The 57,671-nt window shown below is 36.8% G+C and carries 51 protein-coding genes, 2 tRNA genes, 1 rRNA gene and 5 pseudogenes (1 of these 59 running past the window's edge); 37 read left to right on the plus strand and 22 right to left on the minus strand.

Going from position 1 to position 57,671, the window contains the following annotated elements:
• The 11 genes from rrf to spxA all read left to right on the plus strand — a co-directional run.
• A 5S ribosomal RNA gene (rrf, locus tag CWR48_RS04745) occupies nucleotides 1-90 on the plus strand; the annotation flags it as partial.
• A 48-nt stretch (nucleotides 91-138) separates the two neighbouring features.
• A tRNA-Met gene (locus CWR48_RS04750) sits at nucleotides 139-215 on the plus strand.
• Nucleotides 216-241: 26 nt separating this feature from the next.
• Nucleotides 242-318, plus strand: a tRNA-Asp gene (locus tag CWR48_RS04755).
• A gap of 341 nt (nucleotides 319-659) precedes the next feature.
• Nucleotides 660-1,628 carry a thiamine-phosphate kinase gene (gene thiL, locus CWR48_RS04760; protein WP_115771900.1) on the plus strand — a complete coding sequence of 323 codons (969 nt, stop codon included), beginning with the start codon at nucleotides 660-662 and terminating at the stop codon, nucleotides 1,626-1,628.
• A 4-nt stretch (nucleotides 1,629-1,632) separates the two neighbouring features.
• On the plus strand, nucleotides 1,633-2,088 hold the full coding sequence (gene tsaE / locus CWR48_RS04765) for a tRNA (adenosine(37)-N6)-threonylcarbamoyltransferase complex ATPase subunit type 1 TsaE (protein ID WP_115771901.1): 456 nt from the start codon (nucleotides 1,633-1,635) through the stop codon (nucleotides 2,086-2,088).
• An 11-nt stretch (nucleotides 2,089-2,099) separates the two neighbouring features.
• Complete coding sequence (tsaB, locus tag CWR48_RS04770) at nucleotides 2,100-2,807, plus strand: tRNA (adenosine(37)-N6)-threonylcarbamoyltransferase complex dimerization subunit type 1 TsaB (RefSeq protein WP_115771902.1); 708 nt, start codon at nucleotides 2,100-2,102, stop codon at nucleotides 2,805-2,807.
• Complete coding sequence (rimI, locus tag CWR48_RS04775; RefSeq protein ID WP_115771903.1) at nucleotides 2,800-3,246, plus strand: ribosomal protein S18-alanine N-acetyltransferase; 447 nt, start codon at nucleotides 2,800-2,802, stop codon at nucleotides 3,244-3,246. Before tsaB ends, rimI begins: the two co-directional genes overlap by 8 nt.
• On the plus strand, nucleotides 3,246-4,256 hold the full coding sequence (gene tsaD, locus CWR48_RS04780; protein WP_115771904.1) for a tRNA (adenosine(37)-N6)-threonylcarbamoyltransferase complex transferase subunit TsaD: 1,011 nt from the start codon (nucleotides 3,246-3,248) through the stop codon (nucleotides 4,254-4,256). The genes rimI and tsaD overlap by 1 nt, the downstream gene beginning before the upstream one ends.
• Nucleotides 4,257-4,347: 91 nt before the next feature.
• A complete protein-coding gene (locus tag CWR48_RS04785) occupies nucleotides 4,348-5,520 on the plus strand; it encodes an FtsW/RodA/SpoVE family cell cycle protein (protein ID WP_115771905.1) in 1,173 nt (390 codons plus the stop codon).
• Between the two features lie 489 nt (nucleotides 5,521-6,009).
• On the plus strand, nucleotides 6,010-6,570 hold the full coding sequence (locus CWR48_RS04790) for an NADPH-dependent FMN reductase (RefSeq protein WP_115771906.1): 561 nt from the start codon (nucleotides 6,010-6,012) through the stop codon (nucleotides 6,568-6,570).
• A 94-nt stretch (nucleotides 6,571-6,664) separates the two neighbouring features.
• Nucleotides 6,665-7,060: a transcriptional regulator SpxA gene (gene spxA / locus CWR48_RS04795; protein ID WP_115771907.1), complete on the plus strand. Its 396-nt coding sequence runs from the start codon at nucleotides 6,665-6,667 to the stop codon at nucleotides 7,058-7,060.
• A 110-nt stretch (nucleotides 7,061-7,170) separates the two neighbouring features.
• Here spxA and cdaS read toward each other — a convergent pair whose 3' ends face one another.
• The 3 genes and pseudogenes from cdaS to CWR48_RS04810 all read right to left on the minus strand — a co-directional run bounded on the left by cdaS (nucleotide 7,171) and on the right by CWR48_RS04810 (nucleotide 9,034).
• On the minus strand, nucleotides 7,171-7,791 hold the full coding sequence (gene cdaS, locus CWR48_RS04800; protein WP_211316713.1) for a sporulation-specific diadenylate cyclase CdaS: 621 nt from the start codon (nucleotides 7,789-7,791) through the stop codon (nucleotides 7,171-7,173).
• 129 nt (nucleotides 7,792-7,920) lie between these two features.
• Nucleotides 7,921-8,389: pseudogene (locus CWR48_RS04805) on the minus strand (glycosyl hydrolase family 18 protein); the annotation flags it as partial.
• 309 nt (nucleotides 8,390-8,698) lie between these two features.
• A complete protein-coding gene (locus tag CWR48_RS04810; protein WP_115771908.1) occupies nucleotides 8,699-9,034 on the minus strand; it encodes a 2Fe-2S iron-sulfur cluster-binding protein in 336 nt (111 codons plus the stop codon).
• Nucleotides 9,035-9,298: 264 nt separating this feature from the next.
• On the opposite strand from CWR48_RS04810, the gene CWR48_RS04815 reads away from it, so the two are divergent.
• The gene (locus CWR48_RS04815) at nucleotides 9,299-10,753 is read left to right on the plus strand and encodes a GMC oxidoreductase (protein ID WP_115771909.1); all 1,455 of its coding nucleotides are present in this window, start codon (nucleotides 9,299-9,301) and stop codon (nucleotides 10,751-10,753) included.
• Between the two features lie 216 nt (nucleotides 10,754-10,969).
• Here the strand turns inward: CWR48_RS04815 and CWR48_RS04820 are convergent.
• A pseudogene (locus tag CWR48_RS04820) lies at nucleotides 10,970-11,152 on the minus strand (putative quinol monooxygenase); the annotation flags it as partial.
• 690 nt (nucleotides 11,153-11,842) lie between these two features.
• On the opposite strand from CWR48_RS04820, the gene CWR48_RS04825 reads away from it, so the two are divergent.
• The 7 genes and pseudogenes from CWR48_RS04825 to CWR48_RS04855 all read left to right on the plus strand — a co-directional run.
• Nucleotides 11,843-12,463 (plus strand): nitroreductase family protein, encoded by a 621-nt coding sequence (locus CWR48_RS04825; protein WP_115771911.1) that lies wholly within the window; start codon nucleotides 11,843-11,845, stop codon nucleotides 12,461-12,463.
• Nucleotides 12,464-12,496: 33 nt separating this feature from the next.
• Nucleotides 12,497-13,435: a ring-cleaving dioxygenase gene (locus CWR48_RS04830; RefSeq protein WP_115771912.1), complete on the plus strand. Its 939-nt coding sequence runs from the start codon at nucleotides 12,497-12,499 to the stop codon at nucleotides 13,433-13,435.
• An 11-nt stretch (nucleotides 13,436-13,446) separates the two neighbouring features.
• Nucleotides 13,447-14,054, plus strand: a pseudogene (locus tag CWR48_RS04835) (flavin reductase family protein).
• Nucleotides 14,055-14,066: 12 nt separating this feature from the next.
• Complete coding sequence (locus CWR48_RS04840) at nucleotides 14,067-14,996, plus strand: ring-cleaving dioxygenase (RefSeq protein ID WP_115771913.1); 930 nt, start codon at nucleotides 14,067-14,069, stop codon at nucleotides 14,994-14,996.
• A 20-nt stretch (nucleotides 14,997-15,016) separates the two neighbouring features.
• A complete protein-coding gene (locus tag CWR48_RS04845; protein ID WP_245976726.1) occupies nucleotides 15,017-15,184 on the plus strand; it encodes a BA3454 family stress response protein in 168 nt (55 codons plus the stop codon).
• 17 nt (nucleotides 15,185-15,201) lie between these two features.
• Nucleotides 15,202-16,188 carry a ring-cleaving dioxygenase gene (locus tag CWR48_RS04850; protein WP_115771914.1) on the plus strand — a complete coding sequence of 329 codons (987 nt, stop codon included), beginning with the start codon at nucleotides 15,202-15,204 and terminating at the stop codon, nucleotides 16,186-16,188.
• Nucleotides 16,189-16,218: 30 nt separating this feature from the next.
• Nucleotides 16,219-16,305 (plus strand): annotated as a pseudogene (locus CWR48_RS04855) (carboxylesterase); the annotation flags it as partial.
• Nucleotides 16,306-16,621: 316 nt separating this feature from the next.
• On the opposite strand, the gene CWR48_RS04860 reads toward CWR48_RS04855, so the two are convergent.
• Together CWR48_RS04860 and CWR48_RS04865 are read right to left on the minus strand one after the other, a co-directional pair.
• Nucleotides 16,622-17,968, minus strand: a complete 1,347-nt coding sequence (locus CWR48_RS04860) for a hemolysin family protein (protein WP_115771915.1) — start codon at nucleotides 17,966-17,968, stop codon at nucleotides 16,622-16,624.
• Nucleotides 17,969-18,157: 189 nt separating this feature from the next.
• On the minus strand, nucleotides 18,158-20,080 hold the full coding sequence (locus CWR48_RS04865) for an ABC-F family ATP-binding cassette domain-containing protein (protein ID WP_115771916.1): 1,923 nt from the start codon (nucleotides 20,078-20,080) through the stop codon (nucleotides 18,158-18,160).
• A gap of 424 nt (nucleotides 20,081-20,504) precedes the next feature.
• On the opposite strand from CWR48_RS04865, the gene CWR48_RS04870 reads away from it, so the two are divergent.
• The gene (locus CWR48_RS04870) at nucleotides 20,505-21,137 is read left to right on the plus strand and encodes a redox-sensing transcriptional repressor Rex (RefSeq protein WP_211316714.1); all 633 of its coding nucleotides are present in this window, start codon (nucleotides 20,505-20,507) and stop codon (nucleotides 21,135-21,137) included.
• 42 nt (nucleotides 21,138-21,179) lie between these two features.
• Here CWR48_RS04870 and CWR48_RS04875 read toward each other — a convergent pair whose 3' ends face one another.
• Nucleotides 21,180-21,884: a CPBP family intramembrane glutamic endopeptidase gene (locus CWR48_RS04875; protein WP_115771919.1), complete on the minus strand. Its 705-nt coding sequence runs from the start codon at nucleotides 21,882-21,884 to the stop codon at nucleotides 21,180-21,182.
• A 256-nt stretch (nucleotides 21,885-22,140) separates the two neighbouring features.
• Here CWR48_RS04875 and groES point away from each other — a divergent pair, with 256 nt between their 5' ends.
• Both groES and groL read left to right on the plus strand, forming a co-directional pair.
• Entirely contained in the window at nucleotides 22,141-22,425 is a 285-nt protein-coding gene (gene groES / locus CWR48_RS04880) for a co-chaperone GroES (protein WP_115771922.1), read from the plus strand.
• A gap of 51 nt (nucleotides 22,426-22,476) precedes the next feature.
• Nucleotides 22,477-24,108 (plus strand): chaperonin GroEL, encoded by a 1,632-nt coding sequence (gene groL, locus CWR48_RS04885; RefSeq protein WP_115771924.1) that lies wholly within the window; start codon nucleotides 22,477-22,479, stop codon nucleotides 24,106-24,108.
• A 47-nt stretch (nucleotides 24,109-24,155) separates the two neighbouring features.
• Here the strand turns inward: groL and CWR48_RS04890 are convergent, their stop codons facing one another.
• Together CWR48_RS04890 and CWR48_RS04895 are read right to left on the minus strand one after the other, a co-directional pair.
• Entirely contained in the window at nucleotides 24,156-25,373 is a 1,218-nt protein-coding gene (locus CWR48_RS04890) for a site-specific integrase (RefSeq protein WP_115771926.1), read from the minus strand.
• Nucleotides 25,374-25,931, minus strand: coding sequence for a helix-turn-helix domain-containing protein (locus tag CWR48_RS04895; protein ID WP_115771928.1), 558 nt, complete (start codon nucleotides 25,929-25,931; stop codon nucleotides 25,374-25,376).
• A gap of 201 nt (nucleotides 25,932-26,132) precedes the next feature.
• On the opposite strand from CWR48_RS04895, the gene CWR48_RS04900 reads away from it, so the two are divergent.
• The 3 genes from CWR48_RS04900 to CWR48_RS21160 all read left to right on the plus strand — a co-directional run bounded on the left by CWR48_RS04900 (nucleotide 26,133) and on the right by CWR48_RS21160 (nucleotide 28,687).
• Nucleotides 26,133-26,441: a helix-turn-helix domain-containing protein gene (locus CWR48_RS04900; protein ID WP_115771930.1), complete on the plus strand. Its 309-nt coding sequence runs from the start codon at nucleotides 26,133-26,135 to the stop codon at nucleotides 26,439-26,441.
• 937 nt (nucleotides 26,442-27,378) lie between these two features.
• Nucleotides 27,379-27,540 carry a hypothetical protein gene (locus CWR48_RS20340; RefSeq protein WP_170140703.1) on the plus strand — a complete coding sequence of 54 codons (162 nt, stop codon included), beginning with the start codon at nucleotides 27,379-27,381 and terminating at the stop codon, nucleotides 27,538-27,540.
• Nucleotides 27,541-28,429: 889 nt separating this feature from the next.
• The gene (locus CWR48_RS21160; protein ID WP_115771932.1) at nucleotides 28,430-28,687 is read left to right on the plus strand and encodes a DUF4181 domain-containing protein; all 258 of its coding nucleotides are present in this window, start codon (nucleotides 28,430-28,432) and stop codon (nucleotides 28,685-28,687) included.
• A gap of 818 nt (nucleotides 28,688-29,505) precedes the next feature.
• On the opposite strand, the gene CWR48_RS04915 is transcribed toward CWR48_RS21160, so the two are convergent.
• From CWR48_RS04915 to CWR48_RS04955, 9 genes are all read right to left on the minus strand, one after another.
• Nucleotides 29,506-30,780: an ABC-2 family transporter permease gene (locus CWR48_RS04915; RefSeq protein WP_115771937.1), complete on the minus strand. Its 1,275-nt coding sequence runs from the start codon at nucleotides 30,778-30,780 to the stop codon at nucleotides 29,506-29,508.
• The gene (locus CWR48_RS04920; RefSeq protein ID WP_115771939.1) at nucleotides 30,777-31,895 is read right to left on the minus strand and encodes an ABC transporter permease; all 1,119 of its coding nucleotides are present in this window, start codon (nucleotides 31,893-31,895) and stop codon (nucleotides 30,777-30,779) included. The genes CWR48_RS04915 and CWR48_RS04920 overlap by 4 nt, the downstream gene beginning before the upstream one ends.
• A 3-nt stretch (nucleotides 31,896-31,898) precedes the next feature.
• Nucleotides 31,899-32,786 carry an ABC transporter ATP-binding protein gene (locus tag CWR48_RS04925; RefSeq protein WP_115771941.1) on the minus strand — a complete coding sequence of 296 codons (888 nt, stop codon included), beginning with the start codon at nucleotides 32,784-32,786 and terminating at the stop codon, nucleotides 31,899-31,901.
• Nucleotides 32,787-33,408: 622 nt separating this feature from the next.
• Nucleotides 33,409-33,714: a hypothetical protein gene (locus CWR48_RS04930; RefSeq protein WP_115771943.1), complete on the minus strand. Its 306-nt coding sequence runs from the start codon at nucleotides 33,712-33,714 to the stop codon at nucleotides 33,409-33,411.
• A 279-nt stretch (nucleotides 33,715-33,993) separates the two neighbouring features.
• The gene (locus tag CWR48_RS04935) at nucleotides 33,994-34,344 is read right to left on the minus strand and encodes a hypothetical protein (protein ID WP_115771945.1); all 351 of its coding nucleotides are present in this window, start codon (nucleotides 34,342-34,344) and stop codon (nucleotides 33,994-33,996) included.
• 111 nt (nucleotides 34,345-34,455) lie between these two features.
• Nucleotides 34,456-34,977, minus strand: coding sequence for a YcxB family protein (locus tag CWR48_RS04940; protein WP_115771947.1), 522 nt, complete (start codon nucleotides 34,975-34,977; stop codon nucleotides 34,456-34,458).
• Between the two features lie 116 nt (nucleotides 34,978-35,093).
• The gene (locus CWR48_RS04945) at nucleotides 35,094-36,506 is read right to left on the minus strand and encodes a hypothetical protein (protein WP_115771949.1); all 1,413 of its coding nucleotides are present in this window, start codon (nucleotides 36,504-36,506) and stop codon (nucleotides 35,094-35,096) included.
• Complete coding sequence (locus CWR48_RS04950; protein ID WP_115771951.1) at nucleotides 36,499-37,053, minus strand: RNA polymerase sigma factor; 555 nt, start codon at nucleotides 37,051-37,053, stop codon at nucleotides 36,499-36,501. Before CWR48_RS04950 ends, CWR48_RS04945 begins: the two co-directional genes overlap by 8 nt.
• Before the next feature lie 4,015 nt (nucleotides 37,054-41,068).
• Nucleotides 41,069-41,572 (minus strand): hypothetical protein, encoded by a 504-nt coding sequence (locus CWR48_RS04955; RefSeq protein ID WP_115771953.1) that lies wholly within the window; start codon nucleotides 41,570-41,572, stop codon nucleotides 41,069-41,071.
• Nucleotides 41,573-42,808: 1,236 nt separating this feature from the next.
• Between CWR48_RS04955 and CWR48_RS04960 the strand changes: the two genes are divergently transcribed.
• Nucleotides 42,809-43,636 (plus strand): hypothetical protein, encoded by an 828-nt coding sequence (locus CWR48_RS04960; RefSeq protein WP_115771955.1) that lies wholly within the window; start codon nucleotides 42,809-42,811, stop codon nucleotides 43,634-43,636.
• 97 nt (nucleotides 43,637-43,733) lie between these two features.
• On the opposite strand, the gene CWR48_RS04965 is transcribed toward CWR48_RS04960, so the two are convergent.
• Nucleotides 43,734-44,174 (minus strand): hypothetical protein, encoded by a 441-nt coding sequence (locus CWR48_RS04965; RefSeq protein WP_115771957.1) that lies wholly within the window; start codon nucleotides 44,172-44,174, stop codon nucleotides 43,734-43,736.
• 279 nt (nucleotides 44,175-44,453) lie between these two features.
• Nucleotides 44,454-44,624, minus strand: coding sequence for a hypothetical protein (locus tag CWR48_RS20345; protein WP_170140704.1), 171 nt, complete (start codon nucleotides 44,622-44,624; stop codon nucleotides 44,454-44,456).
• A 1,698-nt stretch (nucleotides 44,625-46,322) separates the two neighbouring features.
• Between CWR48_RS20345 and CWR48_RS20350 the strand changes: the two genes are divergently transcribed.
• From CWR48_RS20350 to CWR48_RS04985, 3 genes are all read left to right on the plus strand, one after another.
• Nucleotides 46,323-46,499, plus strand: coding sequence for a hypothetical protein (locus CWR48_RS20350; protein ID WP_170140705.1), 177 nt, complete (start codon nucleotides 46,323-46,325; stop codon nucleotides 46,497-46,499).
• 406 nt (nucleotides 46,500-46,905) lie between these two features.
• Nucleotides 46,906-48,732: a DNA primase family protein gene (locus tag CWR48_RS04980; protein ID WP_115771961.1), complete on the plus strand. Its 1,827-nt coding sequence runs from the start codon at nucleotides 46,906-46,908 to the stop codon at nucleotides 48,730-48,732.
• A 1,162-nt stretch (nucleotides 48,733-49,894) separates the two neighbouring features.
• Nucleotides 49,895-50,404, plus strand: coding sequence for a hypothetical protein (locus CWR48_RS04985; protein ID WP_115771963.1), 510 nt, complete (start codon nucleotides 49,895-49,897; stop codon nucleotides 50,402-50,404).
• 325 nt (nucleotides 50,405-50,729) lie between these two features.
• On the opposite strand, the gene CWR48_RS04990 is transcribed toward CWR48_RS04985, so the two are convergent.
• Both CWR48_RS04990 and CWR48_RS04995 read right to left on the minus strand, forming a co-directional pair.
• Nucleotides 50,730-51,296, minus strand: a complete 567-nt coding sequence (locus CWR48_RS04990; protein WP_245976727.1) for a GNAT family N-acetyltransferase — start codon at nucleotides 51,294-51,296, stop codon at nucleotides 50,730-50,732.
• A 119-nt stretch (nucleotides 51,297-51,415) separates the two neighbouring features.
• Nucleotides 51,416-52,066, minus strand: a complete 651-nt coding sequence (locus tag CWR48_RS04995; RefSeq protein WP_115771965.1) for a hypothetical protein — start codon at nucleotides 52,064-52,066, stop codon at nucleotides 51,416-51,418.
• A 441-nt stretch (nucleotides 52,067-52,507) separates the two neighbouring features.
• Between CWR48_RS04995 and CWR48_RS05000 the strand changes: the two genes are divergently transcribed.
• The 8 genes and pseudogenes from CWR48_RS05000 to CWR48_RS05035 form a co-directional block, all read left to right on the plus strand.
• The gene (locus CWR48_RS05000) at nucleotides 52,508-52,873 is read left to right on the plus strand and encodes a hypothetical protein (protein ID WP_115771967.1); all 366 of its coding nucleotides are present in this window, start codon (nucleotides 52,508-52,510) and stop codon (nucleotides 52,871-52,873) included.
• 8 nt (nucleotides 52,874-52,881) lie between these two features.
• The gene (locus tag CWR48_RS05005; RefSeq protein ID WP_115771969.1) at nucleotides 52,882-53,631 is read left to right on the plus strand and encodes an ImmA/IrrE family metallo-endopeptidase; all 750 of its coding nucleotides are present in this window, start codon (nucleotides 52,882-52,884) and stop codon (nucleotides 53,629-53,631) included.
• A complete protein-coding gene (locus CWR48_RS05010; protein WP_115771971.1) occupies nucleotides 53,632-54,258 on the plus strand; it encodes a hypothetical protein in 627 nt (208 codons plus the stop codon).
• Between the two features lie 279 nt (nucleotides 54,259-54,537).
• Nucleotides 54,538-54,813 (plus strand): YolD-like family protein, encoded by a 276-nt coding sequence (locus tag CWR48_RS05015; RefSeq protein WP_115771973.1) that lies wholly within the window; start codon nucleotides 54,538-54,540, stop codon nucleotides 54,811-54,813.
• A 149-nt stretch (nucleotides 54,814-54,962) separates the two neighbouring features.
• Complete coding sequence (locus tag CWR48_RS05020) at nucleotides 54,963-55,463, plus strand: hypothetical protein (protein WP_115771975.1); 501 nt, start codon at nucleotides 54,963-54,965, stop codon at nucleotides 55,461-55,463.
• A 262-nt stretch (nucleotides 55,464-55,725) separates the two neighbouring features.
• Nucleotides 55,726-56,041: pseudogene (locus tag CWR48_RS05025) on the plus strand (lipid II flippase family protein); the annotation flags it as partial.
• Nucleotides 56,042-56,280: 239 nt separating this feature from the next.
• Nucleotides 56,281-57,252, plus strand: coding sequence for a DNA/RNA non-specific endonuclease (locus CWR48_RS05030; protein WP_115771977.1), 972 nt, complete (start codon nucleotides 56,281-56,283; stop codon nucleotides 57,250-57,252).
• A gap of 373 nt (nucleotides 57,253-57,625) precedes the next feature.
• On the plus strand, nucleotides 57,626-57,671 hold the 5' end (the start) of the coding sequence (locus CWR48_RS05035; protein ID WP_115771980.1) for a recombinase family protein. Its footprint extends 569 nt past the window's final position; only the first 46 of its 615 coding nucleotides appear in the window; the start codon lies at nucleotides 57,626-57,628; its stop codon lies off the right edge, out of view.

The raw sequence follows: 57,671 nt of genomic DNA on the forward strand, positions 1-57,671 counted from the left end.
ACCTGTTCCCATCCCGAACACAGTAGTTAAGCTCTTCAGCGCCGATGGTAGTTGGGACTTTGTCCCTGCAAGAGTAGGACGCCGCCAGGCAATAAATTGTTCTATTTTGGATCAGAAACAATTTAATATTTTTATTATCGCGGGGTGGAGCAGTCTGGTAGCTCGTTGGGCTCATAACCCAAAGGTCGTAGGTTCAAATCCTGCCCCCGCAACCAATTACTTTATCTAAAACAAGGTTTATGGTCCGGTAGTTCAGTTGGTTAGAATGCCTGCCTGTCACGCAGGAGGTCGCGGGTTCGAGTCCCGTCCGGACCGCCATTTAAAATAAAATAGCAATGATATCTACACAGGATTTCTTATATGAGAATCGTGTGTTTTTTAATTTATATAAATAATGTTTTAAAAACTAAATAAGTGCAACTAAGGCCGTCAACGAAGGGCTTGGTTAAACCTTTGTTTTCTAATAACGAAAAGTAGTTAGTAGTTGAAATATGCTGTAACTCAATTTGAAATGAAGATTGACGGCCTGTCCTGTCAATCTGAAAATATCAGAGGTATTTTTGCGAAAGTGACGATATTTCACTTAAACTTTTTCCTTTTCTCGGTCTTTTTGCTATCATTAGTGGTAGTCGTTAGTAGAAAATGGGGATTAGAATATAATGGATGAATTTGGATTTATTGATTCAATTAAACAAGAAGCATATATGCAGCCGTCCTTGATACGAGGTATTGGTGATGATGGTGCTGTATTTAGTTCAGAAGCTGGCAAATCGTTTGTAACTTGCATCGATACATTTGTTGAAGGTGTTCATTTTTCCAAAGAAACGATGCAGCCTTTTCATGTTGGCTATCGCGCCCTTGCAGCGAATATTAGTGATTTGGCAGCAATGGGAGCGGAGCCTGCCTTTTATCTTGTTTCGATTGTGATTCCCCAATCTTGGGAGATGAAAGAACTATCGGCAATATACGCTGGTATGAAGGAGCTCGCCAAGAAGTATCAGATGGATCTCATTGGTGGTGATACGGTAAGTGGAGAAAGTTTAATCCTTTCGATTACCGTAATTGGCCGTGCAGACAAGGGGAAAGCACGTTACCGTAGTGATGCTAGTGTCGGCGATGTGGTATTTGTTACGGGAACATTAGGTGATTCACAGGCTGGTTTACATATATTGACCAATCAGGGTGAATATCGAAATTCAAATTATTTTATTGACCGCCATCGCATGCCAGAGCCAAGAATTCCGTTTGCATTAGGTTTGAAGGGGCTATCTCGGATTGCTTTAAATGACATTAGTGATGGGGTTGCGAGTGAGACAAATGAAATTGCTGAGGCTTCAAATGTGACGATTGCGTTAAATGATGAAGAGATTCCGATTAGTTCGGATTTTGTACAGTTTCCTAAACAACTTCAGCACCAATGGAAATATTTTGGTGGAGAGGATTTTGAGTTATTAGGAACAGTTCGAGAGCAAGACTGGGAAGAAGTAAAACGAATTGCAGAAAAGACCAATACTAGGGTAAGTAAAATAGGGCGTGTAACTGGAGGCTATAAGGGACATGTCCTATTAAAAATAGATAATAAAGAGGAACGATTAGAGAAAAAAGGATATAATCATTTAAGTAGGTGACTTTATGAATAAACACCAGATAAAAGCAGAAACAGTTGAAGAAACAACGGCATTAGGAGAAAAATTAGCGAAGTTACTTCAAGCTGGTGATGTGGTTACGCTAGAAGGCGAATTGGGTGCAGGTAAAACGACGTTTACTAAAGGATTAGCAAAAGGTTTAGGGGTAGAACGTACGGTAAGCAGCCCAACCTTCACGATAGTCAAGGAATATTTGGGCAGGCTACCATTTTATCATATCGATGCATACCGTCTGGAAAATTCCGAAGAGGATATTGGGCTGGAAGAATATTTTCATGGAAGTGGTGTAACGGTTATTGAATGGGCGAAATTTATTGAGGAGTTTCTACCAGAGGACCGTTTAAATATTAGAATTAACTATATTGGTGAAAATCAACGTGAATTGGAACTCACTTCAACAAGCGAGCATTTTGAAATGGTAATAAATGAATTATTGAGTTAGGAGTTACGTGAATGAATTTACTTGCAATCGATACATCAAATCAAGTATTGGGCGTAGCAATACTAAAGGACGAGCAAATCATAGGAGAAGTAGTTACAAATATTGCGAAAAACCATTCTGTCAGGCTGATGCCGGCAATAAATCAACTGATGAATGAGGTTGGCCTTACTCCAGATGAATTGAACAAAATCGTCGTTGCCAAAGGACCAGGTTCCTATACTGGGGTGCGAATTGGCATGTCTACTGCAAAATCATTAGCATGGGCGCTAGATATTCCGATTGTTGGTGTATCTAGTCTAGAAGTACTTGCATATCAAGGAAGGTTTTTTGATGGGGTTATTTGTCCATTCTTTGATGCACGTCGAGGTATGGTCTTTACGGGAGTTTATGAATCGCTGGTGGATAATCTTACACCTATTTATAAAGAAAAGAACATTTCGATGGAGGAAGTATTAGCAAAACTGGTTGATGAGAAACGAAGAGTACTATTCCTAAGTCCAGATATTGCTGTATACAAAGAGACCATTATCAATGCTTTAGGTGATCTAGCCGTAATCCCTGAAGGACCTTTTCATATTGCTAGACCGGGATTCCTTGGACTTGCAGGTCTTAATAGAGCAGCAGATCCTACGCACACGCTAACACCTAATTACTTACGCTTAGCGGAAGCTGAAGCAAATTGGTTGAAGGCACAAAAGGATAATGAACAAAATGGATAAAGTATTGATACGAAAAATGGAAATTAACGATGTTGAACATGTAGTGGAAGTGGAGAAGGCTTCCTTTGCAACACCATGGACAACTGATATTTTTTATCAAGAAATTGTCGATAATAACTTCGCCCATTACTTTGTAATTGAAGTGAATGCCCGCATTGTTGGCTATGCAGGCACGTGGATTGTTATTGATGATGCACAGATAACGAATATCGCAATTATGCCGGAATATCGCGGTTATAAATTTGGAGAGATGTTATTTCAATACGTGATTCAAACATCGATGCAAATGGGTGTCAGACATTTGTCACTCGAAGTACGTGTATCCAATCGTATTGCCCAGTCCATGTACCGAAAGTTTGGACTTATTCCCGGTGGTATTCGAAAAAACTATTATACAGATAATCAAGAAGATGCTATTGTAATGTGGGTGAACTTATAATGAAAAAAGATACAATAATATTAGGAATTGAAACAAGCTGTGATGAAACAGCTGCTTCAATTGTGAAAAATGGAACAGAGATTGTTTCCAATGTGGTTGCATCGCAAATCGAGAGCCATAAACGTTTTGGTGGAGTCGTGCCAGAAATTGCGTCAAGACATCATGTTGAACAAATAACCATTGTGCTTGAAGAAGCATTACAAGAGGCAGACATGGGTTGGGATCAAATTGATGCGATCACCGTTACAGAGGGACCAGGACTTGTTGGTGCATTACTTGTCGGAGTAAATGCTGCAAAGGCATTGGCATTTGCAAAACAGAAACCGTTAGTTGGTGTTCATCATATTGCAGGCCATATTTATGCTAACCGTTTGGAAAAGGAATTTACCTTCCCACTCCTAGCTTTAATCGTTTCAGGTGGGCATACGGAACTTGTTTTAATGAAAGAGCATGGTTCCTATGAGTTAATCGGTGAAACACGCGATGATGCAGCTGGCGAAGCGTATGATAAGGTCGCAAGGATGCTTGATTTGCCATATCCAGGTGGGCCGCATATTGACCGACTAGCAGCAATAGGTGAAGAAACGATTGCTTTTCCGAGAGCATGGCTAGAAGATGGTAGCTATGATTTTAGCTTTAGTGGGTTAAAGTCTGCGGTTATTAATAAAATTCATAATGCGAAACAACGCGGAGAGACGCTTAAGCCAGAAGATATTGCTGCAAGCTTCCAAGCAAGTGTAGTTGATGTGCTTACAACAAAAACCCTTCGTGCTGCGAAGGAATTTAATGTGAAGCAAGTGATAGTTGCTGGCGGTGTAGCAGCGAATAAGGGTTTAAGAGCAGGATTGCAAGCTAAATTCTCTGAAACCGATATTCCATTATTGATACCACCACTGAAGCTTTGCACAGATAATGCTGCGATGATTGCTGCAGCAGGAACAATTGCCTATGAACAAGGAAGACGTTCTGGTTTAGACTTAAATGCTAACCCTTCCTTGTTATTGAAATAAAGGCAATTTATGTGTGAATATGTATGTGGATAAGTTAGGGTAGCATATTGTATTGATAAAAGAAGTCTGAAAAGAAATTTGGTGATACACATTGAACAAGAAGCAATCCTATTATATGCAAACAGATTTGATTATATTGTTTATCTTATTTGTTTGTGTTAGTTTACTAGCTATTTATAATGCGCAGCAATTTGGACAATACAATGAAAACTTTGTATTGAGGCAAACCATTTTCTTTACGATTGGTATATGCTTCGTTGCGGCAATACAATTTTTTGATTTAGAGCAATTATATAAGGTAAGTATTTATGCGTATATCGCCGGGCTTTTAGTACTAGCAATTCTACTAGTTACTCCCGATACATTCGCGAAACCTGTAAACGGTGCGAAGAGTTGGTTCACACTGCCAGGCTTGTCGTTACAACCAGCTGAATTTGCAAAAATAACGACAATACTCTATATGAGCAGGGTAATTGCCAAGCATCGGTCAAAATTTGAATTAAATACATTAAAAACAGACACAATATTGCTTATTAAAATCCTAGTAGTTGTAGCACTCCCTATTTTACTAATAATGCAACAGGCCGACTTTGGTACATCCATGGTGTATCTATTCATTGCCGGGATGATGATTATCTTCTCCGGGATTAGCTGGAAGATAATCTTAAGTTTGATTGGTATAGTGGGTGCAGCGGGCGGAGCGGTTCTAGGATTTATTGTAAAATTTCCGGATTTAGCGAAGGAAATTGTCGGTAAGGGTAGTGCATACCAAATCGATCGAATTATGACTTGGTTTGACCCCGCGCAACAAACGAGCAATGCAAGCTATCACTTTGATCGTGCCATTATGGGATTAGGATCTGGACAGCTCTTTGGAAAAGGTCTGAAAGGCATTGAGGTATACTATCCGGAGGCACATTCCGATTTTATCTATTCTGTTATTGGTGAGAGCTTTGGCTTTGTTGGTAGTGCGTTTGTAATCTTTTTATACTTTATGTTGTTATATAAACTCGTTACATTGGGATTAAATGTCTTTCAGCACTCGCCATTTGGTTCTTATTTCTGTTTTGGATTCCTTAGCTTAATTCTCGTTCATGTGTTTCAAAATATCGGAATGACGATTGGTATTATGCCGATTACTGGTATTCCATTGTTGTTAATTAGTTATGGTGGGAGTTCAGTCATGTCGACGATGCTTGGCTTAGGGATTATTTACCGAATTGCAGTTGAGTATACGATTCAGAATGATTATCTATTTAAATAGGAAAAATGCCAATAAGATTATTTCACTCTGTGCCGACCCCTGGAAGTTAGAATAGAAGATCTAACTTTCGGGGGTGTTTTTATGGTCAACCATAGTGAAGAATTTAAAATATAACTTGTCACCGAATATTTGTACGGTAATCTTCGCAGACGGATGGATTAACAGATTACGCGCAATTACGTATCAAAAGATTGCTTTTGATACAGTAATTATTTGAAACAAGACTTATTGACAAGTGATAGGGTTTAGTTTAAAATTATATTTAATTAATATATATTTAATTAAATATAATTTTAGTTATTATTTTTTTCGATAATACTTCTAATTAGTAATACATTAATTAAGTGTATTTCACTACAAGCCCATATTCATGTAATAAATTTAGGAGTTGATTTACTGGTAATATTTAGGAAACGCGAGCCAATATATTCAAATAGGTAAACTTAAATAAATATGGAAAACTTATATAAAAATTAGGAGGAATTTAACATGTTAAAAATAGGAATCGTTTTAGGTAGTGTGCGTCAAGGACGCAATGGAGAAGCAGTAACAAACTGGACATATGATTTTGCTTTAAAACGTAATGATGATGTAGAATACGAGATCGTGGATTTAGTTGATTACAAATTGCCTTTACTTGGTGCGGCTCTTCCAGAAACGCAACAAGCAGATGCAGAAACAACTATCAAAGCTTGGTCTGACAAAATGGCTTCGTTCGACGGATACATTTTTGTATCGCCAGAATATAACCATGCAGTAGGCGGAGCATTGAAAAACGCGCTTGATTTCTTAAATCCAGAATTAAATAATAAGGCAGCTGGTTTTGTAGGTTATGGTAGTTTGGGTGGTACTCGTGCACACGAAAATCTACGTCTTATTCTAGCAGAACTTCAAGTGGCAACAGTGCGCACAGCAGTAACATTCTCATTAATAACGGACTTTGAAAATATGAGCGTATTCAAACCTGCTGATTACCATAAAGATAATGCAAACGGAATGTTTGATCAAGTTATAGCTTGGAGTCAAGCATTAAAAACAGTAAGAGGATAATTTGGCGTAAAAAATTTGGCTTCTATGCCCAATGCATAGAAGCCTTTGATATATAATATGTGTAGTTTCTTAAAAAAGAAATTGAGGTGATTTGATGGTAACCCTTTTTGTAACACCAAGTTGTACATCCTGCAGAAAGGCGAAAGCCTGGTTTCAAGAGAACGAAATACCGTATATAGAACGAAATATATTTTCCGAGGCAATTTCGTTAGATGAAATAAAAGAAATATTACGATTAACTGAAGAGGGAACCGAAGAAATTATTTCAATGCGTTCAAAAGTATTTCAGGAACTGGATGTTGATATTAATGAGTTGCCAATGAAAGATTTGTATCCTTTGATTCAAGAAAACCCTGGACTTTTAAAAAGGCCAATTATGATTGATGAAAAACGATTGCAAGTAGGATATAACGAGGAAGAAATCAGCATGTTTCTACCTCGATCTGTTCGGACATTTCATCTATTTGAAGCTCAAAAGTCGATTAATTAAATATATATTGCTATAAGCCAAAAGTATATGATGCTCCTATGTGTTCACTACATAGGAGCATCCTAGATCAAATCAGGTTATTTAAGTGTATCTAATCTAAAAAAACAATATTAAATTAGTCCGCCTGGGTGGATAGGATATAAAGTACCATCTAAAGCAAAAGAAGCTCTTCCAGTTTCCTCGGATACTACCAATACAATGGCATCGCTCTTTTCTGATAAACCAACCGCGGCCCTATGCCTCGTTCCAAGTTTTTTTCCTTTTGAATCCTGTCGGGATAAAGGCAGAACATTTCCTGCAGAGACTATAGTATTTTCTTTTATCAACACTGCACCGTCGTGTAGAATATTACCAGGATAAAATATAGATTCTAGCAATGCATATGACACGTTCGCTAAAATAGGAGTACCTGAATGTATTAAGGGTTCTACTGGATCTTTTCGCTGTATTGCCATCAATGCACCGTGTTTTCGTTCCGAAAAATGCTGAATAGCAGTGGAAAATGCCTGATACGAATCAGTAAAGGGAGATAAATAAGCATTTAAATAATGAGAAGCAGCTGTTTTTTGGAGTTCACTAAGTACATCGTGAACGTGTTCAAATTCACTGAGAATACGACAATCATTATTATCCACTGTTTTGAGCAACTCTTCGACTTCAACTGTTACCTGACGTAAATTACTTTTTATTTGTTTTCTCATAGGCTCGGTTAGCCCAGGCTCCATAACCATGTGATCACTTCCTACATTTACTAGCTGTTACTTATTCCTTTACTATCTCCAGGTACCTTAAATCGTATACTGCAGATATGTTTTATGTTACCTTTCTGATATTAATAACTTGGTTAAAAGCCATGGTCCCTAAGAGAAACCAAGACCGACCTGCCAAGCTCCTATTCTTTGAAGTTGATATTCACGGACTAACTGCATCTTTGCAGCAATACTTCGGGTGTCTTCAAACCAGATAACATGGACACTGTCCCGTTTCATCCACATAGTAAAAATTAGGAGCCTCATCTACTGCCGAGTAATTGATCGGTCCACTGTAGTTCATTGCTAGATAAATTGCATTTTGATTGGAGATTGCAGTTGCTAAAACTTCTGGACTATACGGCAGTATCCAGTTGTAACCGTATAATGGGATACCGAGGACTATTTTGCTGCTATCCATATTTTTCAATGCAAACTCGATTGTATTTCTTACTTCACTAATTGGTGCTACTGAACCAGGTTCACTCGCCATATAGTGCCAATCATAGGCCATAATGAACATAAGATCCACTACGAATCCAATAGCTCCGTAGTCATAACCTGCATACAAAGGGATATTTATCAATCCTAATTTTACCTTTTAAATTAAGGCGCTTTTCTCAAGGGTTGTTGCTCTTTGCTTTCGGGCAGTTAGGCAAGCGGATGCTTGCCTTGTCACGCATTAGCGTGACATTTTCAGAAAGGAAAACGCGGATAGGTAAATGAATTTACCAAATTAGCGTTTTCCTTTCTGAAAAAACTGCCCAAAAGCAACAAAATTTACGAAAACAGCCTAAATTAATAACACCTAACAAATATTATGGCAACTTTTTAATTTTGATCTTGTGAATTTACCAATACTCCACTGAATAGAATGTAGGGTCCATTTTTAGTCAGCTGGCCTGGGGCCGGCATTCTTTCCAGTGTTCTCCACAGTCATGATTGGATTAACGGTAATATCTCCATTTACAATAATTTGACAAGATAATCGCAAACAATCTTCGTATAATTGATCATCAATTCCTTTATTCGCAAAGGCTGTTTTTTCTTTATTGGTTACATCAAAAAAATCACCTGCTAACACTTCTACTCTGCAAGTCGTACATTTTGCCCTTCCTCCGCAGCGGTGAAGAATATTAATACCATTTTCCTCCAATGCTAAAACTAACTTTCTTCCCGTTTCTACTTCAAAGGTTCCTCGATCAAATACTGTTACGTAAGGCATTTTATACCTCCTTATATAAAATTTATAAAATGAAACTTCCATCAGTACGGTCTTACTCTCCGTTAATTCACAATCAATTTTAGAAAGTTCTTTATTTAGTTTCGTCTTCCCTGGCACAAATAAACATAAAATGTTAAATCGTTCTGAAATGAGCTTAAAGATGAATTAAGGAATGGAATATATCTTTTTAGCCCCTGGCATAATGGATAAGCATTCCTGCATAACATTAGTTGATATAGCATTTATGTGGAAGGGGGTGCTTCAATGGTTATAAGATACAAGAATAATTGGATTAATACGAAACCAATTTCTGAAATAGCAAACACAGAATACGATGTGGTCATTGTTGGAAGTGGTCCTGGTGGTGGTGCTGTATTACAGAGACTTTGTCAGTTGTGGAAAGATCAAGGGGCAAAAAAGATCGCTATTCTTGAAAAGGGAGATAAATTATTTCATTCCCATGCACAAAATATACCTACACAAAATGTAAATACCTCACGGGATGTACTTGTTCCTGAAAACTCCACTCCTATCGGTCAGCGCCTTCCTCAATTTTCTGGAGCCACGATGGTCTATGCTCTTGGGGGAAGGTCGTTGTTTTGGAATGCAGCAACACCGCGACCGATTGAAGAAGAATTGAGAAAATGGCCGATTAATCGCAGAGAGCTAGATGTTTACTATCGAATGGCTGAGGACTTATTACATGTCACAACAGATTGGCCAAAAGGTTCTTCATTGAACGAACAGATGTTAATGAGGCTCCATGGTGCGGGGATTTTGGAAGCTCAAAATATGCCACTTGCCCTTGATTTGTCCCCTTCCAGACAAGGTGAAGTCCATTCAAATGCGTGGTATAGTTCAGTTAATTCACTGGCAAGGGGCCAGTTAGACCGTCCATATGATCTTGCTGTAAATGCTTTTGTTCATAAGGTGGATACTACTCCGAATGGAAAAAGAGCAGCTGGTGTCCAGGTAATCGATACAGAGACGAAATCAAATTATACGATTCGTGCAAAAAATGTTGTAGTATCAGCGAGTACTTTAGAAACTCCACGTATCTTATTGAATTCAGGGATTCAGGAACCAGCAATTGGACGTTATTTAACGGGGCATGTATCTATGATTGCAGTTGGAACAATCAGCCGGGAGCAGTTTTCTGACCGACTAGGAAATTTATCAATTTTAAAATTCGAAACAGAAGACGATCCTTATCAAATTCAGATTCTTGGTCCGGACCAATATTGGTCTTACTCGCAATTCGAAGATAAAGTGTTAGGAGATCAGTTGATGATTGCCTTCGCAGCCTTTGGAAGAGTGGAATCCAGACCAGAAAATCGTGTATACCTTGAATCAAGGCAAGATGAGTACGGAGTCCCATTGCAACAGGTTCAATACTCTTTAAGTGAAAAGGACCGTCAAACAGCCCAAAAAGTTGAACAAGGGATAAGAGAATCTGCAAGAGCGATGGGCGTCACTCTAGATGAATCTGGTTTAGTTCTGCGTCCACCAGGAGCAGATATGCATGAGGCGTGCACATGTAGAATGGGTAATAATCCTAATACTTCAGCGACAAATCGTAATGGCCAAATACATGGAGTTCAAGGTCTTTATGTTGCAGATAATAGCGCACTTCCAAGCTTAACCTCAGCAGGACCAGTACTTTCTAACACTGCTTTAGCAATTCGGGTAGCGGATCATATTGTTCGTCATTCAAGATAGTAATAGGAAGATAAATATTCATAGAATGATAATTAGTTGAAATCAAGGGATAACTCAAAATAATAGTCGGAAATCTAAAAATTTAATGAACGGAAAAAAGCCTAATTTCTCTGCATTATTAATGAGAAATTAGGCTTTGATATGCGACAAACTCGTCCTTTAATGGAGTAAACTATTTATTTCCTACAATCAAATTTTGAAACGAGAATATAAAAATTATTTTAATTCTCTATAAATGTTGATTTCTGTACTTTCTCGAAGTTTTCTAAGCTCTGGAACGATTTTTATAACATGTTCACTTTTATTATGTTGATTTAAAGCCTCTTCGTCCACCCACTCTTCGAGCATAGTAAGGATGGTCGGATCATTGATATCTTCATGAAGTGTATACGTTATACATCCAGCTTCTTTACCTGGGCATCATCCTCCCAAGAGGATGGTGCCTAATTTCTTCTCTTAATTCACGGTGGATAGGGGATGCAACTTGCAATTTAAGGGGGAGTCGAAAACCCCTGTTAGCAGAATCTACTACAACGAATCTATCTTGTTCCAAATTAGTAACAATTCTTTGAACCGTTGAACAGGCCAGGCTCACTTCTTTGGCAATTTGCGACGACTTATTCCTTTTCGATGATCTCTAAGGGTCCTCAGCTTATTAGCTGCACGGAGATCACTTGAACACTAGATCAATTAGTTTGATCGTGTTTATTATTGTTCAAAAGTATGAACTCCTCTCACATATATATCCATTTTATTATAGCGGAAAAATTGAATAGATTTTGTGTAATGCTGTATAACTGAGATTTACAAGTAGGACTACCTACTGTAATGTTTCGAACATCCAATCGTTAGTCATATTTATTTGTTTTCTATTCAGGCAGAAATGAGGTTCTAATGAATCTTTGTAAAAGATTGAATTGAATAGTTGACATCGAATAAATTACATGCAATAATATACTTAATTAAAGATAATTTAATTAAGTATATTTTAATTAATACTAAAATCCGTTATTAATGAGTTCTTAAAATAAAAGACAGAATAACCCACTAATTTATGTATTGCATCTTCAAATCAAGGAGGAGAGCGAATTGTCTGAATTTGAAAGGGTTGTTAAAGAAAGACGATCAGCAAGTAATTTTTTGCCGAATAACATGATTAGCCGAAAAGAGCTAAATGAAATCTTTGAAATGGTAAAACTAGGACCAACTGCTTTTAATCTGCAGCATGCAAATTATTTTGTAGTGACGAATCCAGAAGTAAAAGAAAAATTAAGACAGGCTGCAAATGGCCAATACAAAGTACATTCATCTTCAGCTGTCATTATCGTTACAGGTGATAAGCATGCCTATAAAGACGCAGCAAAAATTTATGAGGGACTATTGATGTTAGGGATTATAAATAAACAGGAATATGATTATCAGGTGGAAGATGTCACATCATTATATCTCAATCGAGGCGAAAGCTTTCAGCATGATGAGGCAATTCGAAATGGTTCTCTTTCGGCAATGATGTTTATGCTGGCAGCAAAGAACAAAGGCTGGGATACTTGTCCGATGATAGGGTATGATTCGGATGAAGTTAAAAGGATATTAGGAATAACTGAACAATATGAGCCAGTAATGATGATAACTATCGGCAAGGAAAAAGTAGAGAGCAGAAGGCCAAGAGGATATCGTAAACCGGTTGAGGAGTTTATAACGTTTATCTAAAACTAAAAAGATGATATAAAGGAGAGAATTTAAATGAAGAAAACAGCAGGTATTCACCATATTACAGCAATTGTTGGTCACCCACAGGAAAATGTAGACTTTTATGCAGGGGTCTTAGGGTTACGCTTAGTTAAAAAAACAATTAATTTCGACGATCCAGGTACGTATCATCTATACTTCGGTAATGACGGGGGAAAACCAGGTACCATTATTACCTTCTTCCCATGGGCTGGGGCATACCAAGGGAAAATGGGCGGTGGTCAAGTAGGAGTCACCACCTATATTATTCCGGTTGGTTCTATGGACTTCTGGGAAAAGAGATTAGAAGGATTTAACATTCAGTTTAATAAATCAGAACGATTTGGTGAATCCTATTTAGAATTTGCAGATGTTCACGGCTTACAACTAGAGCTTGTGGAAAGAGAAGAAGGCGAACAAAACAATTGGACAAATGGTGATGTTACACCAGAAGTTGCGATTAAAGGCTTTGGTGGGGCAATACTATTATCCACTAACCCAGAGAAGACACAGGAAACACTTGAAACAGTAATGGGTCTAGAGAAATTAGCAGAAGAAAAGGATTTAATCCGCTTCAAATCCTATGGTGATATTGGAAATGTTATCGATGTAAAACGAGCTCCAATTGGACGTGGAGAAATGGGAGTAGGAACAGTTCATCATATTGCATGGCGTGCAGAAGACGACGAAGATCAATTAGATTGGCAAAACTATGTAAGTGAAAATGGCTATGGAGTCACAGCAGTTCAAGATAGAAACTATTTCAATGCTATTTATTTCAGAGAGCATGGCGAAATATTATTTGAAATCGCAACTGATCCACCAGGGTTTGCTCATGATGAATCCTATGAAACAATGGGTCAAGCATTAAAACTGCCATTACAATATGAACAATATCGGGAGCAATTGAATAAAACATTGATTCCAATAGAAGTAAGAAATTTGGATAAATAAGGAGGGGGTTCATGCTTTCTTCTGACCCAACAAACAATACAGAACGTGAAAATTATAAATTGCTTATCGGGAGTATTGTTCCTAGAACAATTGCATTTGTAACAAGTGTTGCTGAAGATGGAACGATAAATGGTGCACCATTTAGTTATTTCAATATAGTTACATCAAATCCACCGATGGTTTCCGTTTCTGTCCAGCGTAAAAATGGAGAATTAAAAGATACAGCACGAAACATTATGAGAAAAAAAGAATTTGTTGTTCACATCGTGGATGAACAAAATGTTGAAAAAATAAATATTACAGCGGCTTCCTTACCACCACACATAAGTGAAATTCAAAAGCCAACTTAACACTTGTTGAAAGTGAAAAAGTTTCGGTTCCAGGTATAAAAGAAGCGAAAGTTCGATTCGAATGCACATTGGAACATTCCATCCAATTAGGTCAAGATAATTCCGTTGGAGCGGACCTCCTAATTGGAAAGGTTATTCGACTCCACATAGATGAAGAGGTATATGATAGTGGAAGAATAAATCACGACACTCTTGGCGCAGTGAGTCGATTAGCTGGCTCTAATTATGCGGAAATTGGTGACGTATTTTCCATTGAGAGACCAAAATAGATTGGAGGCTTAATGATGCCAAAAACATCAGGAATTCATCATATAACAGCGATTGTGAATGATCCACAGGTAAATTTCGATTTCTATGCAAAGCTGATGGGCTTACGACTTGTGAAAAAAACAGTTAATTTTGACCGACCTGAAGTGTATCACTTATATTTTGGAAATGAAGCAGGGAATCCAGGTACCGTCATTACCTTTTTTCCATGGCAAAAACTACCTAAAGGGCGTATAGGAACTGGTCAAGTCGGGACGACCAGTTATGTGATACCAAAAGGGGCAAGCAGTTTTTGGATTGATCGATTAAATCAATATTCGATTCCTTATACGATTGCTACTCGTTTTGAAGAAGAGTATGTTCAGTTTCAAGATCCAGATGGATTGCAAATTGAGTTAGTAGAAAGAGAAGAAGAACAAAACAGTAAATGGGAAACAGATGAAATCAAAGCAGAGCATGCAATTACAGGATTTGCTGGAGCTATTTTGTATTCTGCACAGCCAAATCTTACGGTAGAAGTATTGGAAAGTATCTTTGGCATGGAATTCATTCGAGAAGAAAGTGGTTACTTACGCTACAAAACCAGTGGTTCTCTTGGAAATATGATTGATATAAAAATCACTCCTTCTGCTCGCGGTCTTGCTGGTGCAGGAACAATTCATCATATCGCATGGAGAGCGAAGGATGATGAAGAACATGAAAAGTGGAGAAAGTTATTGGAAGAAAAGGGCTATAAACCTACTGAAATAAAAGAACGAAATTATTTTAAAGCTATTTATTTTTATGAACCAGGAGGAATTCTTTTTGAAATAGCAACAGACTTACCAGGATTTGCAGTAGATGAAAAACCTGAAGAACTGGGAGAAAAGCTAATGCTCCCACCTTGGCTGGAATCAAAAAGGAAAGAGTTTGAAGAGACTTTGCCTCAAATTAAAGTTCATTAGGGGGAAAGAGGGGAGATATCATGAGTAACACGAATCAAATGGTAGAGGTAACCGTTAAAATACCTTATAACGGAAATATCTATCAAACAAATGTTTTAGTAGACAAAGGGGAAACGAAGAAAAGAATAATCTATTTAGCCAAAAGTCAAGTCAGACAACAATGGTTAAAAAAAGAAAGTTTAAATTAACATTGGAGGAATAAAAAATGGATCAATTAAAAGGAGTACACCACGTTACCGCAATAACAAGCAGTGCAGAAAAGATTTATGAATTTTATACGTATACATTAGGCTTACGCTTAGCAAAGAAAACCGTTAACCAGGATGACATTCAAACCTACCACTTATATTTTACAGATGATGTAGGTAGCCCAGGCACAGATATGACATTCTTTGATTTTCCTGGAATTCCAAAAGGGGTACATGGAACAGATGAAATCTCAAAAACCTCTTTCCGTGTTCCTGATGATGCTGCGTTAGACTACTGGGTAAAACGGTTTAATCGTTTAAACGTAAAACATACAGGAATCAAAGCGCGATTTGGGAAGAGGGTACTTAACTTTGTCGACTTTGATGATCAACAATACCAATTAATTTCTGATGAGAATAATAAAGGTGTTGCTGCTGGTACTCCATGGCAAAAGGGACCAATTCCTTTAGAGTATGCTATCACAGGATTAGGACCAGTCTTCGTGCGTGTTTCGAACTTTGATTATTTTAAAGCTGTATTGGAAGAGGTTTTCTTATTTAAAGAAGTAGATAAAGAGGATTCTTATCATTTGTTTCAAATGGGCGAAGGAGGAAATGGAGCTCAAGTTATTGTTGAATATAATTCCGTACTTCCTCGTGCTCGCCAAGGATATGGAACGGTGCACCATGCAGCATTCCGTGTGGAAAATCGCGCAGTTCTAGATGAGTGGATGGAGAGATATCAATCATTCCGTGTACCAAATTCGGGTTATGTTGAGCGTTATTACTTCGGTTCATTATACGCAAATATTGCTCCAGGAGTTTTATTTGAATTGGCAACGGACGGTCCTGGATTTATGGGCGATGAGCCATATGAAACACTAGGCGAAAAATTATCATTACCGCCATTCTTTGAGGAAAAAAGAGAAGAAATTGAAAAATTGGTAAGACCTATAGATACAGTCAGAAGTATGAAGGAATTTAAAAAAGAGTACGAAGACTAATCACTTTATATTTTATTAGGAGGGATGACGTTGAAACATATTTTTCAAAAAGGAAATGATTCAGCAAAATCGACGTTATTATTACATGGAACTGGGGGAACAGAACAGGATCTCCTATGAGTGCCATGTAGATGGAGAAACAAGACAAAAGCAAATACAAAGATATGATTTGTTATTATTAGTAGTATTAGTATTTTTCAAAATATATAAGTCTTAAACTTGAAAATATAATTTTTTCAGGGATTCCTGAAGACGAAGTTACGGTTACTATTGAAAGTATTGGGAAGTTGTCTAATGAACTAGTTAAAACAACTAATTGGTTGCTTTGGGAAAATAACAAACCGTATTTAAATTAGAATTTATCAATGTCCTAAATGAAGAAAGCCTAGGGAACGGCACCGTTCCCTAGGCTTTTAATATTATTTTAAATACCTTACTGCTTTTCCTCTGTTTCTTCGTTCAAATGATTCTCTTCTATATTACCATCGATTGTTAGGATTACTTTCTCGATTCGGTTCTCTGCGACTTCGGTTACTTCGAAGACGAGATTTTTATACGTGATTACTGGGCGTTCTTCTTTTGTTGGAATATAGCCGATCTCGCCGATTAGGAAACCACTTACCGTATCGAAGTCCTCCGTAGGAAAATCCATGTTGATCATGTCCTGAAGTTCAAAGAGATGGGCAATACCTTCAACAGAGTATTGGTTCGGAGCAATCTGAATGATTTCCTTTTCTTCGGGACCATCGCTTTCACTGAAGATCTCGCCAACAATTTCCTCGATGACATCCTCTATCGTAACTAATCCTTCTGTACCACCATATTCATCGAGTACAATTGCGATATGTGCGTTATTCTTTTGCATATCGGCGAACAGCACATCAATCGTTTGTGATTCAAGAACAAAATATGGTTTGCGGATTAAGTTTTTCAAGCTGAAGTTTCCTTCTTGTTTACTATTGATAAACGGAAGTAAGTCTTTGACATGAAGAACACCAATAATATTATCGATATCCCCTTCATAAATCGGGAATCTTGTATATTTAAATTCGTTTACCATCTCAACGGTTTCTTTTAATGACGCATCAATCGATAAAACAGACATATCGGTTCGATGTGTGATAATATCGGAAACATCTTTATCATTGAATTCAAAGATATTATTGATCATTAGCTTCTCTGCAATGTTAATGGTACCTCTTTCACCACCAACATCAACAAGCATTCTGATTTCTTCTTCCGTTGCTTCCTCACTATGTGCGTTCGGATCAATTCCGAACATACGAACAACCGTATTCGTTGAAAAGGTTAGAAGCTTAACTAAAGGTAAGAAGAGCTTGAACAGAAATGTCAGCGGTTTTGCGACAAAGTTTGCTATTTTCTCTGTTTTTTGGATCGCAATTTGTTTCGGAATAAGCTCCCCGAAAACGAGTGTGAAGTAAGATAGAACTAACGTAATCACAACTACGGAAATCGTATTGAGTACGTTGACTTCTAATGGAACACCAATATTCGCTAAACCTGTTGCTAGTGGTCCAGCAAAGAAATCTGCTGCGAACGCACTTGATAAAAATCCTGCCAATGTAATCCCTATTTGAATTGTGCTAAGGAAGCGGCTTGGTTCGGAAATAAGATTGTAAATCATGATTGCCTTCTTATCGCCATCTTCCGCCATTTTTTGCACTTTTGTATCATTCATTCCAACTAATGCCATTTCTGATGCTGCAAAGAAAGCATTAATTAGAATAAGCACAATAAGTGTTATGATTGCTATCGCCAATTATTATAACCCTCCATAAATTTCCAATCGCCTTGATTGGAAACGTTATACAATTTAGTACATGTCACTATAGCATACCGATTGTTTTACACTTGCCTAACCTCCAAAAAATAAAAGCCTTACGTTTATTATACGGCAAAATACGTCTCACATCTTAAATTATACGGAATTCCTTCTTACGATACAATTTTAATACTCTTGAAGAACCGTCCATTCTTCCATTAGCCGTTCAATCTCCAAATTCATAGCGCCTAATTGCTGGTTTAATTCAAGTGACTTTTCATGGTCCTGATAAACTTCTGGTTCCGCCATTTTCTCTTCAATTTTCGTAACTTCTGATTCAAGCTGTTCGATTCTCTCTTCAATCTCGGTGATGTGGCGTTGTTTCTTCCGCTTTTCACTTTGCAACTGTTTCTCTTCTTTAAAACTATGCTTTTTCTTTTCTTCTTTAACAATAGCTTTCTCACTTTGCTGTAAACGATGCAGTTCGGCTTCTTCTTCTTTCTTCTCTAAATAATAATCATAATCTCCTAAATAGATCGTGATCCCATCACGCTGCATTTCTGCAACTTGGTCGGTAATTTTATTAATGAAATAACGGTCATGGGATACGAAGATAATCGTACCAGGAAACTCATTCAATGCTGCCTCTAACACTTCTTTACTGTCAATGTCCAAATGGTTTGTCGGTTCGTCCAGTATAAGCAGGTTTGCCTTTTGCATCATCAATTTGGCAAGTGCTAGTCTTGCCTTTTCTCCACCACTTAATGTTTGGACAGGTTTTAAGACATCATCACCAGTAAATAAGAAGTTCCCTAAAACGGTTCGGATGTCCTTCTCATTTATCGTTGGATAGTCATCCCATAGCTCTTGCAGGATTGTTTTCGATGACGATAAATCCGCTTGCTCCTGATCGTAATAACCAATTTGTACGTTTGTTCCTAAATGAATGGTCCCGTTCGTTGGTATTAATCTGCCCATGATTGCTTTTAATAATGTTGTTTTTCCGACACCATTTGGACCAACAAGGGCAATACGTTCTCCTCGATTGACATGAAGCTTCACATTTTGAAATAATGTATCACTCTCATCATCGTAACGAACAGCCAGATTCTCTATCTTGAGCACATCATTTCCACTGCGACGATTGATTTGAAACGCAAAGGATGCGGAAGATTCATCGCCTAATGGTCGATCAAGCTTGTCCATTTTTTCCAATTGTTTTCTTCTACTTTGCGCACGCTTTGTTGTTGAAGCGCGAACAATATTTCGCTGGACAAAGTCTTCCAACTTCTTAATTTCAGATTGCTGTTGCTCGAATTCCTTTAATTCTTGTTCGTAGTCCAGTGCTTTTTGCTCTAAAAACTTGCTGTATGTGCCATGATACTTCCTTGTTTTATGTCGGGAAATTTCGTAAACAATCGAAATAGTTTTATCTAAAAAGTAGCGGTCATGTGAAACAATCACAACTGCCCCAGGATAGTTAACTAAGTAATTTTCTAGCCATGAAAGTGTATCAATGTCCAAATGGTTGGTAGGTTCATCGAGAATAAGCAGCTGCGGCTTTTGTAATAATAATTTCCCTAATGCAAGCCGTGTCTTCTGCCCACCGCTAAGTTCGACAATTGGTGTGCTATAGTCATAATTCTGGAAATTTAATCCAGTAAGGACAGACTTAATATCGGACTCGTATTGATAACCGCCATTCGTTTGAAATGCATGCTGTAGATTATCATAGCTCTGCAATAGCTTATTATATTCGGCCTCCGGTAAATTAGTCGCTTCCTCCATTTGTTTCTCAAGCTTACGTAGCTCCTGCTCTTGCAACTCCAGATCCTTAAACACTTCCAGCATTTCATCCCAGATGGAATTCCCCGATTCAAGCTCCATATGCTGCGATAAATAGCCTAAGGTGAGGTCTTTTGGTTTGAATATATCGCCATCATCATAAGAAAGCTCTCCAGCCATAATCTTTAATAACGTTGATTTCCCTGCACCGTTTCTACCAACAATGGCGATACGGTCATTATCTTTTACTTCTATTTTTATATTTGCCAAAATCTCTTCCACACCGAAGGATTTTGATAGCTCATTAATTTGCATTAGTATCAAAACGTCCACCCCATCAAATTCTATTTCTTTTAATACTGTAATTATACAATAGGAAAGTATAAAAAATTTTCTATTTCAACTCCAATGGCAAGAAAGGCCACGTCCAGATCCAGTGCTTAAGCGTTAACGAGACTTCCCTCACCTCCGTAATCTAAGTCAACATCGATTCGCTTACGCTCATCGTGTTTCCTTTATCTCAGCGATCTGGAGGAAGTTCGACTAAGTTCGCCACTTCCTGTGGCAACGTCGAACCACCCCACTTCCTGCGGGGCGCAGTCCGTACACAGCTCAAACGGGAGCTTCCGCTTTTGTTCATTATACACGAAATTCATTTGTGAAATTTATCACGACTATTTACTTGATATCTGGTAAACTATAGGTAATATATAATTAACTTGATCATTGTAGTGAAAAGAGGATAAATATGGAACAAAACAAGATTCCACAGGCAACAGCTAAGCGACTGCCATTATATTATCGTTTTTTAAATAATTTAAATCAACAAGGGAAGAATCGTGTTTCTTCGAAGGAACTAAGTGAAGCAGTGAAAGTGGATTCAGCAACGATTCGCAGAGACTTCTCCTACTTTGGTGCATTAGGAAAAAAAGGATATGGTTATAATGTTGAGTACTTACTTGGATTTTTCCGCAGTACGTTAGACCAAAATGAAACAACAGAGGTCGCGTTGATCGGTGTCGGTAACTTAGGGACAGCGTTTTTAAATTATAGCTTCTTAAAAAATAATAATATTAGAATTACCAAAGGATTTGATGCAAATCCGGAGAAGGCTGGGACAAATATTGGTGGGGTTCCAATTTATCATATCGATGAATTGCATGAGAAATTAGAGGGAATTAGAGTTGCAATCCTGACTGTACCTGCAACCGAAGCGGAAACAATTACTGAAGTACTTGTTAAAGAGGGGATTGAGGGTATCCTTAATTTCACACCAGCTAGAATCTCCGTACCAGAACGTATTCGGGTGCATCATATCGATTTAGCTGTAGAATTGCAATCGCTCGTTTATTTCCTGAAGCATTACCCATTAGGAGAGTAAAAAGAAGTAACACGTTAACATTCGTGTTACTTCTTTTTACTTTTACAGACCAATAAGAATTAATTGCAGCTGGTCCAACTGTTGTTGAATTTGTTCGGGTGTTAATGAATATTGCGCGATGATCGTAAGTGTATTCATTGACATATGTACGATAATCGGTGTGATGATCCGCTTTGTTCTTACATATAAAAACGCGAATACAAATCCCATTGATGCATATATTAGGATGTGCTCAGGTTCTTGGTGAATGAAGCCGAAGATGAGCGCTGACAATATTGCAGCAAAGAAGAAATTCATCTTCTTATAGAAGCTTCCAAAGATAATCTTCCGGAAAATAATTTCCTCCAAGATAGGTCCGACAAGCGCTGGAACAATAACAAATATAGGGATTGCGCGAGATAGGTCCATGATTTGTGCGGTGTTTTCCGAACCTGGAGTAATATCAAATATAAAGGTTTCTAATATTACTGCAAATGCTTGGGCAAAGTAGGCCATGAATACGCCGAGTATGGACCAAGTAATAACTTTACTAGCGGAAGACGCATCTCGTGCGGCTCGCATTTGCATATCAGGTTTCATAAAGGAAAGGACAATAATCAAACCTAGAATGAAACTAAATACTGTCCAGTAAATCGAGGCTTCAATATCTGAGACTGGCAGGATTGCATAGAACAATGGTGCCCCGATATATGCGGAATATTGCATGATTATGTATGCTAAAATAACGTACCAATATCGTTTTGGCAAATAGAACGACTCCTTTTATTTCTTTGTAATGTAGTCTATGTATTTTTTCGTATATTTAGTAATACATAACAAATATTTTAACATGTAGAAGGAGAGCTGTCTTTCTTTAGCGGGTAAGAAAGCAGCGAGAAATAAAATACGATACATTGCTTGCATTTTTTTTATGAATTCATTATGATAATAATAGGAGTTAGCACTCGATACCCTCGAGTGCTAATAATTAAAATTTAGAAAGATATCAAGGAGGCTTTTTTACATGATTAAACCGCTAGGAGATCGAGTTATTATCGAGCTTGTGGAACAAGAAGAAAAAACGGCAAGTGGTATTGTACTTCCAGATTCTGCACAAGAGAAACCACAAGAAGGTCGTGTTGTTGCAGTAGGTTCTGGTCGAGTTTTAGATAATGGAGAAAAAGTAGCACTTGAAGTTTCTGAAGGAGACCGCATCATTTACTCTAAATTTGCTGGTACTGAAGTGAAATACGAAGGTAACGAATACTTAATTCTTCGCGAAAATGACATCTTGGCTGTCATACAATAAAACGCTTTTTTAAACATACTTAAGATAAGAATTTAAGGAGGAATACTTATTATGGCAAAAGAAATTAAGTTTAACGAAGATGCACGCCGCGCAATGCTTAACGGTGTGGATACATTAGCAAACGCAGTAAAAGTAACTTTAGGGCCAAAAGGTCGTAACGTTGTTTTAGATAAAAAATTCGGTTCTCCACTAATTACAAATGATGGAGTTACGATTGCAAAAGAAATCGAACTTGAAGACCCATTCGAAAATATGGGTGCACAGCTTGTATCTGAAGTTGCATCAAAAACAAATGATGTTGCTGGTGACGGTACAACAACTGCAACGGTTCTTGCACAAGCAATGATCCGTGAAGGTTTGAAAAACGTAACATCTGGTGCAAACCCTGTAGGCATTCGCCGTGGGATTGAAAAAGCAGTTGCAGCTGCAATTGAAGAGTTGCATGCAATTTCACAACCAGTTGAAAACAAAGAATCAATCGCACAAGTTGCTGCAATCTCAGCATCTGATGAAGAAGTTGGACAACTAATTGCAGAAGCTATGGAACGAGTTGGTAGTGATGGTGTCATTACAATTGAAGAGTCTAAAGGCTTCAACACAGAATTAGATGTAGTAGAAGGTATGGAATTCGATCGTGGCTATGCTTCACCATACATGGTTACAGACCAAGATAAGATGGAAGCAGTTCTTGAAAATCCATATATCTTAATTACAGATAAGAAAATCGCAAATATCCAAGAAATTTTACCAGTGTTAGAACAAGTTGTTCAACAAGGTAAATCACTTCTATTAATTGCTGAAGATGTTGAAGGAGAAGCACTTGCAACATTAGTTGTAAACAAACTACGTGGAACATTCAACGCTGTAGCTGTTAAAGCACCAGGATTCGGTGATCGTCGTAAAGCAATGCTTGAAGATATCGCAATCCTTACTGGTGGAGAAGTTATCACTGAAGAACTAGGATTAGATCTTAAAGCAACAACAATCGAACAATTAGGTAGCGCATCTAAAGTTGTTGTAACAAAAGAAGCTACTACAATTGTTGAAGGTGTTGGCAATCCAGAAGCAATCGCTAGCCGTGTTTCACAAATCCGTGCACAAGCTGAAGAAACTACTTCTGAATTCGATAAAGAAAAATTACAAGAACGTCTTGCTAAATTAGCTGGCGGTGTAGCAGTAATCAAAGTTGGTGCTGCAACTGAAACAGAACTTAAAGAACGTAAATTACGCATTGAAGATGCGCTTAACTCAACACGTGCTGCAGTAGAAGAAGGTATTGTAGCTGGTGGTGGTACAGCACTTCTAAACGTTTATCAAAAAGTTAGTGAACTTAATCTAACAGGCGACGAAGCAACAGGCGTAAGCATCGTTCTACGTGCAATCGAAGAACCAGTTCGTCAAATCGCTGAAAATGCTGGATTAGAAGGTTCTATCGTTGTAGAACGTCTAAAACACGAAAAAGTTGGCATCGGCTTTAACGCTGAGCTTAACGAATATGTAAACATGGTGGAAGCTGGAATCGTTGACCCTGCTAAAGTAACGCGTTCTGCACTTCAAAACGCAGCATCTGTAGCAGCAATGTTCCTAACTACTGAAGCAGTAGTAGCTGACAAACCAGAAGAAAACGCTGGTGGCGGAATGCCTGATATGGGCGGAATGGGTGGAATGGGCGGCATGATGTAATAAGCGCCTACAAACGTTGATATAACAGCGTTTATAAGCGTTCATACTTATTCTTGTTCATGCTTTTGTTCATGTTTTGATTCAATTAGATTTTTCGAGAGGTCTTTCATTAAGTCACTGAACTTATTGGAAGCCTCTTTTTTTAGATTTTTTGTCATGTGAGCGTAAATGTCCATCGTCGTATTAATGTCACTATGTCCGAGCCGTTCTTGTATCTCTTTTATGTGTACGTTTGCTTCTATAAGTAAAGAAGTATGTGTATGCCTGAATGAATGTGGTGTAATATCTTTCTTAATCTTAGTTTTCTTTAGCAATCGTTGCAACCTAATAGAGATAGCCTTTATTGTTTTTGGATAACCTTCATTCGTTGCGAAGATAAAATCATTATCATTATAAAATGGTGCGTTGTCGTTCTTAATCTTATCTTGTTCTTTTTTATGCAATTGCAGCAAGTCAATTACTAGCTTGTCTATTGTAATGGTACGATGCGACGTTTCTGTTTTTGGTGTTTGCAGCGTGTATTTAATCTTGTTATTTGTTGGATTGTAATATGTTCTATACACCGTTAGTGTTTGGTTATCAAAGTCAATATCAGACCATTTTAACGCCACCGTTTCACCGACACGGAGACCTGTATAAGCAAGTAATGTGAAAGTAAGTAGATCACCTTCTAAACCTTCATTTTTTGTCTCAGTTAGAAATTCCTCCAGTTCTTCTTTTTCGAGAAACTTTTCTTTTATCGAATCGCCTTTTTCAAGATCAGCAACAGTTTTCTTTTTCTTTGGCAGCTTAATTTCATTTGTTGGTATATCCTTAATCAATTTATTTTCCTTTGCGTACGAAAACACCATGTTAGCGGATGAATGAATACTCGATACATAGTTTACACTATATTTCTTTGCTAGTTTATCTATTGTATCTTGATAATCCTTCTTTGATATCTTTTGTATTGGGTTATCGCCAAACTCATTCCTAATATGTTTTAATGCTTTCTTTCTAGCCCTTAAACTGCTTTCTTTCGCGCCCATTGATGAAACATAATGTTTTTCCCAATCATCACATAAAATATTGAATGTGACCTTTGAAGGCTGGATGTATTCTTTATTATGAAATTGCCTTTCGACCAAAGCAGCAGCCAGTTGAGCATCTTTCTTTGTTCGGAATCCTGATTTGCTTATCGGTGTGTTGTCTTTTCCTGTAATAGGGTTTTTCCCTGCATAGACTTTATATGCCCACTTTTTGCCACGCTTAGAGATGTATGCCATTTATTCACCTGCTTTATAATGGAAACGTTGTATTAAAAATTCCTTGAATTCCTTTGTTTCCCTCTCAATAAATTCTAATAATTCTTCTTGGTTAGTATGCTCTCGCTTACCAATGTTTTTATATTTAATTAATTGAACAATAAATACTGTTAATGTTCTTAAATCTTCTTCATTGGATTGACGAAGAAAAACTAATACGTTTGCGAGGTACTGACTTACTGTGTATTCTAACTCACTTTCAGAAATCTCTTTTAGTCTTTTTTTGACAAATTGACTTACACCATCATTTTCAGCATTGATATTATTTCCAACAGATTCAATTTGTTTTTTTAATTCGCTATCATCCAGGTCGTTTAAAGTCTTTTTGCCAGTTGTAATGTAAAACATAGAAACATTTAATTTTTCTGCTAATGCTTCAATCGTTTTAGAGCTTGGATTTTTTCTATTGTTTTCTATATCACTTAAATATGAACGGGATATATTCATTACTTTAGCAAGTTGTTCTTGTGTAAGTTTTCTCTCTTTTCTTATAGCTTTAATATTATCACCTATAGACATTTGTTCACCTCCATGTATTAATAATATCAGAAATGACGCCGATAGGAAACAATTTTGTTGACATTATTTTAAATATATGGGATACTAAGATTAGTTAATGACGCCCATAGAGTTCAGGTGAAGGGTGTGAAATGGATTTTAAAGCAGTTTCATTTGATAGTAAAAGAGTTCCAAAAAAAGATTTAAAGGGGCTGAATTCAATTGTTCAACGTTCAAATTGATGAAATAACAGTAAATACCATGCTTGAAAAAGCCATTAATGAAAAAGTGGAAGAATTAGCTTCATTAAAATATTTCATGACCTATCAAGAATTAGCCGAGTACCTAAACATCAGTAAGCCAGTAATCGAGGACAGACTTATCAAAAACGGTTTACGTTATTATAAGGTGGGGAGTAAGTATTTATTTAAAAAGGAAGAAGTTAACCAATTCTTGGATGATATGACAGCCAGCATGACAGCCACAAACAATGATCTAAAGTTATTTACAAAGTTACAAGCGAGGATATAAATAATGGACTCAACTGGATTTAAGGATTGGTTTTGTTTAACTATCGGGTATTGTCAAAGATGAGCTTATGGAAGAGCTGTAATAATACCGAAGGACTGCACATTTAAAGCTTCTTTCTCATCCGATAAAGGAACATACGAAATACAATTCAATTTAAATGAGATGTCAGAAGAAGGTGCATTTGAGATTATTAATAAAATAACAAATAAGATAAATAATTAACACGGTTAGTTTTTATTAAGTTATTTATATTCAGCAATCGGGCGCTTTTCTTGATAAGAGGGCGTCTTTTTGTAATGAGTCAGATTCTAGAAAAATACATTTATGGGATTGGATTATGATAAAGTGTAAAAGAGATTGTGAAGGTACTATCTGGTGCGTTAGTTCTTGAAGTGTTAATGCTATTTTATTATATAGAAGTTATCGTACTAAAGAGGCAGAGTACCTTAATAAGGTTTAAAGAAGAACAGCTGCAGAGGGAAAAAGATGAAAAGATTATTTACAATACTAATATTAGTCCTGCTGGTATTTGCTTTAAATGCTTGTGATAAGAGCAATTCTTAATCAAACACTATTTCTGTTGTTGAATTAACAGAGAGAGAAAATGCTATACTTTTAACTACTTCGGATCAATCATTTGTATTTGATTTCAATGTAGATAGCGAATACAAAGAAGTGGCTGTATGGGTTGAAAAATATGAATCAGGTGAATTGGCTGAGGATGAACTTAGTTATATATCAAAGCAGATAGAGAAAAATGGTTCGATTATCTTTGCAAGCTCAAAGACTAATGATATAGAGTAACAACAATCGTTTAATATCGGAATCGGGGGGAAGGACGGCATGGTTTTAACCCCAATAAATGGACCTGACTTAATCCCAAATGGTTTAAACAAAATATCGAGTGTATGGGGGCAATTTTCAAGGAGAGAAAACTTTGAGCCAAGGAGAATTTGTATTGGCACATATTTTTTACCCTAATGATGAAAATGTTATGAGTTCACTTATCACAGAGTTTTATGAAGATGCTGAGGCTCAATTGGATGAGTTGCAAGAATATGACGTTGCCTTCTTACTTAAAGCTGAATTTATTAAGTAAAGGTTTGTGTAATAAGATTTAAGACAACGGTTGCTTTAATTTAACAACGAAAATTTAAATTCTTTATTTTTCGGAATATTAGATACTATGTTATTGTTTATAAAGGTGTTGAATAAAATAAAGGTGGAATTAACATTACACTTTAACAGTTGATTGAAATATTATTGTAAGCGGTTTTATAAACTTATTGTGGTAATAGGTACATTAGTAAAGAAAGGAGACATTTTGGTGTGAAAATAATAAATGACTTTAAAAGCGATAATTTTAGTGGATGGTATGCATTGTTTATCATTCTGTCTTTAATTACATTTAAAAAAGTTAATAAATTAGAAAAAAAGAAAAGGGATTTATATAATAAGGCAAATCGATTGATTTAACTGAGTAATTAAGCTAAAGGGGCAGTTAGCGAAACAAGAAGTAATTGGAAGATAAAATATTAAATATTAGGAGTGGCACTTTGAGCTAGAAAGCGTTTCATATATAACTTTATTATTTTGCTTTTGTTATTGTCGTTTTTGGCGTTAGCTTTATTTGGTGCTGGAATCAGTTCAGGTGGAATAGGTGCTGAGACGGGGTTTGCTGCTGTGTCTTCGTTTGTATTATGGGGTATCTTTTATATTGTCCATTTTGTACGGCCCAACAAGGCATAGCGAATTTCTTGGTCCCTCATAATGGTAATATTTTTCTGTTTTTGGGTAACAGGTCTGGGTGTACAGGTTGGCCTAATGATTGCATAACAGTCGGGAGAAATTGTTGGTTAATAAATATTTACTAAAAGGGGTTAATCGATGTTTGCATTTATTATTTTGGTTATAGTTTTTATGGTTCTCTTGACCGCATTCATCCAAAAAAAATATAATATTGTAGCTGTTCTGTACTATACAGACATATTAACAACGCTCATAGATGGGTAGAACGCATACTATTACTTCTTTTTCTAATTATTATTGGCGTAGGTGTGTTTAAGTTCACTTTGTCTCAAATGGACCCTTTTGTAATACTATTTGGATATTTTTCCATTCTGTTTGGCTTTCGTGCTGTTATGGAATTTAAATATGAACGAGGAGAACAAGAATATGTGATTAACCTAATATGGGCGATAGCTTGGTGTATACTCTTTATTGCTTTGATGTTCTTCATAGTATAAAAAACCTGAGAAATCACTAATTATGTTTACTCAGTTCATTGGGTAGTTAAGAAAATACATATGTATTTTCTAACCTCAGATAATTGAAGGGAAGTTGAGAAATATTGTACTTCCAACTAACTGTTTCCTTTTTTGAAGAAGGATAAGCACTCTTTTTGGTGAATATATTAAAGGAGTAGAATAAAAAGGAGATGAACATGCGGTTAAGCATTAGAGAAGTGACATTGGGAGGTGGAGTATAGTGTGGTGGAATTTAGCACCAACTCTGATTGCTATCTGTTCAATTATAATCAGCATATATGTTTTTAAAATGACGAATAATAAAAGATATTTTTGGTCTTCACTAACATTATCGGGCATTAACCTTTTAGGAGGTTGTCTTCTTGCAATTGCCATCAACTTTAAAATTGGTTTAATCTTATTAACTATTCCATTTATATTAATATTTAGGGGTTTTTATAATTATAAGAAAGCTAATTAAACATAATTTTTGAAAAAATAGACTTAAATTTACTGGTGCTTCAACACAACGAGAAGATCGTCAATATAGCGGTCTTTTTTAATAACGGAGCAGTCAAGGTAATGTCTTATTATAGCCAATGGTTAGGTGAGGGAGAAGTAATTCTTATCGATTAATATTGTTCGATATTATTCGTTACTACGATTCAATGAAATAAATTTGGGATAATAAGTTAATATTTATTTGAAAGGGGAGGAAAAAATGAAACTAAGAATAGTAAAGACAAAAGTAATTTCCTCATCTTTTTCATAAAATACGTCCCCCTTCATTTTTGTATATCTCTCCACCATGGATCAAACTAATTTGACTTATATTTAAAGCAAATAAAATTAATCATCGTACATATAACACCTGCAGTCAGCGTGATGAATATTCCTGTTGTATAGGTGAAAGCCGCATTCCATGTTTGTAGTTGAATCTCATGGGTAATCACCTTGTCTATACGCAAATAACTAAATGGATTATACGGATGCTGTATTTGCATCCCAACAAATGATAGAATGCCGATGATAATCACATTAAATATTGGTTCCTTGCTAAATTGAGAAACTAGATAATACAACGAGTAGATAAATAGGCTTGCGACAATCGTAAATAGTAGCGTCTGAGCCAAATATTCTTTTAACGCGATAAAGTGAAACGCATCGTCTTCATTTAATACCTTAGACCCGGTTGTAACACCGTCATAAACTAGAATAGGGTATTCCAGACTCCCAAAACCGCGCATGACCGTTCCCACTAATAACGGTACCCCTATCATGAATAATACAAATAAGAGAATTCCCAAGTAGCCGGTTGTGTATTTTGCAAAAAACAGCTTTGATTGGTTTAACGGCAATGCTTGGTGGAATCGTAACCCATTGTTCTTTCTCGTAGTTTCTGATGATAGTGTGTTTCCAAAAATAAAGCAACCTATCACTATCAAAATAGGAATATATAATAACTGGATTAATTGATAAATAAAGTAAACCCCTTGCTCCCCATATCTAGTTGTATATTTTTTCCATTCTTCTAGTAGTCTCCCACCAAAATCATCATATATCGTAGTCTTTACCATTGTTCCGCCATAGATATTTTGGGTGAACGGTTCAATCTTGTGGCTGAGCAAATAGTTCATTTCCTCATAGGTTGCTCTTAGTGTGAAGTTTGATATGAGCTCACCTTCAAAACCAAACGAAGCGCCTTGCCCTGGTGGTGGATATGCGAATATTTCCAAAAAGTCTACTTGTTGTTGGATTACACGGTCCCATTCTTTATTTTCATACTCCGCTTTTTGCGCTTTCAACGTCTCATAGCTAGAACGAGAATTTTGTTTCCTCATGGTTGCTTCTTCTATCAATTTTTCATCTTCTGTTTCCATCGCTTTATCTTTCTCTAATGCCCAGTGATCTGCGTCTTGTAATATTAGATTCAAATGAATGTCATATTGGTTTATTGCTTGGTTCCTTGCATTATCCGCCAATATAAGATTAAAAACATAGACGCCCATAACGGCCAGAATACTTAAAGCAAGAACAATCCATGTTGTCTTTTTCTTCATGATTTTCTTCCATTCAAATAAGAACATTTTCATCTGCGATATTCCCTCCTTTTACTAGCTCTTATTGCCAGCAGTAGCAATACCCCAGTAAAAACAATCATTAACAGGAAGCCTGTCCATGAGATGCCATTACTTTGCAATGTAGCGGCGTCTAGTTCTTGGTAGACCCATGGAAGGAAAGGGAAAATGATACCACTTCTAATCACGATGTAATTGCAAACAAAGAGGATGAGCAGTGTAATATGAACGACCAGTGTATTTTTTATCAAGAACGAAAGAAATACGAACAAACTCATCAGCAATAATAGATAGAAAATGCCCAAAATTATCGATTGTTGCAGGTAATCCCCAGCTGTAATGAATGCCATCTTTTCAGTAAAGAATGGATAGTCATAGGGATTCGTTTCCTCTGTTCCAAAAATCGTCGAGATTGCATACGCAGATAAGAGTGCAATCACAAACCAACAGATACCGCTAAGCGTAATGCTTATCCATTTAGTCATTATCATTCTGACAGGAGAAACAGGAAGACCGTATGTAAGTTTAATCGTATTGTCATCAAATTCTCTTACAATTGGCGTCCCTATAACAACGATAACAATAAAGAACCCGAATGTATTAAAAAGGTATTGCACAACCTGTTTCATGAATACAGCCGGTTGAATAGACGCACCAAGGTCTTCTTTCGGTAGCTTTTTCTTTAACAGCTCATTATTTAGGGTGATTTCATCTTCCATCTCAACTTTCGATATTGGATACGATTTATTATCGCTCATGGTCTGATACTGCATCGCTAACGCATATACATCATTTTCTACATGTAATGCTGTGATATGCTCGTCCTCTTGAATGGCAGCCAGTAAATCTTGCAGCTTACCATTTAATTGGCTACCTAATGCAATACTTTCTTCAAGGTCTGGATTTGACCCTTCTCCAGTTTCTTTTAAAAGTTCCCGGTCTCTGCTTAAATAGCTCACAATCCATGTAGATTGACTTTGAACTGTTTCGATTTTCTCTGATTTCACAATATCCTGATATACAACATTTCGATAAAATAGACCCGCTATAATCAGCATCGTAATTACGATTAGGGCAATATATGCCTTTGATTTCCATAGTTTTTTCCATTCATATTGTATGCTTTTCATCGGCTATTCCCGCTTGCCGAAGGTTTCTTCGTATAGTTTTTCAGAACCTGTGACTTCTTTTTGGATGTCCAATATAGAAATCCCGTTATCCTGAATCGATTTAATACATTTATCGATACCGCTTTCATTTATCGTCACTTTAATTGCACCATTTTCTTCTTGAATGGAATAACCGGAAGCCATTAGCAATTGCTTACCCGACAACTTATCCGATAGTTTAAATATATAATGGGTTTCCATATGATTTTCTCTATCTACTTCGATTATCTTTCCATTCTTTAAAAAGAGGATTTGATTCGTAACACGATCAATTTCCGCCAAGTTATGGGAAGAAAGAATAATCGTCGTTCCTTGCTTCTCTAAATCCAGTAAAATCTTACGCACGAGAATCGCACTGGAAGGGTCGAGTCCTGTTAATGGTTCATCCATAAATAGGAGCTTTGGTTGATTCACAATAGAAATGGCTAAGAGCAAGTGCTGCTTCATACCAAGGGAGTAATCTCCAACCTTTTTTTCTAAATATCCAGTCATACCAACATACGCCGCAACTTCTTTAATACGTTTTTTCGGTAAGCCATGCACATCACACACATATTTCAGGTGGTCATACCCTGATAAATAATGAAAAAGCACTGTGTTATCTTGCAGAAAGGAAACGTGTTTAAATACGGTATAGTTGTCATTGGGTTGGCCAAGCAATTCGACCTTTCCAGAATTAAACGGGATAATGTTACAAATGCCGTTCAAAAGTGTTGTTTTTCCAACACCATTCGGACCGACTAACGCCCATATGCCGGGTTCGTCTATTACGAGACTCACATCATCAATTACTTGTGCCGTTTTGTATTTTTTATTTACATGCTGTAATTCGAGAATAGCTATTTTGGTCACCTCATTCGGGTTCTAAGAATAGGTAAATAACGAGGACAATCTTTGCCATTTAATAAAAAGTCACTCGATTTATAATTTTGGAAAATTTTAACAGTATAAAGTCATCCTAACATAATAATTGTCGATTATTATGCGTATTCGTTCGACAAATAGTGTGCCCGTTCGACAAATGAGGAAAACCCATGCGGGCGAGTTCTATTTGCCATAATACGAATAAAACCCCACAAAGATTATCTTTGTGGGGTTCTGTTTGACATAATGCGTCACGAATGACGAGTCGAAAGCGTGCTGCGGGATGCCTCTGGTCGGTGGTATTTAAGAATCGCAACAATTTCCGCCAGGTGTTTAAATCGTAGCGGGAGTCGCACTGTTTGCTGGTTCTATAGCCGTAGTTTCAAAGTTTAATAAATATAGATAAAGTAAATTAGTTGCTGTGACTCGCAAGCGCCCCAGTTCATCCGTTGAAGTCAAAATCAAACGAGTCGATATCGAAGTAAATAACCAAAAGAAACGAATGAATATCTACTCCCATTATAACAATTTGATGTCTGGATTAACAGGGCCTGGCGATACGACGATCCGTACAGGAAACCGAACTGCGCTCTGTTAAAAGGTTGCGGGGCTATCTAATAAAAACGTCGTAAAAGAATGGTATGCCTACATCCAGGTATAAGTAAGCAATGACGACAAACAGGACGGTTCCGGCTATTGGTACAAACCATTTTCTTTTCTTGAATTGGAGCCAGTAATTGATTGCCCACACTACTGTTAGGAAAACAATGGAAATGATTGCAACCATATCAGATGTGGGGGTTTTGTTTGGGCTAATATTTACGACAAAGAAAAACGCGAGAATGCCGATAGCTCCGAGTATGACTAAATTAACAACATGTACGACAATATTATAAATGCTAAGATTGTTTTTCATTAAATCTCCACCCTCGTAATTTGTAGTGTAATCCCTTACAAATATACTATAGTTACCCTGTGTGAACAACAGAAAATTATACTAGAATTGACTGTATTTATTATCAAACACAAAAATACCCCGCATAAAATGCGGGGTACTATTGATTTAGTTAGTTAGCTTTTCTTTTTCTTTACAAGATAAAATATCAAGTATCCTATAGCTACGATAACCACTAAAAATATTATTTGAGAAACAAATGAGCCTAGATCAAACATAACCATTACCTCCTTTTAAATATCAACCCTCTGAGGTATTTAAAATCACAAATTGGATTGATGTACTACCAGTAATCTTTGTAATTTGTATCTTTGTTCTTAAAGTGAAATCATGTGTAAACCCAATAGGCATACCCCCAATTACTACCCCATTAGTTTTCCTAAAATTTCCTTTAGACTCTACTGACTTAGCTTTATTTTTAACAATAGAAGTTCCGTTTAAAGTTAATGAAGTTGGTGCGTATGCCTTACTACCTGCATTATCCGTATCGGTAATTGTAATAGTAGTTGGGTAAACAGTAAATTTAGTAATAAGTACCGCCCTAGCAGCTAAGTAAATACCCCAAAATCCTACTTTATTAGTAGTACTCAAATTTGAACCAACTTTAGCTGAAGCCATAGGTGCATAAGTTGGTTGTTCTGTATCGTCATCGAGCTCGGTTATACTTTCAAAGACTGTGCGCGTATTTTCCAGAATTGGGCCTTATTCCGTTGCTATATTGTGCTGGTTGAAATAATTGCGAAGTAATGCATTATATTCTTGGGTTTCTTCTTCCGACATATTGTACGGGTTCTTTTTAATAGTGATAACATGGATGTCAGACATGTATAATAAATACCTCGCTTCATCCTCGCTTACTAATTTTATTTCATTCCATTCTAACTTATTGGTGGAGTTCTTTAATTCCCTCACCAAACCATTTTCTGAAACCGTTAAGGTACATGCACTATTCATCATAGAAGGATTATTTTTAGCTAACCTTTTGGCTTGATTGATTTGTGCTTTTTTAAAGATATAGTTGTATGAAACATAAAAAAAACCGGCTGATACAATCGCAAGCGTTATAAAATTCACTTTGAATACTAACATATTAAAAATCAACAAGGCTATAGAAGCAACAATGCTAATTGCTAATCTATTCCATCTTTGAAACTTCGATTTCGTAGCCAGAAAAGATTGAACGGCTATGACGTCATCCAAGTCGATTTTAAATTTGGCAATCAAGTTATACCCTCCATTTCCATCACATTAATTGGTACGATACTGATATTTTACTATTTATATAAAGAAGGGGATACTATAAGGCGTTAAAAGGAGCGGTTTTATCCGCTTCCTTATTTTTAATACCATTCAATCGAATCTATAAAATAATTTAACCTAGCAATTAAATAACCACCGTTATAATCCTTCGAATCCGCATGTTTATGCTTGAAATACCACTCTCCATTAGCTTCGAAGAACTCGAAGAAACCATCGATGCTGCTACCGCTAACCTCACCTGCATTTGCAGAGCTATACGAATAATGGGGAAATTTGTCACCCGCTATTTCAGGTGGAGAAAAAGCAGGGTCAATGCCAAATGCTTCAAACATAATTTCTTTGGCGTCTTCGAGAGGGAATCCATCTTTGAGTTTGCCGAACGAATAAAAACTGTATTTGGAAATGCTTGGATTGGTAAAATGCCATTCGGTAAAGAGTTCATGTTCGTTTTGCTGAATCTCTGTACCTTTGGGAAGATAGCTGGTCATATTTAGTTCCTCATTTTCATACAATTCCATTTCAACTTTATCCGGTCTGGCGACTGCACCTATTGGTAACAGAACCGTTTTCGCAATCGGTCTGTTGAATTCTGGATGCGGTCCACCTTCTGAACCTGGCCAAATAAGCGATTGATGGATTCTCATCGTTACGAAAAGATGTATTGGCAAGTTCCAGCTCTCCTCATCCTTTAGTGATAACTCGGAAGTGAAAATCATCTGATAGCCAAATAACTCAGAAGTATACAGTTCCATGAATTTCCCGTTTGCTTCATCAACAAATGCGGTCATCTCTGCATTTTCTATTTCAAACGGAAACACATTATTGTAATTAAAAGGGACCAGATCGTTTGACTTTAATTCGTCAACAAGCTCATCAACCGGGATCGAAATTTGCTCAGTTTCGGCAAAATTTGCCGTTAGCTCATGGAGATGGGTATTAAATACTTCCGGATCATCTTTTTGAAACAGAACGAGATTCATTTGTTCACCATCTGTCCCGGTTATATGGGTCGAATAAGTATCCTCATCCTCTATTTCATCAACTGTCCAATCCTTCGGGAGATAAATTTCTAAATCATCGTTAAAAATCCCCATTGGCTGAAATGCTGCCCAATCTTCAAATTCTAATGGGTGCCTATTCCATATCTTTTCTTTTACATTGCTGGTATCTCCTGTTTGCTTATCGGTCACAGCATGTATGCTCTGCGGGCCTTGATTGCTGCCATTTTCTTGGATGTTCATATCATTATGTCCACCAAAAATTCCTGTACTGAAAGCTAACACAGTCACAATTCCCGCCACCGCAACAGTGGAAGAAAGACCCATTACACGTTTCTTAAATCGATTTCTTTTTTTATGGGTAGACCTGTTATCTTCTAAGCCGTCCTGAAACGCGCGAAGGCTTTTTTCCTTTGCCTCCGGTGAGGCTTTCACTGTTTGTTTTTTATCAAAGACTTTGGCTAATACATCCTTCTCCCGTTCACGTTTAGTCATCAACTGCCACCTCCATGTTTATTTGTTCCGATAATGCTCGTCTTGCCCGAAGCTGCATTGCCTTTACGGATAGGACTGTTTTTCCCATGGCGTCTGCTGTTTCTTGTAGTGTAAAGTCTTCGATAAACCGCAAGTGTAGCACCATTTGATAATGTTCCGGTAATTTATCGATTGCCCGCATGACTTCCATCATATGCAAGTTTTGGAGCACCGTATGCTCCACGGATGCTGCTTCACCTAATGATTCGATACTGTTTTCCTCGATGGTCGTATTCTTGCGTTTATCTTTATTTTTTCGGTAATAATCAATCACGACGTTCCTGGCAATCTTGAAAATCCACGTCTTAAACGAGGACTTTCCTTCGAATTGATGCAGTCGCTTTGCTGTTTTAAAGAACACGTCCTGCAACAACTCCTCGGCGTCATGATAGTCGTTCGTCTGGTGATAAATATAATTGAAAATGCGGTCCACATACCTGCGATGCAATTCTTCCATGGCGCGATAATCATTGTTAAGGATTTGTCGTATCAGTTCACGATCTTCCATGAATGCTCCCCCTATTCTGCCCTTATCATTATAGACGAGAAGTTTTATGAAAAGATTCCCAAATGTAGTAAAATTTTATCAAGTAATTTGATTTCCGCTATTGGGTGCAACCTAAATAAGTAAAAGATGTATTCCTAAAAAAGGATATACACTTTTATTGTAGAAATTGTTCCGTTCTTTGAGATACTGTGAGCTCTGTGTAAATCCGAATTGAACCTTCCATGTGACAAGGCAGTTTGCTTGAATACATTTGCCACTCTCTCAACTTCTTTTTTTGTGATTCATTTGTATAAAGAGGGAATAGTTTACGAATAGTCAAAACTTGATATTTATTTGTTTAAAAAACTTAAGGTAAGGTGAAAATACCTCATAGGTATTGTTCCGTATATTTTTAGTGAAAATGTAGTATGATGGTAGTAGAAAATCATATGGTCACAGCGGGAACTGTGGTCGATAGATCCCCATTCTTCTGGAAGGGGATTGGCGTTATCTAGTCTAAAAGGAAAAATAGCCCTTACCCATTGCAGACAGGGGGGCTATTTTTTTGCGTTCAAAATAAAGACGACTGCGATTAGCTATAGGGGCTGGTTTGATCAGTTTTTTACAAATGGGTTCTTTTATTAACCATAAAAGATTAATTTATTATAGTAAAAAATAACCCCATGCAGGGGACTAAATAATGTTTATATCTAAAATTGTTGTATATAGAATACGTATACAATTATCTGTTACATATTATGTAATATTACTTGGTAATATAAAGTGATAATAAAAAAACTCTCCATATTCCGTATCATGAAATAAAAATGTGTCATATGAAATAAGAATAGAAATTATTCATTAATATGTAATCGTACTATGTAATATTATTTAATTTATGTAACAGGAAGATATGGTGTCGAAATAAGGTTTGGGACAATGCGTAAATTTTACTCTTATCGTTAGAGAAGCCCAAAAAATTCCCCAGGCAAAAAAGAGTATACGCTATGAATGTGCTTGAAATTAATTCTTATAAAGAAGTAGAAGTTATAACAGGAATTTAAAAAGTACACTGATTAGAAATAGGAGAAAATTAAAACCGTAGATCGACCAGCAAAATGAAAATAAGGAAACGTTTACCGTGGCAATAAACTAGAGAATTTGTTAATCTATAAATAGATACAACGAAGCCTTGGGCGACGAATCCAAGGCATTATAAAAATCAACCAAAGGAACCCCGACGCAGGGTTCCTATTATATTATAAGGGGTTCTCTTATCGATGATGAACGTAGCTAATAAGAAGAATATGGTTGAAGATAGCCCTTGATTGAATAAAGCAAAGCGAATATACTAATACTACAGATAGGATAACACACAGTTACTTGTTCGGTGTTTCGCCACCATGATTGCGAACTATAAAAGCGGGCGTTTCGCTGCCAGGAATGCGAACTATAAAAGTGGGTGTCTCACTACCAATAAACGTGAACTTTAAAAGCCGGTGTTTCGCCACCATGAGCGCGAGCTTTAAAAGTAGGTGTTTGACCACCAAAAGAGCAGATATATATTTATATAAATATTCAACTAGTAGCGCCCATTCCGCCGTCAACTCGATGAGGTGCGCCAGTAAGAAATTTGTTTTCTTCAGATGAAAGAGGAAAGAATTGAAGCCTTCACCGGTGAAACATTATACAAATTAAAAAAATGACTAGGACATTATCGCCCTGGTTTTTTTCTTGTAAACAATAAATGTACGAATTATTGGCGAAAACGAATCATCAAATCCTATGTATGAATCACAGAAAAAGTTGGGGATAGCTAACTTATAATGATTGTGCATTTTTCTTAAATTGAATACGCTTACTATTGCTCCTGCTTTGGTTCCTTTTTGAGGTTAAAATGTTCCTTATTTGCAAAAATGTTCCTTTTTGGTGTTAATTTTGCATGTATGCAAGTATATTTTCTCGTGAAAGCGGAGTTATTTATAAACGAACGTATGCACTGTTTTGCGTGTGTGCAAGCAAGTTTTGTAAATATGTTCCTGCTTTGCCAGAAATGCCCCTCCAATGTCCCTGGTTTTTCACAGCAAAAAGGAACCTACAAATGCTATTATATCAAGGGGTCACAGAGTTATGTTCCTTGGTTCCTACTTTTTTTAATGAAAGACTATAATAAAATAATATATATACACACATATCACGCATATAAAGTTTTCTCGAAAAAACAAGGAACCAAGGAACATTTTTCAAGATTCGAGAATCTAAGGGCGCAATTTGCGGTTGTGGTGTTGAAAACTCCCGTAAGCAATTATCAGGTTTTTCTTTGTGACCCTTCTTGTTGCTGTCAGAAATCCCTCGAAAGACATTCTATGCATGTTTAGGTCGTTTATGTGTATAATCTATCCAGTTGATACGAAAGTGTCTGTATGAGCCCTTATTTGCACTCTAAAGCCATGTCTCTGTCAGATGCGGAGTTGCGGCTGTCAATTGAGTTTGGCTAATCTTTGCAGTGTCATTCAGCGTGCGAAGTTATGCACTACTGACATGCTCGCATGCGAATCGCTCACGTAGCGGTTTTTGGATGGACGATGTGAATTAATAATATACTCGTACTTTTTCGCTTGAGAGTGTCACAAACATCATTCGCATGGATTCTTGTGACATAGCGCCGTAAGAAATTTCTGTTTTGGCGTACACTGGAAAGAATTCCTTATGGGTATAAGCTGGACCGGCGTGCGTACAAATATGTCTTTGGTGTGTGTACGAATGAAGCGTGAACTTTATGCAGGAAACAACACGGTTTAGGTAATGGCTTTTTACCGGAATGGATCAGGGATCATGATTGATCGCCGCAGGAGTGAGGGAGCGATTTTAAAATAGAAAGTGACGAACAGGAGCTTTCGAATGAGCACCTCGAAGGGGCAAGAATAGAGACGCGTGAGCGTTTCTATTCGCAGTAAGGGGGACGGTCAGCTATGCTGACTGACAAATGAGCGTAGCGAGGCTTGTCATACGTCCCCCTTATGCTCTTTCCCCTACACAGTACCGAATCACGCACCGTATTCCGGAGCAACACTCAAATCCCCGGTGCGACAGGCGGTAGGATATTCCGGGGCGAGAGCGCACCAGAATACGCCACGTATTCTACCCCCGATAAACCGCGCCGTTATGCGATTCGTCAAATACGTCGGGTACGTTCTCCGTAAAAAGGTGTATGACGACATATTCGGCGTCTCCCGGCACGATTTCCGACCCGATTGAGTAAGCTGAGGGGCGAGTTTCGTGCAGAGATGCGCTGCGGGATTTCGTCACGGAGATGCAGCTCAATATAGATGTGAGAGAAGGGGAGCTGTTCAGAAAAGGGTGTAGGGGAAGCTGTCAAAAGAATAAGGTTTAAGAAAAGAGAAGCGGACCGAACGGGGAGCGGATCGTCGAGAAAAGACCATCAAGAGAGTCACACTTCGTCAAACAGCGTGGACGGAGCAAGGCGCTTGTATGCCAAAATAATAGGTCTTGTACGCACAAAGAGCGAGCTAAAAAAGTTAGGAAAAAGCACCGCGCGACGGAAGGCTCCGCGCTGTTTTAAAGAAGGGCTTTCAGGGATTTCCGAGTGGGAAGGAGGGAGCGGTTATACGAGCGCAGCGAGCGAATCAAGAAGGACCACCGACCGACGCGGGACCCACTTGAAAAGCACTGGCTGCACTTGATTAAACATCTTTTTGCGTGAATTCTGGGTGGGAAGCCCGGAGCGGTTATACGAGCGAAAGCGAGAGAGTCAGGAAAAACCACCGACGGGCACGGGACCCGACTAGAAGGCACGCGTTGCACTTGAAACGTTGTCAGATAAGGGTTTCTGCGCTCTGGTATTCTAACAAATCGGGCTCTGCTGACCAAAAAAAGACCGCAATCTCGGGATGAGATTGCGGTCCGGTATTTCGGTGCGTTGGGCGAATGCCTCTGGTCTTTAAAGGCGAAACGATCTTGTCTGCTAGTCAAAAAAAAGAACCAACAGTCGTCAAAAGACTGTTGGTTCAGGGTTTTAATCAGGTACTGCTAATCGTTCTTTCACAGATATTAGGACAGTTTCTTTCCCGTTCTGGAAGTCCTCGTATTCGATACCTTCTTTCATCACCATTTGAACGATATTATTGCCAAAAAGCACTTGTAGCACGGGGCGGACACCGCCATAGATAAAGTTTTCGATGTTCTCCTGTCTCTTCGCCACAGCTGGAATATAGACATTTAGCATCGGTATTCCCTTGATAGTAACGGCTTCGATGCTCGGGCGTTTATACTTTTCAGGTGTATTTACCGGAAGCTCCGAATCTGCTGGAGTGCAGACATAATCCGTTTCGTATACGAATTGGTAAGCCTCTGAGCCAACAACGTTTTGGTACTTTTCTATTACGAAATCACCTGTTATCATAGGCGTAACGTGGGTTTGTAAGCTCTCGATAGCACCCGCTAATACGTTCAGTTTTTCTTCGTTTTCTTCGTTTTCTAAAATATATGTAGTTAATCCTAAGTATTTATAATCTGCCATGATAAATCGCTCCTTTTTGAGTGTTTTTCGCTTCGATATTTTGACCGGGTTGCTTCAGCAACCAAATCGTTCGAAATCGATGCTATGTGATATATCATAACGAACAGCATACGCATGGGATAATTATTATCAGACGCACACAATGCTCTATGTTATACAGTACGCATTCCGTACCTTTTTTTATGTATATATTATACGTACATCATGTCGTACAGTATACGCATATATCTAAGACTTATAACATGTCGCATATCATACGCATAACATATGCAATACCATGCGCATTTTAAACAGGTAATGGCATACAGCACATAATGTCGTACCTCATACGCATGGTATATCTCATACCGTACAACACTTTGCAAGGTGTGATATGGCGTGTCAAATAATCTTTTCATACTATCGCTAATGAATTGCACATACGGTGTGACATGTTATGCATATCTATAAGATGTCATATTAAATACCGATGCGGTATCACACACCGTATATACTTAATGATTTATCTCATGCCATTATTTTTCATCATGTTGTCACAAAAAGAAAACCCATACCGTGTCATTCGGTATGGGTTAGTTTCTTACAATTATCGGCGAGTCATCAATCCTTCTTTGATGGCTTTAACCATAGGTTCGTATACATAATCGCTGAATACCATCGCTTGCTGATGGTCGCTCATATCGATGTGAAAAGCGACATCCAGTTTTTTCAGTATCATGTTTCCCGAATTGTTGAAATAGAGAAAGGATTGTAAAATATAATTGTAAATTAACAATTTATAGAATTTTTTGCAGGAGTTCTACTATTCTTAATAGAAGTAGTTATTTAAACAGATCATACTATAGGAATTAAAACTATTTATTGTCTTGGTGATTGACAGATTTAATAGATTGCTATGGCTTGCTTTGTTTAATTAAAAGGAAAGGGCGTGAGGTAAAACAATGAAGTAAATGAAGAAAACGAATTAAAGGCCACTGTTTCTTCTGATTACTAGTTAGTGAGTTTTGGCATTGTACCTCCAATTTCTGCACAAGAAAAGACCTTCAAAATAAAAGCGACTCCTAATACATCACATCTACGAATATGGAGATACAGCACTATGTGAAATGCAACTAGAACATATATTAGTTGCCTAGAAAGATGAATATATCTTTTAGAATTTATAAATCAAATCGATTCAAAAAGAGGTTCGTTTGAAGTAGAGATATTATTTAATAATTAAGAGGAGGAAGCATAATGGTTAAAAAAATTATTAGTTTATTTGTTGTCGCATTGATGGTTACCGCAGCTGTTATTAATCCATTTGCAGTCAACGTTGCGAATGCTGAAACAAGCAATTTAAGTGAGGATAATCTTAAATTACTGGGTAAAATTTTCGATGAGACAAAATCAAGCCAAGAACAATTTACATTAGTGGATGAAGTTAAAGATTTAGATGGAAGTGTTCTACAAACAATTACTTCGGATGTGAATTTACAGGTTGATAAAGATGAAGAAAAAGGTGTTATTAACATTAAGATAACGACTGATGCAACAACGGTCAGCACGAGTGCGAATGATCCTATCGAAAAAACGCAGAAAGTTGATGAAATAACGTATACGAAAGATGGCGATGTCTATGTAAATGGTGAAAAACTTTCGTCCGAGGAATTGAATCAAACATTTACCATACCGAAGAACGATTTAAACGTCGGTAAAACGTATTTAACATATTATAATGAAACGAGTAAAAATTATTACCAAATGCGGGCGTATCAAAAGCCAAGTAATGCATTTTTAGATGGTAATAATGGCGTATATAGACAAAAGTATTCTTACGGTAACTATAATGTATCTGATTTTAAGACACTAACAAGAGGTGTTTCAACTGCTAGAGATAATATTGCTCAGAGTTCTGTATGGATAGTAGGTGCGATGGGTGGTGCGGCACTAAGTTGGTTTACTGTAGTATCTCTACTTGCAGCAGGTGGAACGATTGCAGTTCATGCCGTTATTATTTGGAACAATAGTAGCGCAGGCAAAGCAGATATGACAGCAGCTTATAATCTCCTCAATCGGTTTTAAATGATGATTAATCACTAGACTTACAAAAAGGGACATGACCAACGAATAACCCTATAGAGTTACTCTATAGGGTTATTTTGCGCGTTATTCAAACTTCTCAATTCATCTTTTCTAAAATTTGGTAATTCTTTGTTTTAGTCGTGTTGATATTATTCTTATTTGCAAAATCCACAAGTTGTTCGTAAACCGCATTAGGGCTAAAACCATGGACTCTGATATTCAATCCGTTTGCCGTTTTAATTATTGTGCCTTTGGTTGACCAACCCACTCGTGTAAATTTCATTTGCGTGATCTGATTTGCTGAAAGAACTTTTTTGTAAATGGAAATATTTAATAATGTAATCTGATACGTGATTTTATCTTCGTATATTGTTAAATCGAAATGCAATAGTAAAGTTGCTATTAAGAACATCGCGAAGAAAATCTTAAATATATAATAGATATTTGGTCCAATACCATCAAACAGCGTTTGTGAAAATATAATTAACAGGAAAAAAATGATTGTTTTTTGAGTCCTTCCGTTAAACGAGTAAGTCAAATCCAGAACCCCTTTCTAGGTATAATAAATAAACAGGATTTTAGGTCAATATTGTCGGAGAATTTAATAGTACAATATTCATGTTAGTTTTTCGAGTATTCAAAAAAGTAAAATACAGTAGATATTTTTACCATTATACACAAATAAAGATAAATTTAAAATAGGTTTCTGGGTTTACGCCTTTAGCCTTATGATTGGTGCATGCGCAGCGTTGTTTGAATGTACAAACAGCCAATAAAATAATAAACCCGCACCGGAAATCCCGGTTCGGGTCTTGTTTTATCGGTTTGTCATCAATCCTTCGTTGATCGCTTGAACCGTACTTTCGAAAATACGAGCGCTGTATTCGATTGCTTGTTGATAGTCGCTCATATCGATGTGGTAGTCCTCATCGAGTTCTTTTTTCAGCATCATGTTTTCCGGTATTTGCAAATCGTAACCGAATTTCATAAGCGTAGGTCCTAAAATGGCATGCTGGCAATATCCAGCGTCTTCGGTTTTTTCTATAAACGCATCTACGGCAAGATTCATTGCGCGGGCCCGGGGCGAATCCCGCACCGACTAAGTGGCATAGTCTACCCCCGATAAAACGCGCCGTTATAGGGTCGCCCGACTAAGTTGCATACGCGCAACAAAAAATGGCGTAAGACGAGTTAGTCGGCGTCTCCCGGTGCGACTGGCGTGGCAGAATTCCGGGGCGATATCCACCCGATGTCCACCATGGACACCGCACCCGGCAAATCCGCGCCGTTATGCGATTCGCCAATAGCCACCGACCCCCGGAGACAGCGAAAGGCGTATGACGGTGTCCATCGCCAATTCCGGCACGATTTTCCGCCCCGATTGCGTGAGCTAAGGGGAGGTTTTCGTGCAGGATTGCGGTGCGGGATTTCGCCGGGGGATGCAGCCCTAAATAGGTGAGAGAGAAGGGGAGCTGTTCAGAAAAAGGGGATAGGGGAAGCTGTCAAAAAAATAAGGTTTAAGAAAAGAGAAGCGGACCGAACGGGGAACGGATCGTCGAGAAAAGAAAGGCAAGAGATTCACCATTCGTCAAACAGCGTGGACTGAGAGAGGCGCTTGTATGCCAAAAAATGATGTCTTGTACGCACAACGTGCGAGCTAAAGAGATCAAGAAAAAGCACCGAACGAAGAAAGGCTCCGCGCTGTTTGTAAGAAGGGTTTTCAGGGATTTTCGAGTGGGAAGGAGGGAGCGGTTATACGAGCGCAGCGAGAGAGTTAAGAAGGACCACCGACCGACGCGGGACCCGCTCGAAAAGCACTGGCTGCACTTGATTTAACAGCTTTTTGCGGGCATTCTTGGCGGGAAGCCCGGAGCGGTTATATGAGCGGTAGCGAAAGAGTCAGGAAAAACCACCGACGGGCGCGGGACCCGACGAGAAGGCACGCGTTGCACTTGAAACGTTGTCAGAAAAGGGTTTGAAGCTCTGGTAATGCTAAGAAATAAGCGGTCTGCTGACCAAAAAAAGACCGTTATCCTGGTAAGGGATAACGGTCCGGTATTTCGCTTTTGGTTTTTCACCGAGTTGCGTACAGCATCCATCACACGATGTCATATACCGTACTGCATCTCGTACGTATGTTGTTTGACGTTCATTGCATATACCGTGTGTGACTTCACACCATACGCATACCGTGACGTATAGCATACGCATAATATGCGCAAGAAATATGCTATGGCGTACTCATCGAATCAATACGCATACCATATCGCACGCTATGCGTATACCGTGTGAAACACCGTACGCCCATTCAATAAATAACGAAATGCTGCACGCTATACCGCACCGCATACGCACGCCATATGCAATAGTATCGTCACAGTATGCGGTCCGATGTCGGTATGAAATATATATCTATTTCACAAAAAAAGAACCGATAACCCTATCATAAGGCTATCGGTTTTTATGCGTTAATGAGCGCTATACATAAGATGAACGAAGTAATGTTTCACGGGGTCTAGGTAATTAAAAAAATGTCTATTGATCTATCCATAGATTGGGAGGTTTGTCAAGAACTTTTTTAATACTCATATGGACAAATGTTCTTTTATTGGAGTAGGAAACTATTGATAATATTTAATATCATGAGTTACCATTATATTAACAAGGAAAAGGGGAGGTTTGGGATGTGTCGCAGGGGAGAGTTTTTACAGGCGTTCGTATTAAGGAAGAAAATGCAGCTAAAATCGATGAATTGATAGAACATTTTCAAGGACAAACATCACTTGGAAGTGTACGCAAACTGGATGTTTTTGATTTGGCAATCGAAAAACTTTACGAAGAAATCTTCCCGGGCTGCAGATGATGCATGATGGGAAGATAAAGCGTAACTACGAATAAAGAGAAAAGAAAGGATTTGTAAGAACATGAGCATGATGGCAGTTCAGTCACGCAGCGTTATCGCCATCAAGTGCAAATAGATGGATGGCCAGTCCACCGATCGTAACCATAACAAAAGCCAAGCGAAAAACCGCGATGGTTTATACAGAGGAGCAATGATGGAGCTCAATGAGGAAGAACTGGATTTAAACAATCCTTTTAGACTGACAGAAACAGAGGCAAAAAAAATAGCCCTCAATGCGAGACACACATCAGGAGCTAGACGAAAACCTTAGAGTTTCGATTACTGACCCTACCACAAGTCAGAACTACTTTGCTTCGAATTGTACGAAACGCAACACCAAACAAAAAAGTACGAGAGGTGGCATCATATGAGCATTGTAGTTACTAATAATGATAACATTAATTCCGAAGAAATCAAGAATCAAGGTGTTATACGCGATGAAAAATTCGAAATTATACTAAACAACGAATCTAATGCTTTAGCGGTGAGTGATAATGCTACTGGTGGTAATGGTGGAAACAATGTTGGTAGGAATACAGTAGGAAGTAGCGATGATGACGGTCAATCGAATAACCACGCGCATTTACCGGAGGATGTTTACGTTCCAGAATACCTTTCACGCTATCTGAAGAATCTGATCCTTCCAGAACAAATTAGTAAGAAGTTCTTGCTGGGTGTCGGCGAAAATGCACTTAAATACAAGATCATGGATGTGGAAGAACATAATATTTCTGGTAAAACAGGGAAACGTCGTGTACCTGAAAAGCTAGATTTCGAAGATGTAGCAATAATCCTGATGTCGTTGTACACATTTAAGAACGTACAATTAACCGACCGAGAAGAAGATGCAACTCTTGTTATGTACGACGACAAAGAAGGCGTATATAGTACAAGCACTCAGAATATATACAAAATCATAAAAAGAATCGCATCAGGCTTTAAACGGGGAGACATGGATGACACCATCGATCACATTGAAGATTCTGTACCATCAGTGGAACTCACAAAAGATAAAGATTTATTCCCTGTGAATAACGGCATATTTAATCAGAAAATAGGCGAATTATTGGAATTTAGCCCAGACTACGTATATCTCACGAAGATTCCTGTGAATTATAGACCACACTCAATAAATCCTGTGATACCTGCACCTGATGGTTATCAGTGGGACGTGGAAAGTTGGATAAAAGACTTATTCAACGGCGATCAGGAGGTCATAGAACTAATATGGCAAGTTATTGCAGACAGTTTACAACCGAACACATCCCGTCACAAGTCTATATGGTTTTATTCGGAAAAAGGAAACAACGGTAAAGGTACACTTGGTCAGTTAATTAAAAACTTACTTGGGAAAGGAAACTACGCTTCGTTATCTGTTGCGGATTTCAACCATGAATTCTCAAAAGAAACTCTGTTAGGCGTGGCTGCTAACATAGCGGACGAAAACGACGTGAATACGTATTTAGAATCGGCTAAAGACTTCAAAGCGAGCATAACAGGGGATGATATAAACATTAATAGAAAACACAAGTCAATGTTACGTATGAAATTCTTAGGTACGAATATTCAGATGATGAATGGAATGCCAAAAACGAAAGATAAAACAGACTCGTTCTATCGCCGTATTATTCCGGTTCCGTTTCTGAAATCATTCACAAACAATGGAGAAAGAAAATACATTAAGGATGATTATATCAATCGGAAAGACGTATTGGAATACGTATTGCATAAGGTGTTACACATAGACTTTGACGAGTTCATTATGCCACTAGCTTCAGCTCAGTTGCTATCGGATTACAAAGAAAACAATGACCCTGTGTTGGATTTCTGGAACGAACTAAAAGACGAATGGGCTTGGTCTTTATTGCCAACACAGTTTGTATATGATATTTATAGACAATGGCGACTCATGAATAATCCAAGCGGTAAGACGCTGAAGAAACGTGAGTTTCTTGATAACCTTGCTACAATTATAGAGTCACAAGGCGAATGGGTGGATAGTCGTACAAAGAATGTAAGGTCATCGGGTAGAATGGACAAAGGGGAGCCATTGATAAGAATGTATGGCTTAGATAAAAAAGATAGTAGTGGTAATTGTGGCGTGTGGTCTAATTTTTTATATGATTTGCAGACTCATAATGGCCATACAATCTACAGTCGAAAAGATACGTACAGAGGTTTTGAGCGTATATAATTCACAGATAAAGGTCAGAGAGTAAAATCTCTGGTCTTTTTTTGTGACAAAATGATAATCAACTTATAGTCACAACAGTGTCACATTCTCGTATTTTCACGCCAAAACTGTCACAAATCACATGTGAATAGCACACGCTCAATAATGTATTATATTCTCTGTGACAGTTTCGTGGTTTTGTGACGCTAATGTGACAGTTTCGATATACCTTTTTGTCACAAATAATAATAGTAAAACGCTATGGGTTCAGTTGTTTATTTTTTTGTGACAGTTGTGACACCTTTTTATATAAAGTTATATAAAAAAACAAATAAGCATTTATGTACATATAAAAAAACTTCTAGGAGTAAACTGTCACAACTGTCACAAATTGGAAATTAACGAAAGACTATCATCACCGCACTTTTTATCTGTGAATCCTACGACAACTCCACCGCTTTTTATCTATGAGAACAACTTAATCGCTAAGTCATAAGGTATCCTTAGAGACTATGACCAGGAAGGAATCCTCACATGGAAAAGAGATACCGCCAATCCGGAGTCGCAACAAAAACGCTAGGGAAAAGTTGAGAAAGCCAAGCAAATAAACTTTTATTGGGTCTTTACCCAATTTCAGTACTTCGGCTCTCGCGTAAAAGGACTACATATCGATACAAAGTACATCATTACGTGGATAAGAATAATACATTTTGATTCACCTCGTATTTAGAGCTTAAGATCTCATTGTATGAGGTATTTAAGTTATCAATGTAAATAAACGGTAAAATATACTGATACGTGTTCCCTGTATCGGTTTGGGCTGTCATTATTTATGGAGGCACACATAAGTATTATTACCAGATTTCGTCCTCTTCTGGCTTGCCCCAATCAGTTTTTTCGTGCTGATTCTCTTCTTGCATAATGATTACTCTTTTGAGTTTATTATAACACCTTCATGTTACTTATCAGTCGTGAAGCAACGTGGATTGTAATCGCACCCGTTAGTGTAAAAATCTATATTTCAATTGATCATAGGGGGGACACTTGCATGGTATAATTTGCTAGTTTTGTTAGTATTTTTAAATCCAAAATAATGTGTTAATGTGTATATTCGGGATCGTTTATATAGTAAGATTAAAATTTCAATATATATTTAAACTTAGTTAAAAAGGAGTTCCAATTAATGAAAAAGCAATTCACAACTCAGATTCTATACTCAGAAGACGTTTCATGGCTTACTGAAATATATAAAAAATGTTTGAAACTAGATTTTGACCTAATTGACGACATAAGCGACTGGACCGGGGGCATATATGCCACGGAAGAATTTAGTGAAGGATATGAACCTTTATTACAAGCAACAGTGTGTGAATTAGGTGGACATGTAGGACATTATCAGTTACTTCATCAAACAGCTTTCGTTTCTCAACTAGTTGAAGGACAAATTAGTTGTGCCGAGTTTATTACAGAAATTCGTAAAATCATAATAGATGATGACACAGAAGGGGCAGATACAAGCACTATATCCTGCAGTGAAGCTGTTAGAAAGGCAAAAGAAGACATAACTATATTCAAGGTTTCTATGTCTCATAATCTGACGGAAATAATAGGTAGTAAGGAACCTATCCCCTTTTATAGATGCGATGATATATTATTAGAATTAGATAATTACATCCTTAGGTTTCTAAAGTAATGAATTATTAAGTTGAAAACCAGGCATTTCTTGCAACTAAAAGGATCACTATCTATGACATTCTGGTGTAATGTTGTGCAAATACCCACTGGCTTAGTTACAATTTAACTATTTTGCATAAGATATTTCAGTCCTCTTTTACATAGAAATGGATATTGTACTTAGAATAAAGTGAGTCAATTGCCCTGTCATTTTAGAGAGAGTTACGTTTTTGAATTTGTACAAAAAGAACCTCTATTAAGAAGTTCCAGTCAATTTTCTTATTAAAGTAAAGCACCTGTTCGTAATATAAGGTTAGCCAGATTTTACTGGTTGACCTTTTAGCCTAATAAGAATTGTTCCATTCGTGCTCCAAAACACTATATATTAATGAATCTCGCCAGCCATCTTTAATTAACAAATCTTCACGAATTCTACCTTCTTTGGTCATTCCAACTTTCTCCAAAACTTTTGATGAACCAACGTTTCTTGGGTCACAAGTTGCATATATACGATGCAGTTTAAGTTTCTCAAATCCAAAATCAATTAACAGAGTTGCTGCTTCTGTTGCTATTCCTTTTCCCCAATGGTCTGGATTAACAATATAAGCGACTTCTCCAACTTTGTTAGTGAAATCCCTGATGTTAAACTCACCAGCCCCAATCATATTTTCATTATATATGATTGCAAAAACGAACCTTCTCCTTGGTTCTTGTGTTGAGTTTTCTATCACATGATTCACAAAATCTTTCGAGTCTTCTTCCGTATTCGGTCCCCAAGGTTGGTATTGACAAACTATATCCTGTGATGCATATTTATGTACATCAATCCAATCACTTTCAGTAAATTCCCTTAATAATAACCTTTCATTTGAAAGACTAATCTTAGTGTGCTCGATTATAATCCCCTCCACTTTTATAACCTTTTTCCGCAAATCTGCCCTTTAATAATATGAGAGAGTCATATTGACGATCTCATTGTTGAAGTAAAGCACCCGATACTTTAAGTACAGTGTTTCGCAAACAATGAATGTTAATTTCCATTTAAAAATTCAAGTATATACTTACATAACTGGTTCCAGTCTTTAGGTTCATCTTCATAAGTAGGCTCGAATTGAATTTCTTCTATTAGAGACTCAGGAGTTTTGGCGTCTTTTCTTTTCCAATTATTATTTTCATCAAACAAGCTAATGGTTTTTACTGGATCCAAACCATATTCTTTCTCGAAAAATAGCCATTTAATACAATCAGTTAGTATCACTTTGTCATTTACCTCTAAATGCGTTTTTATTTGACCATCAAACTTATTCTTATCTTTATTATAAACTGGATCTAAACTAGGTGATTTTACTTCTACGACAGCAAGATAATCAATTTTATCATTATCTATATTGGCATAGTTCCAATGACGTGCAACTAACAAGTCTGGCGGTGATGTCTTCTCTTTTCTGTAAATACGAGTATCATGTATTTTACTATTCTTGTTATCATATTGTGTCGAAATATCAATAATAGATATGTCTTTTTCGTTAATAAACAACCTATCTAAAAGTGGAGTAACAACACGATTTTGAATGGTAATCTCTCTCCAATCAATTTCTAAATAATTATCAACCAACTTTTTGTAGTAACTATATGAGAAGGTATTATCTTGAACAATACTATCTACCCAATTTTCATTCATAGTTTTTTGCATCCCCTTTACGATTTACTATTTGTCTGTGCTTTTTTGCATTTTTCACCAATTTTTATCGCCTCATTTTTACATAATTTTTATAGTACATTAATACGTCTAAACTTATAATAAACGTTTGTTATTTTTGCGATTTCTTGTTGAACAAATCTGCGACGTTGTCAGAGTACAATATTTCACAAAGCTATCTTACCATATATTAATAATTTTAAAATAACTCAACGATATTCTTGTCATTTTAATAGAAAAATGTACTTTTTAGTGTTATTATTTATTAAAATGTATTGCATCTGTATTGCAATTATGAAATAAACACATCTAAGCACAACAAAACAAATTACCTTGCATATAATTTTTAACTAGTGGTAATGATTATTATATTGTGTTAGGTGGTTTTATTTATATATTTTATATAAAGGGAGGGTGGCTATTTTGGTGTACACTATTCCGAAATACACTCAATATCAATTATCCCAAAAGGTAAAAGCAGTAATAAAAAAGGAAAATTTAAGCATTAATGAAATTTCATTGAAGTATGATGTAAATCTGAATTTAATCGATGATATTTTACAAGAACATGTGATATTTAAAGCGAAACATTATGAAGTAGTTTCAATTGTTTTGGGGCTTTCTATCAATGAGTTATTGGCTGATGAAGTGATTAAGCCTATTTCATTCAGAAGTAAACATGAAGAAAATGATCAGGATATAAATCGAGAAATTAAAAAAATTAGTGATTTTTTTGTTGAAGTAGCGTTGTTAAAAAAAATAAATGGTGGAACTTATGTTAAAAATTGAGGGATTTCATGACTTTAAATAATGAACGTAAGGAAGAATTGAAGAAGTTAGTAAAAAAGGAATATGAAAGATTTAAAAAGAAATATCCATCTGTGGTAATTGCACCTATGAGGGACTCAATTAAAAGAATAGAAAGCTTGGGTATTTTGGTTTTGATCTCTGCAGCTCCAGACGATGTTTCTGGTTTTTGCATGACTATTGGCGAAGATACCTTTATTTTTGTTAACAAAAAACATAACTTAGGAAGACAAAGTTTTTCATTATGGCATGAAGTTTATCATTGGTTTACTGAAGATACTGGGTCAATTAGTTTATTGGGAGATTATAAAGATAACGAAGTTGAATTTTCCGCAGATTACTTTTCCTCTTTAGTTCTAATTGATGATACTGTTTTGTATGAAGAATTAAAAAATATGGGATACCCTCCAAAAAATCCTATGTATATCTCACACGATAAAATAATTCAATTACAGCATCTTTTTGGAGTTAGTTATTCTGCAATGGTTACGAAGTTAATCGAACGCTTTCCACAAGCAAACTTGAATTCAAGATATGGTTTAGGTAATTCCAACAGAAAAGAAGAATTGATATCAAAAACACTTGCTCTAGGATTGAGTACTGACTTAATTAATCCAGGAAATAAAACTTACATAAGTAGTGAATTGTTTATTCTATTAGAATCATTATATAAAGAAGAAAAAATAAGTTACAATAAATTAAGTGGAATTTTAGAGTTTATTGAAAAGGAGCTGGATTGAATGACAGTTCCTAAATATGATTGTATTTGTGATACGAATATTTGGGTTAAGGTTTGCATAGGCGCTGTTCATGAAGTTTACTTAGAAAGATTTAATGTGATTGGTATTGCAGATGCAGTTAAAAATGAAATAGTTAAATGGGACAGTAATGAAGATGAATTTAAGAAGATATGCAGTTTGTTTTATGAATATGAAAATAAAAATTTATTTGTAATTAATTTGATTGATTTAGAGCCTATCACAAGGAAGATAATAGAGAATGAATTAAAACAAGAAGGCTTTATCGATTTAGATAATAGTAACAAGAAAATAGAAGATTTAGGTGAGTTTGTGTCGTTTCTATATGCATATCATTTAGAAGTACCATATATGCATTCAAGTGATACTAATTTTAGTGAAGAAATTCAAAATGGTAGGGTGCTATCTAAATATAAAGGTATAGAAATAGTAACGTGGAATGAAATCTCTGAAACTATTACAGATAATCATTCTGAGAGAATTAAGTTAAATAAGATGGTAGAGGAAAAAAGCAAAGTAATGAGTAGACGCAACGAAAGAAGAAAAGAAGAAAATGATATGGACCGTAAACTTCAACAGCTAATGGATCGATTTTCAAAAGTATACTAACTTTAATGTGGTTTGGAATATATCGACTAACATATGTCTGAAGATTCAAGTCTTTTAATTATTTCACCATTAGGCCTGATATTCATTATTTTTATAATATTTTTAGAGAATGAGAATAGAAATTGAACTATATAAGCAAACTATATAAGCCTTTAAAGGCTTTTTTTGTCTTTAAATTGAACAAATATTCGTATGTGATAAAAGAACAAATGGATAGAAAACATTAAAGGGGATAGCTTAATGGTTAAAGACCGCTGAAACATCGAATGGACAGCAACGATGATGCCGGAGCATGCAAACTTGTTAAAAGAAATGTGGCGCCAAAAAGAATGGAAAGAAAAACCGATGCTTGACGAACAACTAATCAACGAAATCAATTTAAAGCTACAGTTTGCTCTTAAGGATGATTTGGCGATTGAGGTTGAATATTTTCAAAATCATGATTATCACAAAGTGAAAGGTAAGCTTCTTGGTGTGGATACTTTGCTTAATTACGTGGGGTTAGAGGAAAAAGAAATACCTTTAAACAGTGTAACTGGAGCATGGATAGATTAACCAGGAATATATGGCTCCTGCTATTGTTATTTCTAAATTTATTTAATCCTCATATTCCTGTTATCTAAGCTATATAATTTATAAATTTGTAGTTTAGTGTTTAATTAAATAAAATACACATTTCATTTAGGTGAAAAAGGGGTGTCTTTATGGGGGAAGTTAAGATAGATTATACTGGATGGGAATTTTATGACCAACTAATTAAACAGTACGGAGAACAAAATGAAGATTATTTTATATATTTCTATGGTTATAAATCTGTTTACGTTGATGAAATTAAAGGCCTGTCATATGAAGGTGTTTTAAGTCAAGAAAAATTAGATCGGTTATATCTATCAATTAAAAAGAATGGTTATTTATATGAAAGATATCAAGATTTGCACTTAATCTACTTACCTAATAAAACATACACGGTAGCCACTGGTGGCAACCATAGACCATATTTAGCCGAATTTTTAAAAATAAAGAAGGTAATAGGTATGGTTGAAATATTAATACCGAAAAACCTACTTGCTGACGAGCAGATTCTTGAATGTGAAAAAATACTAGATGAAGAAGGAATTGATGTTCATACACGAAATCCTTACTTCTACAAACTGTGTGAAGAATATGATTTGCTTCCACCAAAAATGAAAATAAGAATTAGCTAAAAGGGAGGATAAGGTATGAGTAATGCTGAGATGCCCATAGAATTCTTTCCTTTTGTGATATTTTACTTGGTGGAGGACTGAGTTGAATCCACGATTAATATTCGTTTTCCTTATAATGTTCAACCATTAATGGATATACCTACCAGATCTATGACTAAAGCGAAATTTGAAGCTAGGATTAATAATAAAGTTGTTCCTTTTAAAACAGAACCTTCACCGTGTAAAACATTCCAAAATATCCCCCACTCCAATGTTAAAAACGATGTTCATCACTGCAATCTATACAATAGGTGTATTATCAGCATTATATGCAGCACTATTAGCACCTGAAAGAGCGTTGACGGCAACAATTGCATCAGGGTTAATTAATGGTTTAGCAACCATATTGTTAGTTATTTTTGTTGACCTAAAGGTATCGTACTTGCTGACAACGTTGTTAATGGAAGAGGTAGTTATCATTCATTAAAAAGTATTTAATAATGATGGTTATATCGAGATTATTCGGGACCATACTTGCACAATTATTGTTTATACCAGGAGCTAAATATATTGCTTGGTTTACTACGTTTATTGTTTAATAGTTATTCCACTAACTGGTGCATTACTTGAACAGAAGTAATGCAATTTTTCTTGTTCAAGTAAATGGAAGAATAGTTTAATAGCACTCACAAAGTATTTTGTATTTACTGTATAATATAATGAGAAATAAATACTATACAAAAGGACATGGAAATTTAGTGGTAATATCAATATTCTATGTTAACATTCCGAGATTTTTAGAATTAATAAAATGAAACTATTATAGGAGAGTCCTAAAATGAAAAAGAAAATGAACTATTTAATCTTACTTTTAACGATCATCTTTATGGTTGGTTGTACAAACGTAGAAGATGCATCCAATACAGATGTAGAAACAGTTCCACAAGAATTAACCACAGTTGAAACAAATAAAAATAATGAAAATGAAAAAGAAGAAACTACCACTTCGGTTGTTGATGAACCAGCAGCAGAGGAAACGTCGAGTGTTCCGGTTGCGGTGGAAACACCGACCCAACCAAATGATGAACTGTTCTCAGGATACGAACTTATTGAAGTTGATGGTGGTGATTTGTCTGGTTATCGTCAACCTAACGTCGTCGTTGACATTGGTTATGGGGACCGTGAATATTGGGCCTTTACGAATGAACATGGGCAACTGGTACGTGTCATTGCTGACGAAATCATTCTGCAAGATGACAATAATGAACCTGTAACATCGTCTGGCAGATACTATTCTGATGAGGCAAAGGTTCCTGGTGTAGAAAGTGACGTTTTAGATGAGGGACATATCATTGCTGATTCTCTCGGAGGGGTATCGAATGCTTATAATATTACCCCACAAGATAGTACGCTCAACCGTCATGGTGATGTAGCTTATATGGAAGACGCAATCCGTAGTGCAGGTGGAGCTACTAATTTTGAAGCAATTATTACATATCCGAACACGGAAACGCAGATTCCTTCAAGTTATCAGTATACCTATACTTTAATGGGTAACGAGATTGTTGATACATTTGACAATGTGAACCCTGATGAAGTAAACGAATCACTCGGTTTAACAGGCAGTGAGCCTTCTGGTTCAACCAGTTCAAACACAAGCGGTGATATTTCTAGTGTTGATACAAACGGTAATGGACAGGTGACGATTAAAGAAGCAGAAGCAGCAGGTTTTAGTATGCCAATAACGAGTGACCATTGGTTATACCCATATATGGACGACCGTGATAACGATGGTATGGTAGGGGAGTAAAACCCTAGAACTTTGAGGCAAAATGAATGAACGAAAGAATATTTCCCTCGTTGAACGATTTACTACAATTTGCAAATGGTTGTCTGTGCAGGAACAACTGAAGTTAATGGTCATATCATCTATAAAATTTGTACGATGAGTATATAATTATTTTTCACTAACGGGTGCATTTCAAAGAAGGAAATGCACCTTTATTTTTATTTGCTTCAAGTGTTGCTTTGGCCTCAAATCCCAAAACATAGCTGCCTCAAAAGAGAATAGGATTTCTTTATCGTTCTTTCAGAGTACACCCTGGTTAAACAAATGGAAATGTAGTAATATCAATGCATATGAGTGTTCAAACAGACTTGTTCAAATAATAGGATGTGAGAATTTGATTTTTGGATATGCGAGAGTTAGTACAAAAGACCAAAATCTAA

This window comes from Oceanobacillus arenosus (genome assembly GCF_003369575.1).
GTDB classification, from domain to species: Bacteria; Bacillota; Bacilli; order Bacillales; family Amphibacillaceae; genus Oceanobacillus; species Oceanobacillus arenosus.

Bases quoted from the DNA above. Each gene is read 5' to 3' on its own strand.
- thiL (WP_115771900.1), top strand. From the start codon at position 660: ATGGATGAATTTGGATTTATTGATTCAATTAAACAAGAAGCATATATG.
- cdaS (WP_211316713.1), bottom strand. From the start codon at position 7,791: ATGGTTATGGAGCCTGGGCTAACCGAGCCTATGAGAAAACAAATAAAA.
- CWR48_RS20345 (WP_170140704.1), bottom strand. From the start codon at position 44,624: ATGAAATTCGGTTACGATTTGCAAATACCGGAAAACATGATGCTGAAA.
- CWR48_RS04945 (WP_115771949.1), bottom strand. From the start codon at position 36,506: ATGACTAAACGTGAACGGGAGAAGGATGTATTAGCCAAAGTCTTTGAT.
- CWR48_RS04955 (WP_115771953.1), bottom strand. From the start codon at position 41,572: ATGGCAGATTATAAATACTTAGGATTAACTACATATATTTTAGAAAAC.
- CWR48_RS05020 (WP_115771975.1), top strand. From the start codon at position 54,963: ATGGGGGAAGTTAAGATAGATTATACTGGATGGGAATTTTATGACCAA.
- CWR48_RS04915 (WP_115771937.1), bottom strand. From the start codon at position 30,780: ATGAAAATGTTCTTATTTGAATGGAAGAAAATCATGAAGAAAAAGACA.
- CWR48_RS04890 (WP_115771926.1), bottom strand. From the start codon at position 25,373: ATGGCATACATCTCTAAGCGTGGCAAAAAGTGGGCATATAAAGTCTAT.
- CWR48_RS04930 (WP_115771943.1), bottom strand. From the start codon at position 33,714: ATGAAAAACAATCTTAGCATTTATAATATTGTCGTACATGTTGTTAAT.
- CWR48_RS05005 (WP_115771969.1), top strand. From the start codon at position 52,882: ATGACTTTAAATAATGAACGTAAGGAAGAATTGAAGAAGTTAGTAAAA.
- CWR48_RS04920 (WP_115771939.1), bottom strand. From the start codon at position 31,895: ATGAAAAGCATACAATATGAATGGAAAAAACTATGGAAATCAAAGGCA.
- spxA (WP_115771907.1), top strand. From the start codon at position 6,665: ATGGTAACCCTTTTTGTAACACCAAGTTGTACATCCTGCAGAAAGGCG.
- CWR48_RS04980 (WP_115771961.1), top strand. From the start codon at position 46,906: ATGAGCATTGTAGTTACTAATAATGATAACATTAATTCCGAAGAAATC.
- CWR48_RS04845 (WP_245976726.1), top strand. From the start codon at position 15,017: ATGAGTAACACGAATCAAATGGTAGAGGTAACCGTTAAAATACCTTAT.
- CWR48_RS05010 (WP_115771971.1), top strand. From the start codon at position 53,632: ATGACAGTTCCTAAATATGATTGTATTTGTGATACGAATATTTGGGTT.
- CWR48_RS05030 (WP_115771977.1), top strand. From the start codon at position 56,281: ATGAAAAAGAAAATGAACTATTTAATCTTACTTTTAACGATCATCTTT.
- CWR48_RS04840 (WP_115771913.1), top strand. From the start codon at position 14,067: ATGATGCCAAAAACATCAGGAATTCATCATATAACAGCGATTGTGAAT.
- CWR48_RS04790 (WP_115771906.1), top strand. From the start codon at position 6,010: ATGTTAAAAATAGGAATCGTTTTAGGTAGTGTGCGTCAAGGACGCAAT.
- CWR48_RS04985 (WP_115771963.1), top strand. From the start codon at position 49,895: ATGAAAAAGCAATTCACAACTCAGATTCTATACTCAGAAGACGTTTCA.
- CWR48_RS04960 (WP_115771955.1), top strand. From the start codon at position 42,809: ATGGTTAAAAAAATTATTAGTTTATTTGTTGTCGCATTGATGGTTACC.
- CWR48_RS05015 (WP_115771973.1), top strand. From the start codon at position 54,538: ATGATGCCGGAGCATGCAAACTTGTTAAAAGAAATGTGGCGCCAAAAA.
- CWR48_RS04850 (WP_115771914.1), top strand. From the start codon at position 15,202: ATGGATCAATTAAAAGGAGTACACCACGTTACCGCAATAACAAGCAGT.
- CWR48_RS04870 (WP_211316714.1), top strand. From the start codon at position 20,505: ATGGAACAAAACAAGATTCCACAGGCAACAGCTAAGCGACTGCCATTA.
- CWR48_RS04810 (WP_115771908.1), bottom strand. From the start codon at position 9,034: ATGCCTTACGTAACAGTATTTGATCGAGGAACCTTTGAAGTAGAAACG.
- rimI (WP_115771903.1), top strand. From the start codon at position 2,800: ATGGATAAAGTATTGATACGAAAAATGGAAATTAACGATGTTGAACAT.
- tsaD (WP_115771904.1), top strand. From the start codon at position 3,246: ATGAAAAAAGATACAATAATATTAGGAATTGAAACAAGCTGTGATGAA.
- groES (WP_115771922.1), top strand. From the start codon at position 22,141: ATGATTAAACCGCTAGGAGATCGAGTTATTATCGAGCTTGTGGAACAA.
- CWR48_RS04950 (WP_115771951.1), bottom strand. From the start codon at position 37,053: ATGGAAGATCGTGAACTGATACGACAAATCCTTAACAATGATTATCGC.
- tsaE (WP_115771901.1), top strand. From the start codon at position 1,633: ATGAATAAACACCAGATAAAAGCAGAAACAGTTGAAGAAACAACGGCA.
- groL (WP_115771924.1), top strand. From the start codon at position 22,477: ATGGCAAAAGAAATTAAGTTTAACGAAGATGCACGCCGCGCAATGCTT.
- CWR48_RS04815 (WP_115771909.1), top strand. From the start codon at position 9,299: ATGGTTATAAGATACAAGAATAATTGGATTAATACGAAACCAATTTCT.
- CWR48_RS04895 (WP_115771928.1), bottom strand. From the start codon at position 25,931: ATGTCTATAGGTGATAATATTAAAGCTATAAGAAAAGAGAGAAAACTT.
- tsaB (WP_115771902.1), top strand. From the start codon at position 2,100: ATGAATTTACTTGCAATCGATACATCAAATCAAGTATTGGGCGTAGCA.
- CWR48_RS04995 (WP_115771965.1), bottom strand. From the start codon at position 52,066: ATGAATGAAAATTGGGTAGATAGTATTGTTCAAGATAATACCTTCTCA.
- CWR48_RS04830 (WP_115771912.1), top strand. From the start codon at position 12,497: ATGAAGAAAACAGCAGGTATTCACCATATTACAGCAATTGTTGGTCAC.